General features: G+C 48.9%; 56 protein-coding genes and 3 pseudogenes (1 of these 59 only partly in view). 31 read left to right on the plus strand and 28 right to left on the minus strand.

Translation table 11 applies throughout. The features are described from left to right. On the minus strand, positions 1-243 hold a 243-nt coding region (locus B3Z23_RS00005), incomplete at its 3' end, for a hypothetical protein (protein WP_294899770.1). Here B3Z23_RS00005 and ampH point away from each other — a divergent pair. Further along, positions 221-1,309, plus strand: coding sequence for a D-alanyl-D-alanine-carboxypeptidase/endopeptidase AmpH (gene ampH, locus B3Z23_RS00010; protein ID WP_294899772.1), 1,089 nt, complete (start codon positions 221-223; stop codon positions 1,307-1,309). The two genes, B3Z23_RS00005 and ampH, sit on opposite strands and share 23 nt — an antisense overlap. On the opposite strand, the gene B3Z23_RS00015 is transcribed toward ampH, so the two are convergent. Together B3Z23_RS00015 and ansP are read right to left on the minus strand one after the other, a co-directional pair. Further along, entirely contained in the window at positions 1,306-2,358 is a 1,053-nt protein-coding gene (locus B3Z23_RS00015; protein WP_294899775.1) for a DUF1176 domain-containing protein, read from the minus strand. The genes ampH and B3Z23_RS00015 overlap by 4 nt on opposite strands. Before the next feature lie 227 nt (positions 2,359-2,585). Further along, a complete protein-coding gene (gene ansP, locus B3Z23_RS00020) occupies positions 2,586-4,046 on the minus strand; it encodes an L-asparagine permease (RefSeq protein WP_294899777.1) in 1,461 nt (486 codons plus the stop codon). Positions 4,047-4,612: 566 nt separating this feature from the next. Between ansP and B3Z23_RS00025 the strand changes: the two genes are divergently transcribed. Genes B3Z23_RS00025 through B3Z23_RS00035 form a run of 3 tightly spaced genes read left to right on the plus strand, consistent with a single transcriptional unit; the run spans position 4,613 to position 6,332 of the window. Then, positions 4,613-4,996, plus strand: coding sequence for an ArsC family reductase (locus tag B3Z23_RS00025; RefSeq protein WP_294899779.1), 384 nt, complete (start codon positions 4,613-4,615; stop codon positions 4,994-4,996). Next, positions 4,996-6,123, plus strand: a complete 1,128-nt coding sequence (dapE, locus tag B3Z23_RS00030) for a succinyl-diaminopimelate desuccinylase (RefSeq protein ID WP_294899781.1) — start codon at positions 4,996-4,998, stop codon at positions 6,121-6,123. Before B3Z23_RS00025 ends, dapE begins: the two co-directional genes overlap by 1 nt. Before the next feature lie 20 nt (positions 6,124-6,143). Continuing rightward, positions 6,144-6,332 (plus strand): YpfN family protein, encoded by a 189-nt coding sequence (locus tag B3Z23_RS00035; protein ID WP_038022079.1) that lies wholly within the window; start codon positions 6,144-6,146, stop codon positions 6,330-6,332. A gap of 66 nt (positions 6,333-6,398) precedes the next feature. On the opposite strand, the gene ypfH is transcribed toward B3Z23_RS00035, so the two are convergent. From ypfH to dapA, 6 genes are all read right to left on the minus strand, one after another. After that, positions 6,399-7,094, minus strand: coding sequence for an esterase (gene ypfH, locus B3Z23_RS00040; protein WP_294899785.1), 696 nt, complete (start codon positions 7,092-7,094; stop codon positions 6,399-6,401). A 70-nt stretch (positions 7,095-7,164) separates the two neighbouring features. Continuing rightward, positions 7,165-9,138 (minus strand): tRNA(Met) cytidine acetyltransferase TmcA, encoded by a 1,974-nt coding sequence (locus B3Z23_RS00045; protein ID WP_294899788.1) that lies wholly within the window; start codon positions 9,136-9,138, stop codon positions 7,165-7,167. 26 nt (positions 9,139-9,164) lie between these two features. Continuing rightward, a complete protein-coding gene (locus B3Z23_RS00050) occupies positions 9,165-10,043 on the minus strand; it encodes a KPN_02809 family neutral zinc metallopeptidase (protein WP_294899791.1) in 879 nt (292 codons plus the stop codon). A gap of 177 nt (positions 10,044-10,220) precedes the next feature. Continuing rightward, on the minus strand, positions 10,221-10,934 hold the full coding sequence (gene purC / locus B3Z23_RS00055; RefSeq protein WP_294899794.1) for a phosphoribosylaminoimidazolesuccinocarboxamide synthase: 714 nt from the start codon (positions 10,932-10,934) through the stop codon (positions 10,221-10,223). A 141-nt stretch (positions 10,935-11,075) separates the two neighbouring features. Next, on the minus strand, positions 11,076-12,104 hold the full coding sequence (gene bamC / locus B3Z23_RS00060; RefSeq protein WP_294899797.1) for an outer membrane protein assembly factor BamC: 1,029 nt from the start codon (positions 12,102-12,104) through the stop codon (positions 11,076-11,078). Between the two features lie 14 nt (positions 12,105-12,118). Then, on the minus strand, positions 12,119-12,997 hold the full coding sequence (gene dapA, locus B3Z23_RS00065) for a 4-hydroxy-tetrahydrodipicolinate synthase (protein WP_294899800.1): 879 nt from the start codon (positions 12,995-12,997) through the stop codon (positions 12,119-12,121). A 142-nt stretch (positions 12,998-13,139) separates the two neighbouring features. Between dapA and B3Z23_RS00070 the strand changes: the two genes are divergently transcribed. The 4 genes from B3Z23_RS00070 (at position 13,140) to arsC (ending at position 16,391) form a co-directional block, all read left to right on the plus strand. Continuing rightward, positions 13,140-13,718, plus strand: a complete 579-nt coding sequence (locus tag B3Z23_RS00070; protein WP_294899803.1) for a glycine cleavage system transcriptional repressor — start codon at positions 13,140-13,142, stop codon at positions 13,716-13,718. Between the two features lie 169 nt (positions 13,719-13,887). After that, complete coding sequence (gene bcp / locus B3Z23_RS00075; RefSeq protein WP_038022739.1) at positions 13,888-14,352, plus strand: thioredoxin-dependent thiol peroxidase; 465 nt, start codon at positions 13,888-13,890, stop codon at positions 14,350-14,352. 206 nt (positions 14,353-14,558) lie between these two features. After that, complete coding sequence (locus B3Z23_RS00080) at positions 14,559-16,037, plus strand: M48 family metalloprotease (RefSeq protein WP_414716437.1); 1,479 nt, start codon at positions 14,559-14,561, stop codon at positions 16,035-16,037. 3 nt (positions 16,038-16,040) lie between these two features. Beyond that, positions 16,041-16,391, plus strand: coding sequence for an arsenate reductase (glutaredoxin) (arsC, locus tag B3Z23_RS00085; protein WP_294899809.1), 351 nt, complete (start codon positions 16,041-16,043; stop codon positions 16,389-16,391). A 2-nt stretch (positions 16,392-16,393) separates the two neighbouring features. On the opposite strand, the gene hda is transcribed toward arsC, so the two are convergent. The 3 genes from hda to upp form a co-directional block, all read right to left on the minus strand. Next, positions 16,394-17,095, minus strand: a complete 702-nt coding sequence (gene hda, locus B3Z23_RS00090; RefSeq protein WP_038022740.1) for a DnaA inactivator Hda — start codon at positions 17,093-17,095, stop codon at positions 16,394-16,396. Positions 17,096-17,197: 102 nt separating this feature from the next. Then, entirely contained in the window at positions 17,198-18,466 is a 1,269-nt protein-coding gene (gene uraA, locus B3Z23_RS00095; protein WP_294899811.1) for a uracil permease, read from the minus strand. Positions 18,467-18,712: 246 nt separating this feature from the next. Continuing rightward, positions 18,713-19,339 (minus strand): uracil phosphoribosyltransferase, encoded by a 627-nt coding sequence (gene upp / locus B3Z23_RS00100; protein ID WP_038022096.1) that lies wholly within the window; start codon positions 19,337-19,339, stop codon positions 18,713-18,715. A 242-nt stretch (positions 19,340-19,581) separates the two neighbouring features. Between upp and purM the strand changes: the two genes are divergently transcribed. The 6 genes from purM to mgtE all read left to right on the plus strand — a co-directional run bounded on the left by purM (position 19,582) and on the right by mgtE (position 27,286). Then, a complete protein-coding gene (purM, locus tag B3Z23_RS00105; RefSeq protein WP_294899816.1) occupies positions 19,582-20,622 on the plus strand; it encodes a phosphoribosylformylglycinamidine cyclo-ligase in 1,041 nt (346 codons plus the stop codon). Further along, positions 20,622-21,275, plus strand: coding sequence for a phosphoribosylglycinamide formyltransferase (purN, locus tag B3Z23_RS00110; protein WP_294900150.1), 654 nt, complete (start codon positions 20,622-20,624; stop codon positions 21,273-21,275). The genes purM and purN overlap by 1 nt, the downstream gene beginning before the upstream one ends. A gap of 162 nt (positions 21,276-21,437) precedes the next feature. After that, entirely contained in the window at positions 21,438-23,498 is a 2,061-nt protein-coding gene (ppk1, locus tag B3Z23_RS00115; RefSeq protein WP_294899819.1) for a polyphosphate kinase 1, read from the plus strand. Between the two features lie 5 nt (positions 23,499-23,503). Next, positions 23,504-25,030, plus strand: a complete 1,527-nt coding sequence (gene ppx, locus B3Z23_RS00120; RefSeq protein WP_294899823.1) for an exopolyphosphatase — start codon at positions 23,504-23,506, stop codon at positions 25,028-25,030. Between the two features lie 15 nt (positions 25,031-25,045). After that, positions 25,046-25,672, plus strand: coding sequence for a tellurite resistance methyltransferase TehB (gene tehB, locus B3Z23_RS00125; protein ID WP_294899826.1), 627 nt, complete (start codon positions 25,046-25,048; stop codon positions 25,670-25,672). Between the two features lie 183 nt (positions 25,673-25,855). Continuing rightward, complete coding sequence (gene mgtE / locus B3Z23_RS00130) at positions 25,856-27,286, plus strand: magnesium transporter (protein ID WP_294899829.1); 1,431 nt, start codon at positions 25,856-25,858, stop codon at positions 27,284-27,286. Positions 27,287-27,322: 36 nt separating this feature from the next. On the opposite strand, the gene B3Z23_RS00135 is transcribed toward mgtE, so the two are convergent. Further along, positions 27,323-29,758 carry a glucose/quinate/shikimate family membrane-bound PQQ-dependent dehydrogenase gene (locus B3Z23_RS00135; protein ID WP_294899832.1) on the minus strand — a complete coding sequence of 812 codons (2,436 nt, stop codon included), beginning with the start codon at positions 29,756-29,758 and terminating at the stop codon, positions 27,323-27,325. A 232-nt stretch (positions 29,759-29,990) separates the two neighbouring features. Here B3Z23_RS00135 and B3Z23_RS00140 point away from each other — a divergent pair, with 232 nt between their 5' ends. Continuing rightward, complete coding sequence (locus B3Z23_RS00140; RefSeq protein WP_294899835.1) at positions 29,991-30,368, plus strand: hypothetical protein; 378 nt, start codon at positions 29,991-29,993, stop codon at positions 30,366-30,368. A gap of 204 nt (positions 30,369-30,572) precedes the next feature. Further along, positions 30,573-30,746: pseudogene (locus B3Z23_RS00145) on the plus strand (helix-turn-helix domain-containing protein); the annotation flags it as partial. Between the two features lie 197 nt (positions 30,747-30,943). Here the strand turns inward: B3Z23_RS00145 and B3Z23_RS00150 are convergent. Beyond that, the gene (locus B3Z23_RS00150) at positions 30,944-31,453 is read right to left on the minus strand and encodes a helix-turn-helix transcriptional regulator (RefSeq protein ID WP_294899838.1); all 510 of its coding nucleotides are present in this window, start codon (positions 31,451-31,453) and stop codon (positions 30,944-30,946) included. Positions 31,454-31,462: 9 nt separating this feature from the next. Beyond that, a complete protein-coding gene (locus B3Z23_RS00155) occupies positions 31,463-31,726 on the minus strand; it encodes a hypothetical protein (RefSeq protein WP_294899841.1) in 264 nt (87 codons plus the stop codon). A 392-nt stretch (positions 31,727-32,118) separates the two neighbouring features. Between B3Z23_RS00155 and B3Z23_RS18660 the strand changes: the two genes are divergently transcribed. The 6 genes and pseudogenes from B3Z23_RS18660 (at position 32,119) to B3Z23_RS00185 (ending at position 36,757) form a co-directional block, all read left to right on the plus strand. Beyond that, entirely contained in the window at positions 32,119-32,604 is a 486-nt protein-coding gene (locus tag B3Z23_RS18660; protein WP_349677193.1) for an AraC family ligand binding domain-containing protein, read from the plus strand. A gap of 405 nt (positions 32,605-33,009) precedes the next feature. After that, a pseudogene (locus B3Z23_RS00165) lies at positions 33,010-33,371 on the plus strand (DUF2000 family protein). A 376-nt stretch (positions 33,372-33,747) separates the two neighbouring features. Further along, positions 33,748-34,368 (plus strand): hypothetical protein, encoded by a 621-nt coding sequence (locus B3Z23_RS00170; protein WP_294899843.1) that lies wholly within the window; start codon positions 33,748-33,750, stop codon positions 34,366-34,368. A 77-nt stretch (positions 34,369-34,445) separates the two neighbouring features. Continuing rightward, positions 34,446-35,072: a cytochrome b/b6 domain-containing protein gene (locus B3Z23_RS00175; protein ID WP_294899846.1), complete on the plus strand. Its 627-nt coding sequence runs from the start codon at positions 34,446-34,448 to the stop codon at positions 35,070-35,072. Next, the gene (locus tag B3Z23_RS00180) at positions 35,065-35,829 is read left to right on the plus strand and encodes a molybdopterin-dependent oxidoreductase (RefSeq protein ID WP_294899849.1); all 765 of its coding nucleotides are present in this window, start codon (positions 35,065-35,067) and stop codon (positions 35,827-35,829) included. Before B3Z23_RS00175 ends, B3Z23_RS00180 begins: the two co-directional genes overlap by 8 nt. A 34-nt stretch (positions 35,830-35,863) precedes the next feature. Beyond that, positions 35,864-36,757 (plus strand): oxidoreductase, encoded by an 894-nt coding sequence (locus B3Z23_RS00185; RefSeq protein WP_294899852.1) that lies wholly within the window; start codon positions 35,864-35,866, stop codon positions 36,755-36,757. 103 nt (positions 36,758-36,860) lie between these two features. Here B3Z23_RS00185 and B3Z23_RS00190 read toward each other — a convergent pair whose 3' ends face one another. Together B3Z23_RS00190 and B3Z23_RS00195 are read right to left on the minus strand one after the other, a co-directional pair. Beyond that, a complete protein-coding gene (locus tag B3Z23_RS00190; protein WP_294899856.1) occupies positions 36,861-37,787 on the minus strand; it encodes a 2-hydroxyacid dehydrogenase in 927 nt (308 codons plus the stop codon). Between the two features lie 175 nt (positions 37,788-37,962). After that, on the minus strand, positions 37,963-38,793 hold the full coding sequence (locus B3Z23_RS00195) for an MBL fold metallo-hydrolase (RefSeq protein ID WP_294899859.1): 831 nt from the start codon (positions 38,791-38,793) through the stop codon (positions 37,963-37,965). Between the two features lie 566 nt (positions 38,794-39,359). Between B3Z23_RS00195 and B3Z23_RS00200 the strand changes: the two genes are divergently transcribed. Beyond that, positions 39,360-39,515, plus strand: coding sequence for a hypothetical protein (locus B3Z23_RS00200; protein WP_156994579.1), 156 nt, complete (start codon positions 39,360-39,362; stop codon positions 39,513-39,515). A gap of 259 nt (positions 39,516-39,774) precedes the next feature. Then, positions 39,775-40,281 carry a GNAT family N-acetyltransferase gene (locus B3Z23_RS00205; RefSeq protein ID WP_294899866.1) on the plus strand — a complete coding sequence of 169 codons (507 nt, stop codon included), beginning with the start codon at positions 39,775-39,777 and terminating at the stop codon, positions 40,279-40,281. Between the two features lie 24 nt (positions 40,282-40,305). Here B3Z23_RS00205 and B3Z23_RS00210 read toward each other — a convergent pair whose 3' ends face one another. Beyond that, positions 40,306-41,139, minus strand: a complete 834-nt coding sequence (locus tag B3Z23_RS00210) for an oxidoreductase (protein WP_294899869.1) — start codon at positions 41,137-41,139, stop codon at positions 40,306-40,308. 155 nt (positions 41,140-41,294) lie between these two features. Here B3Z23_RS00210 and B3Z23_RS00215 point away from each other — a divergent pair, with 155 nt between their 5' ends. Then, a complete protein-coding gene (locus B3Z23_RS00215) occupies positions 41,295-42,230 on the plus strand; it encodes an AraC family transcriptional regulator (protein WP_294899873.1) in 936 nt (311 codons plus the stop codon). 394 nt (positions 42,231-42,624) lie between these two features. Here the strand turns inward: B3Z23_RS00215 and B3Z23_RS00220 are convergent, their stop codons facing one another. Beyond that, positions 42,625-43,755 (minus strand): lactonase family protein, encoded by a 1,131-nt coding sequence (locus tag B3Z23_RS00220; protein WP_294899876.1) that lies wholly within the window; start codon positions 43,753-43,755, stop codon positions 42,625-42,627. Positions 43,756-44,592: 837 nt separating this feature from the next. Here B3Z23_RS00220 and B3Z23_RS00225 point away from each other — a divergent pair. From B3Z23_RS00225 to B3Z23_RS00235, 3 genes are all read left to right on the plus strand, one after another. Then, the gene (locus B3Z23_RS00225; RefSeq protein WP_294899881.1) at positions 44,593-45,570 is read left to right on the plus strand and encodes a DUF1852 domain-containing protein; all 978 of its coding nucleotides are present in this window, start codon (positions 44,593-44,595) and stop codon (positions 45,568-45,570) included. Positions 45,571-45,597: 27 nt separating this feature from the next. Beyond that, positions 45,598-46,623: a methionine synthase gene (locus B3Z23_RS00230; protein WP_294899884.1), complete on the plus strand. Its 1,026-nt coding sequence runs from the start codon at positions 45,598-45,600 to the stop codon at positions 46,621-46,623. A 312-nt stretch (positions 46,624-46,935) separates the two neighbouring features. After that, positions 46,936-47,649 carry a DUF3750 domain-containing protein gene (locus tag B3Z23_RS00235; RefSeq protein WP_414716441.1) on the plus strand — a complete coding sequence of 238 codons (714 nt, stop codon included), beginning with the start codon at positions 46,936-46,938 and terminating at the stop codon, positions 47,647-47,649. Positions 47,650-47,772: 123 nt separating this feature from the next. Here B3Z23_RS00235 and B3Z23_RS00240 read toward each other — a convergent pair whose 3' ends face one another. The 4 genes and pseudogenes from B3Z23_RS00240 to B3Z23_RS00255 all read right to left on the minus strand — a co-directional run. Beyond that, positions 47,773-48,225 (minus strand): YncE family protein, encoded by a 453-nt coding sequence (locus tag B3Z23_RS00240; protein WP_294899887.1) that lies wholly within the window; start codon positions 48,223-48,225, stop codon positions 47,773-47,775. Then, positions 48,222-48,749 carry a YncE family protein gene (locus tag B3Z23_RS00245; RefSeq protein ID WP_294899891.1) on the minus strand — a complete coding sequence of 176 codons (528 nt, stop codon included), beginning with the start codon at positions 48,747-48,749 and terminating at the stop codon, positions 48,222-48,224. Before B3Z23_RS00245 ends, B3Z23_RS00240 begins: the two co-directional genes overlap by 4 nt. A 350-nt stretch (positions 48,750-49,099) precedes the next feature. After that, positions 49,100-49,429 carry a hypothetical protein gene (locus B3Z23_RS00250; RefSeq protein ID WP_294899893.1) on the minus strand — a complete coding sequence of 110 codons (330 nt, stop codon included), beginning with the start codon at positions 49,427-49,429 and terminating at the stop codon, positions 49,100-49,102. Positions 49,430-49,461: 32 nt separating this feature from the next. Then, positions 49,462-49,558 (minus strand): annotated as a pseudogene (locus B3Z23_RS00255) (type II toxin-antitoxin system Phd/YefM family antitoxin); the annotation flags it as partial. A 202-nt stretch (positions 49,559-49,760) separates the two neighbouring features. Between B3Z23_RS00255 and B3Z23_RS00260 the strand changes: the two are divergent. Further along, positions 49,761-50,021: a hypothetical protein gene (locus B3Z23_RS00260; RefSeq protein ID WP_294899896.1), complete on the plus strand. Its 261-nt coding sequence runs from the start codon at positions 49,761-49,763 to the stop codon at positions 50,019-50,021. A 38-nt stretch (positions 50,022-50,059) separates the two neighbouring features. Here B3Z23_RS00260 and B3Z23_RS00265 read toward each other — a convergent pair whose 3' ends face one another. The 4 genes from B3Z23_RS00265 to guaB all read right to left on the minus strand — a co-directional run bounded on the left by B3Z23_RS00265 (position 50,060) and on the right by guaB (position 54,561). After that, on the minus strand, positions 50,060-50,542 hold the full coding sequence (locus B3Z23_RS00265; RefSeq protein WP_294899899.1) for a glutathione peroxidase: 483 nt from the start codon (positions 50,540-50,542) through the stop codon (positions 50,060-50,062). A 194-nt stretch (positions 50,543-50,736) separates the two neighbouring features. Then, positions 50,737-51,159, minus strand: a complete 423-nt coding sequence (locus tag B3Z23_RS00270) for a GNAT family N-acetyltransferase (RefSeq protein WP_414716438.1) — start codon at positions 51,157-51,159, stop codon at positions 50,737-50,739. Positions 51,160-51,447: 288 nt separating this feature from the next. Beyond that, complete coding sequence (gene guaA / locus B3Z23_RS00275; protein WP_294899902.1) at positions 51,448-53,028, minus strand: glutamine-hydrolyzing GMP synthase; 1,581 nt, start codon at positions 53,026-53,028, stop codon at positions 51,448-51,450. Between the two features lie 66 nt (positions 53,029-53,094). Beyond that, positions 53,095-54,561, minus strand: a complete 1,467-nt coding sequence (gene guaB, locus B3Z23_RS00280; RefSeq protein ID WP_294899905.1) for an IMP dehydrogenase — start codon at positions 54,559-54,561, stop codon at positions 53,095-53,097. A 159-nt stretch (positions 54,562-54,720) separates the two neighbouring features. Between guaB and xseA the strand changes: the two genes are divergently transcribed. Then, a complete protein-coding gene (gene xseA / locus B3Z23_RS00285; protein WP_294899908.1) occupies positions 54,721-56,115 on the plus strand; it encodes an exodeoxyribonuclease VII large subunit in 1,395 nt (464 codons plus the stop codon). Positions 56,116-56,204: 89 nt separating this feature from the next. Then, positions 56,205-57,089 (plus strand): AraC family transcriptional regulator, encoded by an 885-nt coding sequence (locus tag B3Z23_RS00290; protein ID WP_294899911.1) that lies wholly within the window; start codon positions 56,205-56,207, stop codon positions 57,087-57,089. A gap of 14 nt (positions 57,090-57,103) precedes the next feature. Here B3Z23_RS00290 and B3Z23_RS00295 read toward each other — a convergent pair whose 3' ends face one another. After that, positions 57,104-57,180 carry the final stretch of a zinc ribbon domain-containing protein gene (locus B3Z23_RS00295; protein ID WP_294899914.1) on the minus strand. Its footprint extends 151 nt past the window's final position, so the window shows 77 of its 228 coding nt (coding positions 152-228); its start codon lies off the right edge, out of view — the gene reads right to left on this strand; the stop codon is at positions 57,104-57,106.

A 57,180-nucleotide genomic window follows, 5' to 3' on the forward strand; every position in this document is an offset into this window, starting at 1 on the left:
AAAGCGAAAGCGATTCTGTAACACCTCAGCCCCCGGCATACCTCCGGGGGCTAAGTTCAAAAGCGTAACGATTCTCATATCAGGAAACATAAAAAGCGTCATTGTCCCCTTTTCGTTGGCCGGAAACTCTTTAAAATATTCCTTTTCATTTTCCCACGGACACTCTCGATTGAAAAAGCGCTCTTCTTTGCTGTTAGCCCTGGCTGTTTCACTGTATTCAATGTCTGGCCTTGCCGGGGTCACTCCCTCTCCGGAACTGACATCACAGATTGTCGACCGTTATGCCAACCATATTTTCTATGGCAGTGGCGCCAGCGGCATGGCAATGGTAGTGATTGATGGCAACCAGCGGGTGTTTACTGGTCTGGGGGAAACCCGTCCCGGGAATAATATCCGGCCACAGAAAGATTCAGTTGTCAGGATTGCCTCACTGAGTAAGCTGATGACCACTGAAGTATTGGTGAAATTATCTAAATCCGGGACTGTCAGACTCAATGACCCGTTGAGCCGCTATGCTCCGCGGGGTGCCGTGGTTCCTGCCTGGCACGGTAACAGTATCCGGTTAATTAACCTTGCGACCCACAGCGCCGGGTTGCCACGCGAAATGCCGGGAGGTAAAGCACATCGTCCGGTATTTATCTGGCCAGTCCGCAGTCAGCGCTGGGCCTGGCTGGCGCATGCAAGGCTAAAATATGCGCCAGGAACTGAAGTCTCCTATTCTAACCTGGGATTCGATTTGCTGGCAGACGCACTGTCGAGGGCGGCAGCCAAACCCTATCCACAACTGCTACAACAACTGGTCACCCGACCTTTGGGCATGAAAGATACCACCTTTACGCCATCTCCGGATCAATGCCAACGGCTGATGGTTCCGGAACAAAGTGCCAGCCCTTGTAATAACACCCTGGCAGCTATCGGTAGTGGTGGTGTTTATTCCACTCCTGATGACATGGGACGCTGGATGCAGCAATTCCTGAATTCGGTCGGCCATCCACGCAGCCCGCTGGCAGGTGAACTGCAAAGAATGATCTATCCGCGTTCATCGCTATTACGAGTGAATGGTATGGATGTGGCTGGCCATGCGGATGCTATTGGAATGGGCTGGCTACATATGGCTGCAACGGACGACTCCCCTGCTCTTATTGAGAAAACCGGTGGCGGAGGGGGCTTTATGACCTATATCGCCATGTCTCCGCAGAATAATGTTGGGGTATTTATTGTGGTTGCCCGTTCATCATTGAGTCATTTTTCACCAATGAGCAACGGCGTAAACGAACTTATTGCCGAACTGGTACGAAATCACCGTTAAGAATGATTTCCTGCAGAGTCCGGAGCCGGCTCAGGCACCGCTGACCAGATGACTGGCCAGCGGTCTGCAGAATGCCAGCGGTCGCAGACGCTCTCGCTGGCAAACTGTTTAAGCACAAACTGTTGACCATCAAATTGCCAACGACTCAGTGTCCCGCAATCTGCCAGGTAACGCCCCCATAACACCGTAGTCAGTACCCTGGTAGTCGGATCATACCCGGCGTTAGTTAATTCAAAATTATCCCCCGTCTGAACCTCCTGAGAAAAAGGCAATCGGAAAGTCAGTTGTCGCGCCTCTGGCGGGAAATTACGGTTAATCAGCCATGCCTGATAAAAAGTGTTATAGGCGGCGCTTTCACAACTAATCAACAGCAACGCCCGGGTATCACTCACAGGTGCCACTTTAATCTGCCGGAACACGGGTTCCAGCGAACAGGTCTGCAAATTGATTTGTGAAATACCGTAATTGACGAAATAGTTAATTTCATCACGGGACAGCGGTGTCGGTGGTGTCACTCCTGATTCAACCACCAGAGTTTGTGGTGAGTTTTCCTGCCCCTGAGTCGGATTACTCAGGTTAGCCCGGATTTCCGATACTTTTCCGAGAAACTCTGGCAGCGTCGTTAAAAACAGGGGCGCATGAGCATCGTCCCCGACACTGAGTTTAATCGAATGGCTCAGGAGGTCGAGTAAACTTTGTGCCATTCGGGGATCATCGGTGACGACTGAACGGGGATCACTCTGAAGGTCCGGCTGCGGCCAGGGGTGGTCATCAATCAACAGTCGTTGTACCAGCGTTGACTGACTCTCTTTAGCAGACGCGTTCGGAGGATGATAATCAATACGCAACCAGTCAATAGTCGACTCGCCTGCACGCCGGTAAAAACTGACCACCAGGCCACTTCCGTGATCAATACTCCTTGCCTCGCAGGAGGTAAAATTATTACAGCTTAATTCCCAGTCGGAAAATACCTTTTGCACCGGTTGTGCCGACAGGCGACCAGCCACAGATATTAACAGCAATAACAGTATTGCTTTGGGTCGTTGCATAAAAATGTACCGGGAGAAACCTGCAAGGCACTGACAATGGCCAGAATACCTGCTAAAACAGTCATCATCCGGAATGATTTAACGCGGCTCAATCAGAATCCTCGGACTCTTCCCGCACGTTGAGCTAATATATCGTCCCACCATGACCCTGCCGCTACATGCTACGGACAAAAAAATACCCTGACAGTGCAGGGTATCTTAAAAACATTAGCTGCAGTTATTCCGCATCATGATGAATGAATATCGTCATGTTGCTGAGCAGTAATCATTTGCACCCGTTTACGAACACCGTACCAGCCAATAATCAGCAAAATGATAATTAACGGAATACACGCCACTGTGTAGGTCCCGGTAGGATAATCAAACGCCATTAGCACAATAACGCTAAACAGGAACAGTAATGTCAGCCAGGAGGTAAAAGGTGCACCAGGTAATTTAAAGCTGATATCATCAGCTTTACCTTCTTTGATGGCCTGGCGCAGTTTCAGCTGGCAAAGTACGATGAATGCCCACGAGGATACAATCCCCAGGGACGCGAAATTCAGGACGATTTCGAAGACCTGACCCGGCACATAGTAGTTAAGTACAACCCCAATCACGTACACACCGATAGTCACCAGGATACCGGCGAAAGGTACCTGCTGACGACTCATCTTAGACATGAACTTCGGCGCTGAACCGCCCATCGACATCGAACGTAAAATACGACCGGTGGTATACAGACCTGAGTTCAGGCTGGACAATGCCGCGGTCAGTACCACAATATTCATGATACTACCGATGTAAGGCACACCCAGTTTAGAGAAGAAGGTCACAAATGGGCTCTGACCCGCCTGATAAGCATTCCACGGTAGCAGTAATACCAGCAGTAAGACTGATCCGACATAAAACAGACCGATACGCCAGATAACGCTGTTTATAGCTTTCGGAACCATAATCTTAGGATTTTTACACTCACCCGCCGCTGTACCTACGAATTCGATGGAAGCGAAAGCAAACACAACTCCCTGAATCAGCACCAGTGCCGCTAACAGGCCGTGAGGGAAAATACCTCCATTATCACTGATAAGATGGAATCCGGGTTGTACGCCATCCAGAGGCTTACCACTCCCCAGAAACACGACACCCACAATCAGGAAAATGACGATAGCCAGGACTTTCACCAGAGCGAACCAGAATTCCATTTCGGCGAACCATTTCACACCGATCATGTTCATAGTACCCACCAGCGCCAGGGCTGCCAGAGCAATCACCCATTGCGGGATATCACCAAAGGCTCCCCAGTAATGCATATACAATGCAACTGCCGTGATATCGACGATACCGGTCATCGCCCAGTTAACAAAGTACATCCACCCGGCAACGAATGAAGCTTTTTCACCCATGAATTCACGTGCATAGGAGACAAAACTACCACTGGAGGGCCGGTGCATAACCAGTTCACCAAGGGCACGCAGAATAAAGAAAGAGAAAATACCGCACACCAGATACACTAACGCAAGTGCCGGGCCTGCGTCTTGTAAGCGGGAACCTGCTCCCAGGAATAACCCAGTTCCAATGGCACCACCAATGGCAATCATCTGAACCTGACGATTACCCATCTCTTTACGGTAGCCACTGTCATGTGAATTAAGCCATTTGCGTCGTGCCGCACGTAGCTCTTCAGCTGTTTTTTTTGTATGTTTCATATTTTTCCTGTTTGTCCTGACCACCCGCAATACATAGTAATCGTTTGCGTATTTATGCGGAGGTTATCTCTTCAACCTTGCACAGCTACACAATTTTGCCATAAGAAAAACCGGGCGCTGAATCCTACCCGCTTAAGACAGTTGCCGTAAAGCCCTGTAAATAAAAGCGAAGACTTTCTTATGATGGATATCAAAAAAAAACGTCATAAGTTATTGTTATGAAATGTGACGCACCTGTCCCTCATCGCAGCAGTAGCTGGCAGCGTTTCCGGAAATCACAGGACGTGACAATATTCAAACGACAGCGGATTTTGCCTTGGATTAGCCATTTTTTCAGTAAAAATTTTGCCTGCAATAAAGGATTCTGCCTGTTTTGTAACTCAGATAACATGTTTCGCCGACACAGGTATAGCTTTGCCAGGCAGGTTCGGGTAGGGAAAACCTTCACCAGAGTGGATCAAAGCAGGTGTTTACGGCATTATCACTGGCATACAACAAAAGCACCGCCACCTATCAGCGGGCCCGACCACGCTGGTGACACACTCTTTGACAGGTAGTCGTATTGAATGATGAACAGTGATACCCCCTCCCGCCTGACGATGTACGGCATTAAAAACTGCGATACTATCCGTAAAGCCCGACGTTTTTTGGAAGATCAGGGCGTGGAATACCATTTTCACGATTACCGGGCCGACGGACTGGACAGCTCGCTATTGAGCTCTTTTATCGAAACCCTGGGTTATCAAACCCTGCTGAATACCCGCGGAACCACATGGCGTAAACTGCCGGAGGAAACCCGGGCAGCCGTCACTGATAATCAAAGTGCTTTACAGGTTATGCTGGAAAACCCTGCGATGATTAAACGTCCGCTGCTGTGTGCAGCCAACAGTGCCATGCTGACCGGTTTTGATCCGGCCGCCTACCAGACGTTTATTCAGGAGAATCTCTGATGTTTTGCCCGGTGATAGAACTTACACAACAATTGATACGTTGCCCTTCGGTCAGCCCGGAAGACGCGGGTTGTCAGACACTGTTAATCGACAGATTACAGGCCATTGGTTTTAAGATTGAACTGATGAATTTTGGTGATACCCGTAATTTCTGGGCCACCCGTGGGGAAGGTGAAACACTGGCATTTGCCGGCCATACTGATGTGGTGCCACCCGGTGAAGCAAAGCACTGGATTAATCCCCCCTTTGAGCCGACGATTCGTGACGGTATGCTGTTTGGTCGGGGCGCAGCAGATATGAAAGGCTCACTGGCTGCCATGGTGGTTGCGGCTGAACGTTTTGTCACTATGCACCCTTATCATCGTGGTCGGCTGGCATTTATGATTACTTCGGATGAAGAAGCCAGCGGAATCAACGGGACGGTAAAAATGGTCGACACACTGATGGCACGTCAGGAGCGGCTGGATTACTGTCTGGTGGGAGAACCTTCCAGCACTGAAGTGGTGGGAGATGTGGTCAAAAACGGCCGTCGCGGGTCCATTACTGCGAATTTGACCGTACATGGGGTACAGGGACATGTCGCTTATCCGCATCTTGCCGATAATCCGGTTCACCGTGCCATGCCTGCTCTGAATGAACTGGTCGCGACAGTATGGGACAATGGTAATGAATTTTTCCCGCCCACCAGTATGCAGATTGCCAATATCCAGGCCGGCACCGGCAGCAATAACGTTATCCCGGGCGATCTGTTTGTCCAGTTCAATTTCCGGTTTAGCACCGAACTGACCGATATCATGATCCGTGAACAGGTTGAGGCTCTGCTAAACCGTCATCAACTCAGATATAGTCTGGAATGGAATTTATCCGGCCAGCCCTTCCTGACATCTCAGGGAAAACTGGTAAATGCGGTAGTAAAAGCCGTTCAGCACTATAATGAAATTAAGCCTCAGCTTCTGACCAACGGAGGTACCTCTGATGGCCGGTTTATTGCCCGGATGGGAGCACAAGTGGTGGAACTGGGGCCGGTAAATGCCACGATCCACAAAATCAATGAATGTGTAAAAGCATCCGATCTGCAACTGCTGAGCCGGATGTACCAACGGATCATGGATCAACTTGTTGCCTGATCACTGAAGGAGCTACAGTCATGGAATGGTTGAAACACTATTGGTGGGTCATTGTTATCCTGTTTATGATCGGTATTCTGGTGAACGTTTATAAAGATTTAAAACGTGTCGATCCCAAAAAATATCTGGATAACAAACCCGAACTCCCCCCACATCGTGATTTTAACGATAAGTGGGACGATGATGATGACTGGCCTGCTAAGAAATAATCCACCACGGATTATGCCGCAGGCCCCGGAATTCCGGGGCTGCGGCATATTATTACAGAACAGGTTTCAGATCATCGGGATTACATCATCTTGCCCCGGAGTACTGCCGCTCAGCGCCTCATCAAAATAGCGCTTAGGAATGGTGTACTTCAGATGATTAATCGCCAGTTGCAGACTTTTCTCATCAATGGCATGGGGTAAATCTTCCACGCAATCCAGGGTCACATCCCCTCCCGCGCCAATGAGCCACTCTGCAGCCTGTTCTGCCCTTTTATACGGGATCACCTCGTCTTCATCACCATGAATCAGGTGAACCGTGGTCGCCAGCGATGCTGTTACAGGTGGCGTATTATAACTTCCGGACAAGATCACTGCCCTGCCAGCCAGTTCAGGGATTGCTTTCAGAGCCTCAAGGATCATAATGCCCCCCTGAGAGAATCCGATTAACGCGGTCGCCGCAGCGGTGACTCCGGCCCGGACTTGCCATTCTTTGACCAGTCGGATGAATTGCGGCATCACTTTATCGATATTATTTTGCCGTAAAGTGACCGAACAGTCCTGCTCGCTAAACCATTCACTGCCCCCCGCCATAAGTTGATGAGGGCCGCCAACGGAGATCACATGCGACTGTGGGAACGCCTGTGCAAACCACTGGCCAATTCGTGCCATAGAGGTCGGATTATCCCCACTGCGATGAAATAATAAAAACAGCTGAGTCCCCGGGCCTGTGGGTGACTGCACAACTACCTGTTCAAGATCCATAATATCCTCCTGCTAATAACTATAGCCTGCCAGCCAGCCGGTCACACGCGGAAGATTTTGACCATAATGGTCAAATTTTCCGTAACTGGTCCAGTTTCTGCTGCCACTGTACTGACTGCTGAGGATCCACAGTAAGCAATTGCTGAGAAATCTGTTGCCTCAACTGCTGTAACCAGGCTTTTCGGCCACCGGATGCCGCGATACTTTGATTATGTGCTTCATCTTCATTACACGCTGCCAGCAAGGATGGAGGGCACGGAGTAAGAGCACGCAAACGCATCAGCACCGGATATGAAGTTTCAAAAGGCCGGCTTCCCCAGGCAAATCCGGCCAGCTCCTGCCAGTCTGCCTCACTCAACCAGTGAATATCCTGCTGCTCAGGTCGGCATATTTCTGACGGTAATTCTGCCAGCCATTGAGGTGCGGCAAAGGCCAGGTTCCTGCGAAGCCATTGCTCAGCTTCCACAGTAAAACGTGATGCTCTGTCACTTAATGGCAATACTGCCATTGCAGTGTAACATCCACTGCTGGCTTCCCTCTGGCTGCCGACTCTGACCAGACGAAACCCACAACTGCGCCAGAATTGCCAAAGCTCCCCGGTTAGTCCAAAACTGACCGACAAATAATCAAAGTCAGGACCTGCACCATTGATAGCTGCACTGACCAGGTCTCTGCCGATTCCCTGTCGCCTTACCTGGGGATGCACAGCCACCCGACTGATACGCAATGAACGCATCATCGCAGCTTCAGGAAAACCACTATGAGCGGCCAGCGACTGAGCCACCAGATTCCCTTTCGGACGACGAAACCCCGCCCATATGGCTTCACTCAACACACGGCTAAGTCCGCCCTCTTCCAGCAACCATAAGGCACCATGAATTTCCGTGGCTGTTTGCGCCAGCCAGAAATACATGCCTGGTGCATCCATCATCCGGCGCAGATCCAATGGCGTAGTCCTGTAGTGGGCACTGCTTAACAACTGGTAGACCGCACGGGCTTTTCCCGGGGCCGACTGCCAACAATCCTGTGGCAACCGGGCTATCTCCGGGGCCTTCTCAGACAGGGGCACAACGGTTTCATCAAACAAAAACAGATGATTGATAAAACGTTCCAACGGATCCCCCGGGGCCCAGCGTAACGGATCGGACAAGCTAAAGAATTTTACCGCAGGTAACGAGGCGCAGAATTTTAGCAGGAACCCACGGCCTGTGCCTTCATAACCCTGGACCGTCGTGGCCAATAACACATGCCGGAAGTGGCTAATCATTTGCCCTAACAGAGGTGCAGGAATAGCTGCGGCCTCATCCACAATCAACCAGTCACCGTCACGTGGAGGATCGGCCAGTAATGCATCAGGAGCGACAAAACGGAATGCATCACCCGCAAATCGTCGCAGAACATCAACCGAAGTTTTCGCCGGTGCGGTAATCAACGCCCCGGGACGACTTTTTGCCAGCATACCCGCCAGTGCTGATTTTCCCCTGCCACGTGGTGCCGTCACGACCGCCACTCCAGGGAGGAGTGCCTGAAGTTGTTCCAGCACCGCGCGCTGTTGCACACCGGCAGCAGACTGCCAACGGGCTGGCACTGTCAGGGGCGGGATATCCGGTGACTGATGCTGGTACCAGTAGCTGATATGACTATCGCTGGCCAGTACCGTCTGCAGATGCTGCATAAAATAAGGTGTCGCAATAGCCTGAGGCGTGTCTGCCCAGCGCAGGCTGTCCTGACAGAGTCGGCGAGTCCATTGTTCGCGGGGCGGCAGTAACAACAACAGCCAACTGCCCGGCAGTAGTGTTCCGGCAAGGCAGGCCAGGGCTTCTGCATGAAACCCTTGTCGGGCATCGAAAATTGCATGCATAAACTCGCGGCCAAGCAGGCCTCTGACCGCTGAAGGTAACACATAAGGTTCCGGAGCCTGAGGGTCCGGACTGACGGTCAGCCAGTTTCCTTCCACGGATTGCCGGATATCCGTGGCCGCGGTTATCACCCAGTCATCACTGCCACAGATAACACAAATGCGCCGGACTCCAGCCAGACGCATCTGTTCACTGCCAGATTGCCAGTCGGTCATTCGGCGGAGAAAGTGTTACATTGCGCAGGATTGCCGCTGTCAAAACCACGCTTGAACCAGCTGTAACGTTGCTGAGAAGTACCATGGGTAAAACTATCCGGCACTATACGCCCCTGACTTTGTTGTTGCAGTTTATCGTCACCGATTGCTTCTGCGGCATTAAGAGCCTCCTGCAGATCACCGGTTTCCAGCATATTTTGCTGTTGCATGTAGTGTCCCCAGACACCGGCAAAACAATCTGCCTGCAGTTCAAGCTTCACTGACAGATGGTTTGCTTCCGTCTGAGTACTGCGTTGCTGTTGCTCTCTGACTTTTTCTTCAATTCCCAGCAATTTCTGTACATGGTGTCCAACTTCATGGGCGATGACATAACCATCAGCAAAATCACCACCAGCACCTAGTTTATTTTTCAGTTCATCATAAAACGACAGATCGATATACACTGTCTGGTCGGCCGGGCAATAAAAAGGGCCCATCACAGACTGACCGGTGCCACATCCTGTGGTGGTCTGCCCACGATACATGACCAGTTTTGGGTTCACATAGTGTTTGCCCATTTTCTGAAAAATTTCACTCCAGGTATCTTCCGTAGAAGCCAGAATCACCGAAGTGAACTTCGCCGCCTGTGCATCAGATGAGCTTTGCACATGCCCCTGACTTTGAGGCTGCGTAGTGGTGACACTGCTGCCCCCTCCCCCCAGTAACGGAGTCAGGTCATAGCCATAATAACCCGCGACAACCACGACTATCAGGATGACTATTCCACCTTTACCTCGTGGAATCCGGATACCGCCACCGCCCATACCACCACTACCTGAAGACTGATCGCGACGATCTTCCACATTGTCGCTTTCACGACGCCCTTGCCAACGCATCTGTTACCTCTGTTATTTTTTTTTACATTCTGATGATTTTAGTTGCGTATCTGGCAGATGACCAGCATCGCTATCTGAAACTCAGTGAGAACAATAAAACCAGCTAACAGAAACAGCAACGCCGGTCAGGAAGAAACTCTGCCTGACCGGCGCTCTTAAGAAGGACAGAAATCTATCTTAATCCAGTGGGACACCTAAACGGTGAGCAACTTCTTCATAAGCCTCAACCACACCGCCCAGGCTTTGGCGGAAACGGTCTTTATCCATTTTGGCCATGGTAGTTTTATCCCAAAGGCGGGCACCGTCCGGGGAGAATTCATCACCCAGTACAACCTCACCGTTGAATAATCCAAATTCCAGCTTAAAGTCCACCAGAATCAGTCCTGCATCGTCAAACATCCGGCTTAAGACTTCATTCGCTTTAAGAGTCAACTCGCGCATCCGTGCCAGATGCTGCTGGCTGACCCAGCCAAAGGTTTCGCAGTAAGATTCATTAATCATCGGGTCATGATGCGCATCGTCTTTCAGGAACAGATCGAACAGTGGCGGGTTCAGAGCAATCCCCTCTTCCACACCCAATCTTTTCACCAGAGATCCCGCCGCGCGGTTACGTACCACACACTCTACCGGAACCATATCCAGTTTTTTTACCAGCGCTTCGGTATCTGAAAGCAATGCTTCCATCTGAGTCGGAATGCCGGCCTGCTGCAATTTTTGCATAATAAAATAGTTAAATTTATTATTAACCATTCCCTTACGGTCAAACTGCTCGATTCTGGCACCGTCTCCTGCTGATGTATCATTGCGGAATTCAAGTATCAGCAAATCAGGATTATCGGTACTGAATACTGTTTTAGCCTTGCCGCGATACAACTCAGCTTGCTTTTGCATCTTGTTAACTCCAAACATGAAAGAACTTACGCACGGTTACTGATTTTAGCTAAACCATCGCTCTGCGCAATCGTTTACCTGCCAGCGGCTATTATGCCAAATTAAAAACAAAAAGGCCGGAGAATCTCCGGCCTTTTCCATTTATTTGTTAAACGCCGCCTGAAGAACAGGCACCAGCGCATCATTCTGCGACTGGGTCAGCACATGACCTTTCGGATCGATAAACTGCAGACTGCTACGGTTACCCAAATCACCCAGCTGTAATTTGTAATCCCCCTTCGCCAGTTCCGGGTCCTTCGCACCTAACGCATCCCATGCTGCACTGCCGGGTTGCTTATAAGACACTTTCAAACTACCGTCTGAACGGTCTTTATCCGATACCGTCATCCCAATACGCAGCAATGCCGCAGGCAGACGCTGCCATGTGGCGGTATAAGGTGCACGAATAATCAGATCGGGTAATCCGGTATCATCAGCTCCGCTCTGCACATCGATAGTACCAACTTTATTGTTTCCGGCATTTTCACGGGCAGTTTCCTGCGCATTTAGCCCGATGGTAATCGCATTAAGCAGTTGTGTGGTATAACGCTGAACTTCACCGGTAGAAGTCACTGCAACCCCTTTCTGTTGCAGTTCCAGTGAGCGCACAGTTAACACGGTCTGATAGCTTTGTTTCTGAATCGAGACCTGATAACGACCCCGGTACTGATGATCTTCATCCGGGCGGTTCCAGTCGATCCAGTCAGTGGTCAGTTGCTGTGCTGCATCATTGCGATCGGCAATCTTATATTTATCCGCTTCCAGTACATTAATCACCTGCGTCCACAAATCGGCTTGCTGACTCTCGAGGATGAGTGCTGCACTGTTTCCACTAAACTGAGTACGGGTTCCGTTCAGCAAGGCTAGTGGCTGTGCCGGTGGACGAATATCCAGCATTTTGCCGGTGGCCCCCTGAGCAGGGGCCGGTGGCACCTGATACTGTGCGTTTTCCAACGGTAAAATCATGCCGGAAGGGACATTCAGATCATGTAAACCGGAAGCTTTCAGATAGTCTTCATTCCCATTGATTTGCCGCTTGTAATGCTGATCGTTAGAACAGGCGGCCAGTAGCAATACCACTGACAAGCCGGCTACTTTTGCGACTGCAGAACTCTTAACTGAGTAAGCCATTCAAACTCCCTAAATTATCGCAAACCTGCATCACGTAAAGCTTTCTCCACCACTGGCACTGCATTCGCAGTCAGCGGGGTCATCGGCAGGCGTAATGTGTCGTTTGCGATCAACCCCAGCTGTTTCGCTGCCCACTTAACGGGGATCGGATTGGGTTCACAAAATAACGTATGATGTAATACCATCAGACGCTGATTCAGATGCCGGGCTTCAGCATAATGACCTTGTTTGGCCAGCTGACATAAATCTGCCATTTCACGGGCAGCAATGTTAGCAGTCACTGAAATAACGCCCGAACCACCCAGTTGCATAAAGTCTAACGCACTGGCGTCATCGCCGCTCAGTAAAATAAACTTGTCGTCAACCAGCTCTTGGATCTGGCTAACGCGGGATAAGTTCCCTGTCGCTTCTTTTATTCCGATAATATTTTTTATTTCGGCTAAACGGGCTACCGTTTCAGGCAACATATCACAACCAGTACGCGACGGAACATTATACAGAATTTGCGGCAATGCGCTGCTTTCTGCAATGGCTTTGAAGTGCTGAAACATCCCTTCCTGAGTCGGGCGATTGTAATAAGGAACAACGGTCAGGCAGCCAACAACTCCGCTATCTTCAAAGTGGCGGGTCAATTCAATGCCTTCCGCTGTTGCATTTGTACCGGTACCGGCAATTACCGGAATACGTCCTTCTGCCAGCTCGACAGTCGCTTTCACCACTTCGGCATGCTCAGCATGGCTAAGCGTTGCCGATTCGCCGGTAGTCCCGACAGAAACAATGGCAGAAGTTCCACTATCAACATGATAATTAATTAGTTTTTTTAGGCTGTCACGGCAAAGGTCACCGTTATCATCCATTGGTGTAACCAGCGCAACAATACTTCCGGTAAACATTAGTGATCCCCTCAACTGACAATTACTTCATGGTAAGGTTTAGTTCATGTGAAAAGCAAGCAAGCCAGTTGCTTCCTGTGCTTGTCAGCAGTTTTTTTTATGTTTACCTTAAGGTTATTAGTAAAAAACAGGAAAGACGACTTTGCCGCAATCACAGCAACACCATCTGGTTATTACCGCACTCGGTGCTGACCGACCGGGGATAGTGAATACCATCACCCGCCATGTCAGCCGTTGCGGGTGCAATATTGACGACAGCCGCCTCGCCCTGCTCGGAGATGAGTTTACCTTTATCATGCTGCTTTCCGGCAGTTGGAATGCGATTGGCCTAATTGAGTCGACCCTGCCGCTGAAAGGAGCAGAACTCGAGCTGTTAATTATCATGAAGCGTACCCGGGTTGATACCCACCCACCCCGACCGGAAACCACGTGGATTGAAGTCGAGGTACCCGATACTCCGGGTATCATCGAGCGCTTTACCGACCTGCTCGATCAGAACCAGATGAATATTGCGGAACTGGTCTCACGGATAAAACCCGCACAGGAAAATATGCCTCCCACCCTGTATATCCAGATGACTGCGCACAGCGCTCTGCCAAGACAACGCAACTTATTTGAACAGGCATTTCATCAACTCTGTACAGAACTGAATGCACAAGGCAGTATACGGCTGTACAGCATGCTGGACAGTGACGCATCAGAGACATTCCCTGCACAATGAGTGACTGCCGGTTGCCATTGAACTCTTCTGACTGCGTCAGCTGTTTATCTGAAGTATTAAGCATTTTCCGCACTTGCTCTGCGGCAGTTTATTACCGAAGGTAATGCAGTCTGATAAAATTAATGTTAACGGGCTGATTCAGCCAAAAGATAAGAATTGGAGAGTTGTGATGAATCCACTGAAAGCCGGCGATAGTGCCCCATTGTTTAGCTTGCCAGATCAGGATGGAGAACAAGTTAACCTGAGCGACTTCCAGGGAGAACGGGTACTCATTTATTTTTATCCTAAAGCAATGACCCCGGGATGTACTGTGCAGGCCTGTGGTTTACGGGACAATATGTCAGCCCTGAACAAAGCCGGAGTACAGGTACTGGGTATCAGTACGGATAAACCCGAGAAGCTCTCCCGTTTTGCCGAAAAGGAGCTGCTGAACTTTACACTATTATCTGATGAAGACCACCAGGTCTGCGAGCAGTTTGGCATCTGGGGAGAAAAGAACTTCATGGGTAAAACCTATGACGGTATTCACCGCACAACTTTTCTGGTCGGAACTGACGGTAAAATCGAAAAAGTGTTTGATGATTTTAAAACCTCAAACCACCACGATGTTGTCCTCAGTTACCTGCAAGCCTGATTTTCGTTATTCTCTGCCGTCGGGGCGTCCTCCGGCGGCATCTTTCTCTCTCTGTACCTCGTAAACACTCTGCTATACTGCATAGCAAATCGCTGCAAGAAGCACAAAAGAATCTGCCCGGTAATGGTACACTTCGGTTAACTTTCCGCGAACCTCCGGCCAGTCTCAGAGTCCAAAATTTCATGGCCGACAAACAGGGACAGGTGATGAGATACTCGTTCAACAAAACGCTGACTGCCCTGATGTTTTTAACATCCGTCAGTGGTTCAGTTCCCGCCTCCTTCGCCGATGTCACCGATACTCTGCCGGATATCGGGACCACCGCCGGGGCAACGCTTTCTATCAATCAGGAGTTGCAGATTGGGGATTTTTACGTCCGCGAACTGCGTGGCAGCGCGCCTCTGATCAATGATCCTCTACTGACCGGCTATATAAATAACATTGGCCAGCGGCTGGTCGCCCATGCCTGGTCAGTCAAAACCCCCTTTCATTTTTATCTGATACAAAATGATGAGTTAAATGCCTTTGCTTTTTTTGGCGGCAATGTGGTCCTGCATTCGGCGATATTCCGTTACACCGATAATGAAAGCCAACTGGCTTCGGTGATGGCGCACGAAATCTCGCACGTTACCCAACGGCATTTAGCCAGAGCAATGGAAGCACAAAAACGTAGCGCACCGCTCACCTGGGTCGGGGCATTAGGTTCGATATTGCTGGCAATAGCTAACCCTGAAGCCGGAATGGCGGCATTAACCGGTACTTTGGCCGGAACACAGCAGGGCATGATCAGTTTCACTCAGGAAAATGAAAAGGAAGCAGATCGCATCGGAATTCAGGTACTGCAACGTTCAGGTTTTGATCCGCAAGCCATGCCGGCTTTCTTACAGAAACTCGCCGACCAGACCCGTTACGCCTCTAAACCTCCGGAGATACTGCTAACCCACCCGCTACCCGACAGCCGACTGGCGGATGCCCGTGACCGGGCAAACCAGATGCCGGGGGTGGTTGTTCACTCCTCACAGGATTTCTTTTTTGCCAAAGTCCGCATCATGGGGATGTATGGGACCTCTCAGTTAACCAACAGCAGCGGTCTGCTGGACGACGTGTTGGCCCGGTACGCCCGGGGGAATGTTCGTCAACAACTGGCAGCAAAATATGGCAAAGCTGTACAGTTCCTTGAAGCAAAGAAATTCCAGGATGCTAAAAATATTATTCAGCCACTGTTACAGAGCCAGCCCGCAAATCCATGGTTTCTCGATATCATGACTGATATTGATATTGGCCTGAAACAACCAGCTGCAGCGGTCAGTATGCTGACCTCAGCCAGCAGTCCGCAGAATAATCCGGTCATTCAGTTAAATCTGGCTAATGCTTATTTACAGGCTGGTCAGGCTGCCAACGCCAGTAAGCTACTTAACCGCTATACCTGGTCCTATCCGGATGATCCCAATGGTTGGGATTTACTCAGCCAGGCCAATGCGGCTCAGGGACTCAGTGATGAAGTGCTGTTTGATCAGGCGCAGGGGCTGGCCCTCAATGGTCAGTTGGATCAGGCGATACGGGCACTGAGCAGCGCCAGCGCACAGTCGCCGGTTGGCAGCCTGAAACAGGCACGTTATGATGCGCGCATTGACCAGCTCCGGCAGCTGCAACAACGCTTCCGACAGTATCAGAAAGGATCGTAACTTATGACTCTGCAAATTTATCATAATCCCCGCTGCTCAAAGAGCCGCGAAACTTTACAACTACTGCAACAACAAGGTCTTCATCCGGAAATTATCCTTTATCTTGATAATCCACCAGATGTAGCTACGTTGAAGAACCTGCTAAAAAAACTGGGATTTTCTGAACCACGTCAGTTAATACGTAAAGGGGAAGAGATTTATAAACAACTCGGGCTGGCGTCACCCTCACTAACGGATGAAGCCCTGCTGTCGGCAATGGCAGAACATCCAAAGCTTATTGAACGACCGATTGTAATCAATGGCGATCAGGCAAGACTAGGCCGGCCGCCGGAAAATGTTCTGACTATCCTATAGGGTTAAAGTCCAAGGGTTTCTTTTACAAACGGAATGGTCAGTTTACGCTGGGCAGTAATCGAAGCATGATCCAGCCTGTCCAGCGTTTCAAACAAAGTTCGCATTTCTCTGTCGAGACGCTTTAACAGAAAACGTCCAACATCTTCAGGTAACTGGAACCCCCGCAACCCTGAACGTAGTTGCAGTGCCTGCAATTTCTCCTCATCGGATAAGGGCTGCAGACGGTAGATCTGGCCCCAGTCTAGCCTTGAGGCGAGATCGGCGAGTTTCAGATTCAGCTGTCGTGGTGGACGATCGCCGGTAATCAACAACCGGGTTTTACCGGTTTCAAGTATCCGGTTATACAGGTCGAAAATAGCCATCTCCCAGGCTTCATCACCGGCAATGCACTCGATATTATCAATGCACACCAGGGCCAGCTGTTCCATGCCTTCCAGTACTTCGGGCACAAACCAGGTCCGCTTATCCAGAGGCACATACCCTACAGCTTCATCCCGGGAAGAGATCTCCGTACACGCAGCGTGCAACAAATGACTTCTGCCCCCACCTTCGCGGGACCAGAAATAGATATAACCACCATGTTGCTGCTCAAGCGCACCTCTGAGCGCAGCCAGTAAAGACGAATTTGTACCCGGCCAGAAACTGGCAAAGGTTTCATCATCTGGCAGATAAAGTGGCAATGATAATTGAGCCGGCGTGTTCAGGTATACCTCAGCATAACTCGCAAGAAACCGTCCGAGTTTATCACAACTTCCCGGTCGATATGAATCAGGCAACACAAGGTTGCCCGCTTTAACACTCCACCTCTACTCAGCTGCCTCATCTTCTTCGTCAGGACGGACCAGACTGATTACATGGAAGATGACACTCAGAACCACACCGACCACAGTTGCCAGCGCCATTCCTTTGAGCTCGACGGCTCCAAGCTGAATTTTCGCCCCGCTCACGCCAATAATTAAAATAATCGCGGTCAGCATCAGGTTTTTCGCCTTGCTGTAATCCACTTTGGAGTCAATCAGCACGCGAATCCCGGAAGCACCAATCACCCCGTACAGCAACAGAGAGACTCCCCCCATGACAGGAACCGGAATCGCCTGAATAATCGCTGCCAGTTTTCCTATGCACGACAAACAAATAGCAATGACAGCCGCGCCACCAATAACCCAGGTACTGTAGACACGGGTAATGGCCATCACACCGATGTTTTCACCGTAAGTCGTGTTGGGTGTAGAACCAAAAAATCCGGAAATCACCGTGGAAAGACCGTTAGCAAACATCGAACGATGCAGGCCTGGATCTTTGATCAAATCACGCTTAACAATATTTGCAGTAACGACCAGGTGCCCGACATGCTCTGCAATCACTACTAAGGCAGCCGGAAGCACGGTGAGCATTGCCGCCCATTCAAAACGAGGTTTATAGAAAGTGGGTAATGCAAACCAGTGTGCCTGTTCAACGCCGGTCCAGTTCACCATTCCCATAAATGAAGCAACCACATAACCCACGACTACGCCAATCAGGATGGGGATAATGGCCAGAAAACCACGGAATAACACCGAACCAAACACGGTTACAGCCAGGGTGACCAGTGAAACAATCACCGTTTTGCTGTCTACCGCAGTGCCGTTAGCCGGCAATAGTCCAGCCATGCCTGCCGCGACACTGGCCAGCTCCAGACCAATAATGGCGACGATGGCCCCCATCGCCGCCGGAGGAAACATGACATTCAGCCAGCCGGTTCCTGCCTTTTTGACAATCAGACCGACGAGGCAGAACAATACTCCGCACAAAATAAAGCCGCCTAAAGCAACCTCATACCCTTGTGGCAACAGCAACAGCACCGGAGAAATAAATGCAAAACTGGAGCCCAGATAGGCAGGTATCTTTCCTTTACAGATAAACAGATACAGTAAGGTACCAATACCGTTAAATAACAGAATCGTCGCCGGATTCACATGAAATAAAATAGGCACCAGCACCGTTGCACCAAACATTGCGAACAGGTGCTGAAGGCTGAGCGGGATGGTCTGAAGTAACGGAGGTCTTTCATCCACTGCAATAGTACGCCGGGTCATGCTGTATATCCCCTTAATATGGTACGGACATAAAAAAACCGACAAAATGTCGGTCCTGAAACAAACACTGCCGGGGGTATCCTCCGGCGAAAAAAAACAGTGCCATCACCGTTATTTTCAATGCAGTGTTGTGGTCAGCGGGCAATGGCAGAAATAGAAGTAAGCACGAGTCACCGTTACAGCAAGTCATACTGCGGTTGAAACGCAGGCTGTGCATCTCTGTATTGCCCCTCACAGATTTATTAATTATTTAGTACCAAAGATTTTATCACCGGCATCACCCAGTCCCGGGATAATATAGCCGTGTTCATTCAGCCCCTGGTCAATCGATGCCGTGTACAGCTCGACATCCGGATGCGCTTTTTCCAGCGCGGCAATACCTTCCGGAGCCGCTACCAGCACCAGCACTTTAATCGCAAAACAGCCGGATTTTTTTAGCAGATCAATCGTGGCAATCATTGATCCTCCGGTTGCCAGCATCGGATCTACTACCAGTGCCATACGCTCGTCCATATTGGAGGCCAGTTTTTGGAAATACGGCACCGGCTCCAGGGTTTTCTCATCCCGGTATACGCCGACTACGCTGATTCTTGCGCTAGGGACATGTTCCAGAACACCGTTCATCATCCCCAGCCCTGCACGTAAAATCGGCACTACAGTAATTTTCTTACCTTTAATTTGATCAATTTCGACAGGGCCGTTCCACCCTTCAATAGTCACAGTCTCTGTTTCCAAATCAGCTGTCGCTTCATAGGTCAGCAAACTGCCAACTTCAGAAGCGAGCTCGCGAAAACGTTTGGTGCTGACATCATGCTCACGCATCAGGCCCAGTTTATGTCTGACCAGCGGGTGTCTGACTTCCACGATCTTCATTATTCTTCTCCCGGAATGTGTTGAGCTAAAAAAAAATCGCCGGATTATAGCGCTTTTTTATCGGGGCTAATACAGCTATACATCAAACAGCTACAATTTTTTAGTGCCGCTACGGGGAATAGCCATTAACCTGCACGCAGATAATTACCGCTGCACATCAGACTCGCAAACGTTTGCCCGCACTGATAGAATAGCGCTGCTCTATTTAAACCACCAACCGCAATTCGCGTGGGGATTCTGCAGTGACCGACAAAACCACTCTCAGTTATAAAGATGCCGGTGTTGATATTGATGCCGGAAATGATCTGGTTGATCGCATTAAAGGTGTAGTTAAAAAAACCCGCCGTCCGGAAGTGATGGGCGGACTCGGTGGCTTTGGTGCACTGTGCGCCTTACCACAAAAATACCGTGAGCCGATTCTGGTTTCTGGCACAGATGGCGTAGGTACCAAGCTGCGTTTAGCCATGGACCTGAAGCGTCATGACCATATTGGTATTGATCTGGTGGCAATGTGTGTGAATGACCTGGTCGTACAGGGTGCTGAGCCACTGTTTTTCCTTGATTACTACGCTACCGGTAAACTGGATGTTGATACCGCAGCCGCAGTCATCAGCGGAATTGCCGAAGGCTGTTCGCAGTCGGGTTGTGCTCTGGTAGGTGGCGAGACCGCTGAAATGCCAGGCATGTATCACGGTGAAGATTACGATGTTGCTGGTTTCTGCGTCGGAGTGGTTGAGAAATCAGAAATTATTGATGGCAGTAAAGTCAGTGATGGTGATGTTCTGCTGGCCCTGGGCTCAAGCGGACCTCATTCCAACGGATACTCCCTGATTCGTAAAATTCTCGAAGTCAGCCAGACTGATCCTGAAGTAAAACAGCTGGAAGGTAAATCATTAGCCGACCACCTGCTGACTCCAACCCGTATCTACGTCAAAAATATCCTGAGTCTGATTGAGCAGGTAGACGTTCATGCGATTGCGCACCTGACCGGTGGTGGTTTCTGGGAAAATATCCCCCGTGTTTTACCGGAGAATACCCGCGCAGTGATTGATGAATCCAGCTGGCAATGGCCGGCAGTATTCAGCTGGCTGCAACAGGCAGGGAATGTCAGTCGTCACGAAATGTACCGTACCTTTAACTGTGGTGTAGGTATGGTTATCGCCCTGAGCCCTGACAACGCCGATAAAGCACTACAACTGCTGCAGGCTGCTGGTGAGAAAGCGTGGAAAATCGGTGTCATTGAATCCGCCCCGGCTGAGGGTGAGCAGGTCATTATTAAGTGATGAAAAGGCTGGTGATCCTGATTTCCGGCACCGGCACCAACCTGCAGGCGATAATTGATGCCTGCAGGTCTGGCCAGTTGAGCACTGCTGCTGAAATTGTTGCGGTAATCAGCAATAAAGCAAACGCCGGTGGCCTTGAACTTGCCAGGCAAGCCGGTATTCCGGCCCATTCACTGGCTCAGTCTGACTTCGCAGATCGTCAGCAATTCGATCAACAGCTGATGAGCATCGCTGATGAGTATTCGCCGGATCTGATTGTCCTCGCAGGTTATATGCGTATTCTCGGTGCAGATTTTGTCCGTCACTATCGCGGAAGAATGATCAATATTCACCCTTCCCTGTTACCTGCCTGGCCAGGCCTGGATACCCACCGCAAGGTGCTGGAAAACGGTGATGCCGAGCATGGCCCTTCGGTTCATTTTGTGACAGAAGAGCTGGACGGAGGCCCTGTCATTCTGCAATCCCGCATTGCGGTAATGCCGCAGGAAACTGAAGCTCAGTTACAGGAGCGGGTCCGTGTGCAGGAACATCTTATTTATCCGCAGGTCATTCGCTGGTTTGTACAAAATCGTCTCGAACTGAAGAATGATCAGGCATGGCTGGATGGCAAGCTGCTCCCTGCCATAGGTTTTCAGTCGGAGACTACCCGTTAATTTACAGGCGCTGTGCCAGCACAGCGTCTGCCTCATGTGTTCCCCCGTTAAATCACCTTTTTTTCTTAACCCCCCTCCGGCAATGGACATTTCTGCCATATTCTCGCCATAATGGAATGAGAGACTGAAGCTTTAGTTCTGTCACAGCGAAATGGAGTCAGGATGGGTCAGGAAAAACTATATATAGAAAAAGAATTAAGCTGGTTATCATTTAATGAACGGGTATTACAGGAAGCCGCTGACAAACTGAATCCGTTGATCGAAAGAATGCGTTTCCTTGGAATTTATTCGAGTAACCTCGACGAATTTTATAAAGTCCGCTTTGCTGAGCTAAAACGCCGTATTCTGATAGGTGAAGAACAAGGTTCTGTGACTGTACCCCGCCATTTACTGAAAAAAATTCAACAGCGGGTAATGCGGGCAGACCAGGAATTTGACCTGCTCTACAATGAACTGTTGTTAGAGATGGCCCGTAACCAGATCTTCCTAATCAATGAACGTCAGCTTTCGGTCAATCAACAGAGCTGGTTGCGAGACTATTTTCGTCAGCATCTGCGCCCTCATGTGACACCAATCCTGATTAACAGTGATACTGACCTGGCCCAGTTTCTCAAAGACGATTATACCTACCTGGCCGTTGAGGTCATCCGTGGTGAAGACATCCGCTATGCACTGCTGGAAATTCCGTCGGATAAAGTCCCACGTTTCATTAATCTGCCAGCCGAACCTCCGCGTCGAAAGAAGCCAATGATATTACTGGATAATATCCTCAGATATTGTCTGGATGATATCTTCAAAGGTTTCTTTGATTACGATGAACTAAACGCTTATTCGATGAAAATGACCCGTGATGCCGAATACGACCTGGTCACAGAAATGGAATCAAGTTTGCTGGAATTAATGTCATCCAGCCTGAAACAGCGGCTGACAGCTGAGCCGGTACGATTTGTGTACCAGCGCGATATGCCGACCGCTATGGTCGAAATGCTCTGTGAAAAGCTCTCGGTTTCAAACTATGACTCAATACTGGCTGGCGGGCGTTATCACAACTTCAAAGACTTTATTCAGTTTCCTAACGTCGGCCAACGAAATCTGGAAAACAAGCCTCTGCCTCCCATCCGCCATCGCGGGTTTGATGGCTACCGTAACGGATTTGATGCCGTTCGGGCGCGGGATATCCTGCTTTATTATCCGTATCATACCTTTGAACATGTGCTGGAATTTTTGCGCCAGGCCTCCTTTGATCCGGCGGTTTTATCAATCAAAATTAATATTTACCGGGTGGCTAAAAATTCACGCATCATGGATGCCATGATTCACGCAGCCCACAACGGTAAAAAAGTCACGGTAGTCGTAGAGTTACAAGCGAGATTTGATGAAGCCGCGAATATTCACTGGGCCAAACAGCTGACAGAAGCTGGGGTGCATGTCATATTTTCAGCCCCCGGCCTGAAAATACACGCTAAACTATTTTTAATCTCCCGGCGGGAAGGTGAAGAGGTTGTACGCTATGCACATATCGGCACCGGCAATTTCAATGAGAAAACTGCCCGTCTGTATACGGACTACTCGCTGCTTACTTCGGATGCCAGAATTACCAATGAAGTCCGTCGGGTATTTAATTTTATTGAAAACCCTTATCGTCCGGTGTCATTTGACTACCTGATGGTCTCTCCGCAAAATTCCCGGCGGATGCTTTATCAGTTAGTTGATCAGGAAATTGCCAATGCGCAGCAAGGTCTTCCTGCAGGAATCACATTAAAAATCAATAACCTGGTTGATAAAGGACTCATTGATCGCTTATACGCGGCTTCCGGTGCCGGCGTGAAAGTTAACCTGCTGGTCAGAGGGATGTGTTCACTCATTCCGGATTTACCGGGCATCAGCACCAATATCCGGGTGATCAGTATTCTGGATCGTTATCTGGAACATGACAGAGTCTATATTTTTGAAAATAATGGTGATAAGAAAGTCTACCTGTCGTCAGCAGACTGGATGACCCGAAATATTGATTATCGTATTGAAGTCGCGGTGATCATTCTCGATCCACAGATCAAGCAGCGTATTCTTGAAATGATGGGTATTTTGTTCAGTGATACCGTCAAAGCAAGAATCATTGATAAAGAACTGAGTAATCGCTATGTGCCCAGAGGTAACCGCCGTAAGGTTCGCGGACAACTGGCCATTTATGACTACATCAAAAACCTGGAACAACCTGAATAATGCCTATGCCAACAACAGCCAAAAAAGCAGATAAACCTCAGGAATTCGCGGCGATAGACCTCGGTTCTAACAGTTTTCATATGGTGATTGCTCGTGTAGTAGACGGGGCATTACAGATACTCAGCCGGTTAAAGCAACGGGTCCATCTGGCGGATGCTATCGATTCGAAAAATCAGCTGACAGAAGAAGGTATACAGCGCGGCCTGTCCTGTCTGGCGTTATTTGCGGAGCGTCTGCAAGGGTTTGCTCCAGAGAAAGTTTCTATCGTTGGAACTCATACACTCAGGGTGGTGGATAACGCCGAAGAGTTTCTGCAGCGCGCTGCAGAAATTATTCCTTACCCGATTGAGATCATTCCGGGCAACGAAGAAGCCCGTCTGATTTTTATGGGGGTTGAACATACCCAGCCTGAAAAGGGCCGCAAGCTGGTCATTGATATCGGTGGCGGTTCCACAGAACTGGTGATAGGTGAAGACTTTGAACCACAGTTAGTGGAAAGTCGTCGTATGGGTTGTGTCAGTTTTTCCAATATCTACTTCCCCGGCGGAGTCATCACCGCGGAGAATTTCCGCCGTGCGCGGCTGGCCTCGGTGCAGAAACTGGAAACTCTGGCCTGGCAGTTTCGTTTACAGGGCTGGAAGTATGCGTTGGGAGCCTCCGGAACGATCAAGGCTGCCTGTGAGGTGCTGGAAGCGTTAGGTGAAAAGGAAAAAACTATTACCCCGGAAGGCCTGGACCGTTTGTATGATGAGGTGATTAAGTTTAAATCCTTCGATGCACTGAGCTTACCCGGATTATCCGAAGACCGTAAAACAGTATTCATCCCGGGCCTCGCCATACTGCGTGGTATCTTTGACTCTCTGGGGATCCGCGAGCTGTTGTATTCAGACGGGGCCTTACGTGAAGGGGTTCTGTATGAGATGGAAGGACGTTTCCGTCATCAGGATATTCGTACCCGTACCGCACAAAGCCTGGCTAACCATTACGCGATTGACAGCGAACAGGCCAACCGTGTGCTGAAAACGTCACAGAATCTGCATGATCAGTGGCAGAAACAAAACCCCAAACTGGCGGATCCTCAGTTAACTGCATTGCTGCAATGGGCAGCAATGTTACATGAGGTGGGACTTTCGATTAATCACAGTGGCATGCAGCGTCATTCCGCATATATATTGCAGAACTCCAATATGCCAGGCTTCAGTCAGTCACAGCAGCTGTTACTGTCAACCATGGTGCGCTATCATCGTAAAGGGATAAAAACCGAGGAATTCCCGAGGTTTATGTCATTTAAAAAGAAACAGTATTTGCCACTCATCTTTATTCTTCGGCTGGCTGCGTTACTCAGCAATCAGCGCCAGGCGACCACAAATCCCGAATTTTTGAAACTGGATACCGATGACGGACACTGGACACTGACCTTCCCTTCCGGTTTTTTTAGCCAGAATACTCTGGTACAACTGGACCTGGAACGTGAGCAACAGTACTGGCGGGATGTCACTGGCTGGCAACTGAATCTGAAAGAAGAACAGTAACAGGAGCAAAAAAACATGGATGCGCCGCTGACACAGACCGGATTCCCCCCCGATAACTATTATGCGGAGAAATATCAGCTTTCTCTGCCACACTCCGAACTTCGTGCGGCCATTGCACAGTTAACTCCGGGAAAAGCGCTCGATATCGGCTGTGGCCGCGGGCGTAACAGCCTGTATCTCAACAGTCACGGTTTTGATGTCACCGGATGGGATAACAACCCGGGCAGCCTGGCGCATTTGCAGCAGATTATTGACCAGGAACAACTGACAGGGATTCGTTGTTCATCGTTGGATCTTAACCAGCACCGGTTCAATGGTAGCTATCAGTTGATACTTTCGACGGTGGTTATGATGTTCCTTCAACCTGATACTATCCCGCAGTTGATAGCCGATATGCAGGCCGCTACGGTAAAAGACGGGGTTAATCTGATAGTTTGTGCAATGAATACCACAGATACCCCCTGCCCACTGGATTTCCCATTCACCTTTCAGTCCGGGGAACTGAGCCATTATTACCGTAACTGGCACATCATTAAATATAATGAGCACCACGGTGAACTGCATAAAACCGATGCTAACGGACAACGTATCCGGATGCGGTTTGCCACACTGTTGGCCCGAAAGACTCCGGTAAAACAATGACCTGCCTCCGGCTGTGACCGGACGTTGCCCCCTGCCCGGGGGATGGTTATTTAACCATCACTATGTCCGGTGACGTTAACTCCTCACTGGTAAATTCTCTGCCCTTGCCCGTCGGTTTTCGGTTATTGTTACTCTGTGATTGTCTCAGGTTAACCACTGTGAATTCCCAACAGAGGATGTTGTATGCCAGTATCAGAAAACCGTACATTGCAGCAAAAACGCCAACAGATCATCAGCACACTGCTTAACTCTCCTGCACTGGTAGCTGGCCTGTTAACACAGCCCGACAAAGCCGCTGTTTTCGACCCCCCCCGGTTTAAAGCATCTTGTCAGCAACTCACTTCTGATATTGATACCCTTCATGCGGCAGATATTGCTGACATTCTTGAGTCGTTGCCAGAAGATGCACGACAGGCACTGTGGCAGTTAGTACCGATAGCAAGCCGGGGTCAGGTACTGGTGGAAGCTTCAGAAACGGTCTGGGAAAGTCTGACCGAGAATATGTCAGACAAGGCGATTCTTAAAGCTATCGAACCACTGGATATTGATGACCAGGCCTGGCTCGCCCGCTTTCTGCCACGCAACCTGACAGGACGACTGCTAACCTCTCTGCCCCCCCGACAGCGTTCAGACCTGCTGAACATCATCAAAAATGATGTTGACGGTGTTGCCAGGGTGATGGACTTTAATTTTCTTACCGCTCGTCAGGATATCCGACTGGGTGTGGTTCAGCGTTTTTTACGCCGTAAAGGAAAGATCCCTGCGGGTACAGATAAACTTTTTATCACCGACAGCAATAATACCCTGCTGGGTGAACTAATGCTGACAGATATCTTAGTTAATGCACCAGATTGTCTGGTCAGAGAGGTGATGAATGACGCCCCGGTCACTTTCAGTTTGCAGGATAAGGCCGAAGACGCAGCCAGTGCCTTTGAAAGATATAACCTGATATCCGCTGCGGTCACTGATCAGCAACAACGGCTGATTGGCAGGATTGCCATCGAAGATATTATCGATCTTGTAAATCAGGAGAACGAAAATAATATCCGTAAAATGGGGGGGATAAGTCAGGAGGAGGATGTATTTGCGCCGGTGAGTAAAGCGGTGAAAAAACGCTGGGCCTGGCTGGCACTCAATTTGTGTACTGCATTTATTGCTTCACGTGTAATTGGTTTATTTGAGAACACTATCGCCCATCTGGTGGCTCTGGCGACACTAATGCCCATTGTAGCGGGTATCGGCGGTAACACCGGTAATCAAACTATCACCATGATAGTCAGAGCACTCGCCCTGCATCAGGTAGAGCCTGGTAATTTTTCGTTCCTGTTTCTCAGAGAGCTGGGAGTGGCATTAATTAACGGGATTTTCTGGGGGGGGATTATGGGAGGAATTACCTGGCTGATGTATCACAATCTGGCAATGGGGGGCGTAATGATGCTGGCGATGATCCTTAATCTGCTACTTGCCGCCTGCATGGGCGTATTGATTCCGTTGATAATGACCAAACTGAAACGAGATCCTGCTATCGGGTCCAGTGTATTAATTACTGCAATGACAGATACCGGAGGATTTTTTATCTTTCTGGGGCTCGCGACACTGTTCCTGCTGCATTAAATTTCTGCCCCCATTCGGGGGCAGAAGTTGCACAGTTTATTTATCCAGTGCGTAAGCAATCACATAATCACCACGATCAGGTGACTGACGGGCACCGCCGGCAGAAATAAGAATGTATTGTTTGCCGGTTTTTGGCGAAACATAGCTCATTGGTCCCCCCTGACTTCCGACAGGTAAACGAGCTTTCCAGACTTCTTTCCCGGTTGAGCTGTCATATGCTCGCAGATAGTAATCCTGAGTCCCGGCAATAAATACCAGACCGCCTTGCGTTGCCAGAGTACCACCCAGTGTCGGCATACCGATGGGCATTTTCATGCCCATTTTAATCCCGAACGGACCCGTATCCTGAACAGTACCTACAGGTACCTGCCAGACGATTTTCTGAGTAGTCATATCAATCGCACTCAGTGTACCAAATGGCGGTGCCTGACATGGAATACCCAGTGGTGACATAAAACGGTTCTTGTTCACAGAGTAAGGTGCACCTTTCATCGGTACCGCACCCATGCCGGTGTTTACCGCTTCACCCCCCGTATTTACGCCAGTCTTAGCGTTTGGATCCGCCGGTATCAGCTGCTGCCACAGACCCAGGCGCATGTCATTGACAAAGATATAATGGTTAACCGGGTCGGTAGACAGGCTGCCCCAGTTCATCCCCCCCAGCGATCCCGGGAAGCTCAGCGAAATATCAGTGCCCGGAGCGGTGTATAAACCGTTATAGCGCATTGATTTAAAGCTGATACGGCATGCCAGTTGGTCAAACGGTGTCGCACCCCACATGTCAGACTCTTTCAGAGTCTGGGCACCGATCTGTGGCATCCCGACAGAACGTGGCTGGGTGTAGCTGTACTGCTCACCAGGGATTCCGCCGCCTTTCACTGCGACATTTTCCACTTTAGTTAGCGGCTGACCAGTCAAACGATCCAGGACATAGATCTGCCCAGCTTTGGTTCCTACAACTACGGCGGGTTTCTCAGTACCTTCTTTGGTTTTAAAGTTAATCAGGCTCGGTTGCATCGGGATATCGAAATCCCACAGATCGTTATGAACGGTCTGATAAACCCATTTTTCTTTCCCTGTTGTTGCATCAACAGCAAGGATAGAAGCACCATATTTATGGTCCAGTGCAGTACGGTTAGCCCCCCAGATATCAACTGATGAGCTGCCCATCGGCATGAATACAGTATTCATAGACGGGTCATAAGACATAGGCGCCCATGAATTCGGTGTACTTCTGACATAATGTTCGCCCGGTTTCAGTACCGTATTAGGATCCTGATTACCGGTATCGAATGACCAACGTAACTGACCAGTGATCACATCAAAACCACGAATGACACCTCCAGGCATATCCACACTGACGTTATCTGACACGCGTCCACCAACCACAACGGTTGTCCCTGCAAGCGTAGGGGCGGAGGTCAATACATATTGCGGATCCGGAGCGTTACCCATTCCGGTTAACAGATTCACTGTACCTTTGTCACCGAAATCCTGGCAGAACTCACCGTTGTCCGCATTCAAAGCAATCAGGCGATCATCGATGGTATTCATCAGAATACGACGTTCGCAACCCCCTGTATTCACTGCAGCAACCGGTGCAGGAGGCGTACTGCCCGGCACGGTTGGCTGAGGTAACGGTTTGGTCGCATCAAAGTAAGCCAGACCACGGCAACGCATCCACACAGAAGATTTTGCATTGATCTCTGCTTTCCAGATTTGCTTGCCGGTATCGGCATCTACCGCAATGACGTTGTTATGCGGAGTACACAGGAACACTTTATCGCCCACCTGTAGCGGAGTTTCCTGATCTTCTGCACCATTTCCGGTTGGGCTAACCGGAGTGTCACCAGTGTGGAATGTCCAGGCTGGCTTCAGTTCAGACACATTATTGCGATTTATCTGATCCAGTGCGACAAAACGGCTCCCCCCCGGGGTATTACCGTAATTTTCCCAGTTTTTCTGCATCTGATCTTTCGCCACAGGTACCAGAGGTTTCTCCTGACCACTGAACGCTACCGGATCATGGGGAACGAACATATAGCCAAAAGAGACCGCGAAAGCAATAATCGACAGTATGGCTAACACATATGACCCTTTCCAATCTGAGCGACGCTCTTCATAACGGCGCAGAGATGGCAGGAGCAGGAAGGCCAGAATGGCCAGCCCACCCGGGTACATCAGCCGTGAAATTAACGGCCAGAAATTGAGCCCGGCATCGGCCAGTGCCCAGATTATAGTACCAATCATGGTCACGATATAAATCACTGCACCGGCAGAACGACTCCGCAGGAAAAGGTAACCACTGATCAGCATCAGTATACCGGAGATCAGGAAGTACCAGCTCCCGCCAAGTGTCACCAGTTTTACACCACCATAGATAAATACCAGTGCGGTAAGGATCAGAATGATGCCAACTAAGAAACTACATACTCTTAGCCATAGAGGCTTTTGTTTTAATGAAGAGGTCATAAGCAGAAACCCTGTGTTGAAATGAGCCGGGATTATACATACGAAACACAAAAAAGAAACATTTGGAAAACAATAGAGTCACTTATCAATATCTGTAAGCTATTAAAATGACCCGGATGCTTACTTTTCATACCCGTCAGTCGCTAAATCTGCGACCGGTTTAAAGAAATGTGACACTCCTGTGGTACTATTTCGCAATATTGTTAGCCGCCGGATACCAAAAAAACTGAATATGTCACTTCCAGTTTCCGTTTTACGCAGCCGAAAATTTTACCTGTTATTGTTCCTCGTTATCGCAATCGTTGTCTGTTGGTGGCCCGGAAAAGTGCCCCCGCAGACACTGGATTATTATCAGTCGCTGTTATGTGCTGTAGTTAGTGGGCCAGAGCAATCATCAGCAACAGACTTCACCCGGGTACTGAAAAGAACCGTTGAAGGATCGAATTCCGATTACTCATTAAAAAAATATCATTACGACAGTAATGCCGGGGATACCGTCGTCAGACAATGGAACAAGCTGTCTGAAAATCAACAGCAACAGGCTAAAAATGATAGCCATCAGTGTCTGTTACTGTTGCAATCTGCCGCAAACGCCAGTCATTACTTTTAGTCAGCGATATGTCTGCCAGTGATTTTCTCCCTACTGAACAGTTCCGGTAGGCAGTATTCAAACAACAAATGATAATGATAATCAATAGCATTATTTTATTATAGATTTTTATTTAATGCTGGCCGTCGGAATTGCCTTACGGGGGGGGTACAACGTTGACTTACCGTGCTATAACTCAGCATAACTCGCTGATGAACCGGAAGAATGAAGTATCCTGATCTGAATCTGATAATCGCGCTTGATGCACTGTTGGAAGAAGGTTCAGTCACCGGAGCAGCCAGACGGATGAATCTCAGCCCCCCGGCAATGAGCCGCACTCTGACCCGAATCCGTGATCAGCCGGGAGATGCTTTTCTGGCAAAAAATGGCCGGGAAATGGCAGAAATGAAAATAGTCTGAGGGACGGAAAAGTAGAACTGTATATCAGTGCAATATCAGCATCTGCCCCGGGATTTTCTGCATCACCATCGTTGGTGAATATCGCGAACTCTGGCTCAGTAGATGACTCTTATTCCACTACCGGAGCTGACCTTCAACGGACTCCTGCAGTACAAAGCACGTTTGCCTTAGCCTGGTTAAGCCACTGTTTGGCCTTTTTCGGCTAACCGGCAGGCTTCTTTGCTGATGTTGACCTGCATAGTCGCTAAAGCAACCTCTGCGATCCCTTCAGGGATCTGATAACTGCCCCGTAGTTGCAACCATCTGAGAATATCTGTCAGATGCCATAATGAGGTTTTACCTTCATGAACCGGAGGAGGGAAATTTCCCGGATAAGCCAACATAAGTTTGCGCATATTTTGGCGTGAAACGCCCACCAGCTCAGCAACATCCGTTAGCCCCACCAGGTCAGGTGCTGCCTCAATTAACAGGGCAGAAGGTATCACATTTTTTATCTCAGAAATGGCCTGGAGAATTGTCTGCACCGCGCTATCAGCCTCTCTGGTAAATTCAAGGGCCAGGCGACCGGGCAGACCAATCCCGATGACAGCGTCATCACATCCCGCAGCAAGCAACCTCCCGACAATATTATGATGGTTAGCATCTTGTTCAGACAACTGGTATTTCAGTGTGAAGATAAATTCCATTTTGACTCCTTAATGTTCTGTGCAGCAGTCTCTGCTGGTAAATTCACATCTGTCTACAATCCGGCAGAGAGCTCTGGCATGATTATACGGGTTCTTTGGAGTTGACCACACACAGGTAATACAGAATTCCCCACAACGACATCGCGCATTATTTTCAGGGCAATACATTTTTCCCCAGGCATGACTGCCTCCCACCACTATTTTCCATCCATGACTTTCAGCATACTGAAGTGCTTGTTCAATCTGTTTGTGTGGATGCTTAGCCCTGGCCATAAATCTTCCTCCATAGTAATGAACGCATATCATGTTGTCAACTGACAACCCAGTCATTGACTATCCGTGATACACTCTCATCTGGCACGGTTGTAGTGCCGGGAGCTTTCAGGATCTAATCCGTGGAGGTAATCAACAAATGTTGTAGTGAATAGTTGTATAATAGCTCGTGGAGCTTCGTTGCCACTGGCATGGTTTCGATAACTCACATCGAGGTGTTTCACTAAACTAAAATGATATGCTGGTAAGTCCAGTGGCCGGTATGTTGTGCCCCTAACGAGTTGCACCTGACAGGCTTTCGCCGTGGGTTTAAACGACAGTTGTCTTCTGTTCATGACACCACCTGTAGACAGCATGGTAACAAAATTCTTCCGCAGAGCGCTGTTATACAAATGAATGAAAATAACGTGACAAATGACTGGGTGAATATTCGCCGGGATCACCAGACAGGCATAGAAAGTATTCATGCCCACTTTTGCGGCCATGCCTACGACGCTCATGACCACGATGAAGTGTTAGTAGGAGTGACCCAACAAGGCCTGCAGCGTTTTCACTGTCGCCGGACATTGCATACCAGTCACCCGGGCCGGGCAATTTTGATTGAGCCAGGAGCGGTTCATGACGGACATGCCATCGAAAGAGACGGGTTTACTTATCTGATGCTCTACTTACCCCAATTCTGGGTCAGCGCGAATATGCAACACAGAGGACTGGGGGACATCTCCGATCTGGGAACGGCTTTCAGCCCCCCCTTAACGGATGACCCATTGTTGATTCCTGCTATCCGCCAGGCTTTTTTCGCAATTCATCACCAGGAAGGACGGCTCGCACGCGATCAGGCACTCGATGATCTACTTTTTTACTTTCCCGTCACTTAAGCCCGGTATCACCTGTCGGGCATGCCGATGATTCTTTGAAGAAAATCTACAAAGTCAGGGATTTTCTGCAGGACAACATGCCGCCGGATATCAGCCTGGAAGAATTGTCTGAGCAAACTGGCATTGCTCAAGCCGACAGTTTAAAAAAGGGTTTGCCCGGTCTCCGCATGCCTGGCGGGTATAGCTGCGTCTGAGAACCGCCCGCAGTATGCTGGCTAACGGGGTCGAGCCCGCCGTTGTTGCTTCAGCGGTTGGTTTTGCGGGTCAAAGCTATATGGGCCGCAGGTTTCAGCATGCTTATCGTATCAGCCCCGACAATATCAAAGAAGTGCACAAATCTTCCAGACCGGGTGTCGGACAATTTCATAACATGACGCTTAAGAAATTTTTGGAGTGCAGAGACCCATGTTCGATACCAAAATTGTTTTTGTAATTCGTGAAGATTTAGCTGTCTGGCAAAAGCTCAACGTGACTGCGTTTCTTGCGACTGGCATTGCCACAGAGTCTCCGGAGATTATGGGGCAACCTTACAGGGATGCCAGCGGCCGTCAGTACGGAAACTTGCTGGTCAACCGATACTGGTCTTCTCAGCTGATACAGAAGGATTGAGAAAAGTCCAGGTCCGGAGATTTGAAACAGATCTGGTCATGATGCCCTACATTTATCCGATGTTTTCAACCGGCAATGATGATGCTAACAGAGAGATATTCCAGGCGGAAGCCGCAGAGAATATGGACCTGGTAGGTCTGGCCATGCGAGGGCCCTAAAAAGTGATCGATAAAGTGATTAAAGGACTCTCTCTCACCAATAACCACTGAGATTATCCGCCACAGTAATAAGGTTGCTTACTTCTGGCCACAGTTCCGTCATTCCTGGTGGTGATTCTGTGGCTAAAGGCCGGCTTTATTCAGTGCTGGCTGTTCCTGTTCTTTCAGCCAACAACCATTCCTATAACATGCAGTAATGTAAAATATTTATGCGATTTATGAAATCTTTAATGACAATATTCTGCCAGGTAAATTCTCGACCTTCCCCCCTTTATCGTTCAATCTGACTACTATTAACAGATGTAGTTAATTATTCAGGAAAAGGAATATAACTTCCCTGACCGCAGTTCATTCGTTCAGAAATACGGAGAGTATTATGATGAAATCTTCACGTCTTGCCGGCCTGCTGCTGTCTACATTGTTATTAAGCAGTGGTGTATTTGCGGCCGATGGCGGGCATATCATTAAGCCAACGCGTGGAACCATAAATTCCGTGACAGCCACTGATCTTAACCTGACAACCCGTCAGGGCGAAAAACTGGATGTCAAACTGACTCCAGACACGAAAGTCACCGAAGTGACCACTGGTAAAATGTCCGATATTAAACCTGACAGCTTTATCGGTACTGCAGCAGTTCCCCAGGCTAACGGCACTCTGAAAGCACTGGAAGTGCATGTATTCGCACCAAGTCTGCGTGGTAGTGGTGAAGGTTTCAACCCGTTTGAATCTCCGGACGGAAAAGTCAATACGATGACTAACGGTACCGTCGGCAAACTGGTCAACGCCAATGGCCGGACACTGACGGTGAAATACCAGAATGGCCAGAAAACCGTAGTCGTCCCGGATGATGTGCCTGTCGTACTGCTGGCTCCGGGTGATCGTAGTCTGCTGAAACCGGGGGCACATATTATTCTATTCCCGGCAAAAGACGCCTCCGGAGCCCTGGTGGCCAAACGTATCTCCGCAGGTAAAGATGGCGTCACGCCGCCGATGTAATCTAACCGCTTCGGACTGCCATCCATTTACCCTCCATAGCAACGGTGGTCCGGAGCATTTTCGGCAAGGGAGTTTTGATGCGTAAATCCACTGTCCATCCCTGGCCGGTCCGGATATGCCACTGGCTGAATGTCCCGGTGATGATTGGTATGGTAATGAGTGGCTGGGGGATCTATAACGCAGATCCTTTATTCGGCTTCAGTTTTCCTCAACTGGCTACGCTGGGCGGTTGGCTGGGCGGAAATATTGCCTGGCATCTGGCTGTCATGTGGTTACTGGCCGCCAACGGATTAATTTATCTGAGTTGGGGGCTACTGAGTGGCCACTTCAGACAGCGTTTTTTTCCGTTAACTGCCAGTGCTGTTGGGCGGGATATTTCTCTGGCACTGCGCTTTCGCCTGCCTCACCGTTCACGCAGCTATAATGCAGTACAAAAACTGATGTATCTGTTGGTGTTACTGGCTGGCGTCTTAGTAGTACTTTCCGGGCTGTCTATCTGGAAACCCGTCCAGTTCAGTTCTTTGGTCGCCCTTATGGGTGGCTTTGCTGCCGCCCGTTATGTGCACTTTTTTGCCATGAGTACGATTGTGGTGTTTGTGTGTATCCATGTTTTGATGGTGATACTGGTACCCAAAACACTGCCTGCAATGGTAACCGGCGGGCAGGCGTCTCATGAAAATGCACCGGAACAGAACCATGACTGAGAAGAAAAAACCTGCAAAATTAATCGCTGAACCAGATCAACGGCGTTTGTTGGTCAATCTTGAACGTCGTCTGATGATTAAATCCGGACTGACGCTTGGGGCTGTTTCTATGTTGACTGGCTGTAACATGCAGGACGGCGATGACGTTGATAAAGTCTTGTGGGCAATGTCGCGCTGGAATGACAGAGTACAGAGCTGGTTATTCAGTGGTCAAAAGATGGCTCAAACCTATCGTCCTGATCAACTGACCAAACCTTTTCGTTTCAATGCTTATTACCCTGAATACAATGTTCCGGATATTGATATCCCTAACTACCGGCTGGAAGTCTCAGGAAAAGTCCGTCACACCACGCCCTGGGCTCTGGAGCAACTAAGACGCCTTCCGCAAAACAGCCAGATAACACGGCTAATCTGTATAGAAGGATGGAGTTGCATCGGCCAATGGGCTGGTATTCCCTTGAAAACGTTTTTAGAACATGTCGGGGCCGATTTAAGCTGCAAATATGTCGGATTCAAATGTGATGACCGCTATTACACCAGTATCGATATGGCCACAGCCTTGCATCCACAAACGATTCTGGCACTCGATTTTGATGGTCAGGCGCTGCCTCCGGATTTCGGCTATCCGTTACGACTGAGAGTTCCTACAAAACTCGGTTTTAAAAATGCCAAACATATTGCGGCTATTTTTGTGACTGATAATTACCCGGGTGGCTACTGGGAAGATCAGGGCTATAACTGGTTTAGCGGTGTCTGATTTTTCGCCGATGAATGAATTTAGGAGAGTAAAGATGGTTTCCCGGCAACAAAAAACCGCCCTCATCGGGCCAGGCGCAATAGGTACAACAATTGCCGCTGCATTGTTTGAAAAAGGCCACCACCTGCAAATATTTGGTCGAACCGCCCACCCTCACCTTGAATTACGCCATGATGATGGAAGTATCATTGTGCCTGGTCCGGTAAAGACAGATCCCTCGGAAGCCGAAGGTCCGTTTGATATTATCTTTGTCGCCGTTAAGCAGACGCAAACAGAAGCTATCGCTCCCTGGCTTAAAAAAATGTGCGGACCAGAGACTGTTGTCTGTGTACTGCAAAATGGAGTTGAGCAAAAAGAGCAATTCTCCCCCCTTACCGGGCAGGCGACAGTATTGCCTTCCGTCGTCTGGTTTCCGGCCCAACGGGAATCCGATACGCTGGTCTGGTTACGGGATAATGCACGGCTGACTCTGCCGGACACGCCTCAGGCCCGTCAGGTACAAGCTTTATTGCAGGATACCCGTTGTGCCGTCGATCTTTCCGCTGATTTTGTCTCTGTAGCATGGCGAAAACTGCTGCAAAATGCGGTTGCCGGACTGATGGTATTAAGTCTGCGCCGGGCCGGAATGTTCAGACGTGACGATATTATTGCCCTGGCTGAACGCTATATCGAAGAAGGGCTGAATGTTGCCCGGGCAGAAGGTGCGACTCTCGCTGACACAGTCGCTCAGGATATTATCAACAGATTTCGTCTGGCACCGACCGACCTCGGAACATCGATTCTCGCCGATCGCCAGGCAGGTCATCCTCTGGAATGGGACTGCCGTAACGGAGTCATTCAGCGTCGTGGAAAACAACACGGAATCCCTACCCCGATCAGCGATGTCGTGGTACCCCTGCTGGCGGCTGCCAGTGAAGGGCCGGGCTGAGTTGAGACAATAATTAAAGCGACAACCTCACTGTCCCTCATCAATGTCATTGTGCAATGCGGGACAGTCTCAGCAGTGTCAGGTTAAGCCTTGCGGAAATAGCTTAATAGCCCCGAACCGGATCTAACTGTCCTGATACCGGCAGCCCTGCCTGTAACGCCGTGATTTTATCTGCAATTTGCGCGACTGAATACTCAATCAGAGTCGCTGCGGCAATGTGTGGAGTCACCACGACCTTCGGATGCTGCCAGAACGGATGGTCAGCCGGTAGTGGCTCCTGCTGAAAAACGTCGAGTGTAGCACCGGCAATGTGTCCGCTCTCCAGCGCCGCCAACAGATCGTCTTCCTGTAGATGCCCGCCTCTGCCAACATTAATAATGTAGGAACCTTGCGGCATGTAACTGAAATTTTCAGTACACAAGATACCCCGGGTGGCCGGGGTCAACGGCAGTAAACAAACAACTATACGGCTGGCTGCCAGAAAATCCTTAAGCTGCCGGTCTCCGGCATAACAGGTAACGCCTTGCTGTACCTGCGTGCTTCTGGCCCAGGCATTTACGCGAAATCCGAGTTTGCTCAGGCTATGCGCAACCGCCTTGCCCATAATGCCAAAACCGAGAATTCCCACCGGAAAATCATCTTTACTGCGTGGTGCCAGGTTTTTCCAGACCTGAGTTGCTGCCTGAAAGGCATAGCTGTCCATCTCACGGAAATGATGTAATACCGCCTGGCAGACATAATCGCTCATCTGCTCAGCCATACCGGCATCTTCAAGACGGAAAACAGGAACATTCCCGGACAAATTAATATGACGAAAAGCATCAACCCCGGCACCGGCATTAAATACCGCTTTCAATCCGGATTGCTGTTCAAAAAGCTCTGCTGAAGGCTTCCAGACAATAGCAAAATCTGCCGCCGCTATCCCCCGTTCCCAGACACTTACCGTTGAACCGGGCAACGCATGTTGCAGGTATTCCACCCAAAGGCGGGCTAATTCAGTATCATCACCAAACTGGCAAATTATCTTCATCGCAGAACATTCCCTAAACAGGCTAAAGAGGCGCCGCCTCTGTTCAGTTTTAGCGCTACACCTTAGGATAATTACCTGACAAAAGCACCTGATTTATGGGCAAATAGCTTTCATTTATGCCTTAGCGACGATGGATGATTTTAGCTGCCAGAAGTGGCGTGATCGCTGAAATTGTTCAGCGATCGTAACTTAAATGAAAATTTTTGCCCTGTTTTCGGATCATCCCAAATCCCGCATCGGCGAAATGCATACCTGCTACCAGTAACTCATCCGCACTCACCTGTTCCAGTAACCGCAACCGGGTGTCAGCAGCCAGCTGTGGATCCTGATCAAATGCAATACTAACTTCGGGGTGGCTAATCTGGATTTCCGGAAAGTGAACAATATCTCCCCAAACCAGCAATCCCTGATCACCAGAATTCAGTGAATAGCCACAATGGCCCGCCGTATGCCCTGGCAGAGGTAATGCTGTAATACCGGGTAACACTTCACCGTTATTAAACGTACGTATATTTGGCCGGTATAACTCAAAAATATTCCGGGCAAACAGGAAATTACCCCGTGCACGTTCGGCTGCACGACTCAGGCAGACATCATCCAGCCAGAAATCAATTTCCTGCTGATGAACCATCAACTCTGCCTGCGGAAACAGCGCTTGTCCTGCTTCATCAGTTAAACCACCGATATGGTCAGGGTGCGCATGAGTCAGAAGGATACAGTCAATGTCAGAAGGTGACACACCGACACCTGCCAGACTGGCTGGCATCTTTCCTCCCCACTGTTTAAACCCACCAGCTCCGGCATCTATCAGTACAGTGCGCCCACGACCTCGCACCAGATAACTGTTAATTTGCACGGACGAAGGATCGGCAATTCCCGCCCTGAGCTGTAAATCAGCCGCCTGTTCAGGCGTGATACCAGAGAGCAGTTCCGGGCTGATGGAGAGGAACCCATCACTGAGTGCGGTTATCGTAAATTCACCTACCTGTTTTCCCGCCGATTCCATAATTAATGACCTCCGACAACGATGTTGGGTTTTGTGCAATCCCCTGGATAGCAGTAAACGGGCCAGACAATTCAGGCTGGCATCTCCGTCACCGGTGATTCACCACCCACCCTACACTGACTTCATGTAATGGTATTAAAGAAAAATTGCAGAATACAACGATATTTTGGCATTAATCAGTGATAAAAAGTCAACCTGAGATGTGACGTTTGTCTTCACCATGCCATTGTTGTACCAACAATTTCGTCGTCTGTTCCGCCGTTACCGCGGGTAGCGTTATCAGTCACCAGAACGGGTATAACACACCAGTGTCCTGCATCGTGGAAAGGTACAGTGAAGGGAAAAACAATAAAGAGGGGAAGCGTTCCGGCAGATTCAGCAACCACAGATAACCAGAACGCCCCACTTCGTATAATGAGACTGTTAACGGGATGTTCGACTGGCTATTTATTTGTATAATAAGCAATAAATTTAATCGTTCTTTTCAGGCAACAGTCCTTAACATGATTACCGCGCTCTGCAGATGCCCTGAAAAAAAACGAAACAGCATCCTGTAAGGATTATCCATGCCTGTCGCATTAAAAATTGCCATCCCTTTGTTATGTGTGAGTCTGGCATTCTGGCATCTTTCCGTTAAAAAAAATGATAAATCTTATCGCCGGATTGGGGCTGTCATGGCTGTTATATCACTGGTTCTGATTATCCGGGCTGCATGGCATTAACCAACCGGTTTTGAAGAAAAAGTGTTATGGGTAACTCCCACGGCGATGGACCAGCTGGTTCGCTCCCTTGAAGACCGGGTCGGCCATCCGCTGGAGCTACTTCTCTTTCAGGGTGAGGTCGTCATTAAGCCCGCGCAGGCCGGGTGCCTCTGGTTTGAACAGCTGTTTTCTGTGAACTCTGTCATACGTTCAGCCATGCATTACTCCCCAAAATACGCTATTACTGTTAGCCGGTGCAGCTCAGAGAACTCAGGACAACATGGCGATTGTGATACGCAGCGCAGAGAGCAGCGACGCTGAAGCCTTTCAGAGGCTATCTTCGTTGCCAGAGATTCAGGAAAATACCCTCGGAATGCCCTATCCTTCGCTGGAGCATTGGCAAAAACATCTGGCAGGTAACGGTGTAGATGGCTGCTGGCACTTTACAGCAGTGGATGAGGGTCAGGTTGCAGGTATTTTGACCATAGAAAATCTACAGCATCCGCGACTCAGACACAAAACAACGTTGGGTCTTTTTGTTGATCCCGCCCTTTCAGGCAAGGGTATCGGCTCAGCATTAATGGCGTTTTGTCTCAGCTATTCATTTGACTGGCTGGCCGCACGAAAAATTGAACTGGAAGTATTTTCTGACAATGAGCCAGCAATTGCGCTGTATAAAAAGTTTGGTTTTGAAACTGAAGGATTACGTAAAGGCTCTGCGCTGCGTAAAGGCCAGTTTGTCGATGTCTTACTCATGGGGTTAAGTGCCCCGGCGGCCAGCCATTAGCGAGCCGCCGCCAGGGTAAGCTAACTAACCATCAGTGGACTGGCTGAGTGATTCCATATCGTCCATGCTTGACTGCATCCGGCTGATTTTGTCTCTGACCAGTTTGACGGCGTCGCTGCCCAATAGTAAGAATTCCGGAGGCTCCGGCAGACTAATCAGCGTTAACATAGCACGAGCAGCCTTACGCGGGTCCCCTGGTTGATGACCACTACGCTTTTCCCGGGTCTCACGGATTGGTCCAAAACTCTGGTCATAATCACTGATTGAACGGGGTGAACGAACCATCGAACGTCCGGCCCAGTCAGTCCGGAACGAACCCGGTTGAACTGCAGTCACGGCAATGTTAAATGGTTTCAGCTCTGCCGATAATGTTTCAGAAATACCCTGCAAAGCAAATTTACTACCACAGTAATAACTGATACCGGGCATAGTAATAAATCCGCCCATCGAGGTGATATTCAGGATATGCCCTGCGCGGCGCTGTCGAAAATAAGGCAGGAAAGCTTTAATCACCGCCACCGCACCAAACACGTTGACGTTAAACTGGCGGAAAATATCTTCCATCGGAGACTCTTCCATAATCCCTTCATGACCGTAACCGGCATTATTTACCAGTACATCCACGGCACCAATCTGTTGCTCAACTTCTGCCGCAATTGCAGGCAATGCAGAAAAATCAGTGACATCCAGCACCCGGCCATAAAACTGCCCCGGATATCGTTGTTCGAGCTCTGCTTTGAGTGCTTCATCCCGCAAAGTTCCAATCACCCGATGTCCGGCGCTAATCGCTTCTTCGGTGAGTGCCCGGCCAAAGCCACTGCTGACACCGGTAATAAAAAATAATTTTGGCGTACTCATAAATTACCCTCTCTGTGATTAGTCTCTACAGGCTACGCCTGATAACAGAGTCCCGATATCTCTGTTCCTCTCTAATGTTTGCCTGTTCCTATCAGACCGATGGACGTAATACCTCCCTGGTGCCACACTAAGACAGGTTTACTGAGGATAAGCGAATGGAAGAACAAACCGTCAGACAGATGGTGTCATTACTGGACCAGCTCACGCCGGATGAAGGCTATAATCTTACCGTATTGCCGGATATTCGTTTTTTAAGAGTCAGCCAACCCATGACCCGGGTACCCGTGCTGTATGAACCGGGTATAGTGATTGTGGTTCAGGGCGAGAAACGCGGATTTCTGGGTAATCACAGTTATGTGTATGATGCCCGTCATTATCTAATGGTTTCAGTGCCTGTACCTTTCACTATGGAAACCAATGCCACAGCAGATGAACCGTTACTGGCTATATATCTCAGGCTGGACTTTAACCTGGCAGCCAAAGTCATCCTCGAACTGGATGAAAACAACCCGCTGAGCACGCCGTCCTCTCCCCTCAGCATGATGTCCACCCCTATGGAGCCTGCATTACGATCTACGGTATTACGTTTCCTACAGATTATGTCATCACCTGCCGATACCCTTATGCTGGGGCCCGCGATGGTCCGGGAAATATACTACCGGGTACTGACGGGTCCTCAGGGCGCCACTATGCGTAGTACTCTGACCATGCAGGGGCAGTTTGGCAAAGTGGCCAGAGCCTTACGGAAAATGCATACCGAGTACGATTCCAGCCTTGACGTCAATCTCCTGGCCCGGGAAGCAGGGATGAGTATTCCCGCTTTCCACTCACATTTCAAAACCGTGACCAATACTTCGCCGATACAATACCTGAAATCCACCAGACTTCATCAGGCGAGGTTACTGATGCTGAGAAACCATCTGACGGCATCGGCAGCCAGTGCCAGTGTAGGCTACGAAAGCGTGTCACAATTCAGCAGGGAATTTAAACGCATGTTTGGGCTCAGCCCGGTAAAAGAGGTTGAGCGGATGAAAAAGACCTTTTCGATGCCGGCGCCGCTGACTGCTTCAGAGTATATATCTTCGCATTAGCTTTATTAAGATAAAGTAATGGCTGCAATGGCGATACTACCCTTACAGCATCAGGACAGGAGTGGCAATAAGCTACCGACAGCAGATTCTGTAACAGACTTTATAGCCTGTCCTGCCAGAGCATATTCATTATCTGAACCGCCCCGGGTTTCCCGCTATGTGCAGTATCCACACTCCACCGATAGTATTAAGTGCTGTTCTTTCACTTCAGAAGAACAGATCCCGATATTTTCTGGCGACCATTTTACTTGCTCTTAACGGAGATAAATAAATTCTTCATTTCAATCAATTGAATCGAATCTATGTTTTGGTAATACACATAATTCGGGATAAGACACCGGGTGCATATATTCCAGTGTCTGTTTCCCGATGCGAATACTCTTAAGATGGATAGTTACTTGCTAAAATCTTCTGTAACAATCCAGCAGGCATCCTGTGGTGAATTATCCTTACTGGCCATAACTCTTTGATTAAAAGTTAGCTTCCCTGTCCGGTCTGTTATCCGGTAAACAGAAACAAAATTACTTTTTTCACCTGAAGCAATCAGCCAGTGACCATCCGGAGAAACTGTAATTCCTCTTGGTTGTGTTTCTGTTTTCCATACGCCAATCAAAGAAAGGTTACCGGTTGATTTATTAACTTTATATCCGGAGAGCGTACTGGTTGTTCTCTCTGAAACATAAATATAATCGCCATTAGGGGTTATTTTAATATCTGAAGCCCAGATTCTTGGCGTCGGATCGTTATAATTATCAGGCCGTTCTTTTCCATGTTCTAATTTGTATTTTACTGCCACCGCAGAAGGTACATCTGCTATCCGTTTTAAAGAACCATCGGGTGCTCTGGAAAACAGACTGATAATACCCCCCATCTCTCCAATGTTATACACAAAGCGGTTATCCGGAGAAATTACCGAATGACGTGGACCATCCCCTTCAACCGTCGCGACAGCACCGGAACCTATGGGTGAAAGGCTACCATCTTTTGCCAGAGATAGCTGAAGGACTTTATCAACCCCGAGATTACCGACATACAGTGACTTATTCGTTTTATCGACAATCACCGAATGAGCATGTGGGCCTGTGGGGTAAACCGATATGGCTTTACTTAACTGGCCGTTTTCCAGATGATAACTGACCACTACATTCTGGCCATAAGAAGCACCAAACAAATATTTCCCGGTATGGTCAGTAGCAATATACGCATAAGAATAATCAATCGGATTGACTTTTTTATCAATTAAATCGCCATTAGCCGGATCAATTTTCCATGAAACAATACTGAAAGGTTTAGAACGTGTTGCTGCATAAAAATACTTATGATCCGGGCTGATAGCCGTCGGCATGACCTTTCCACCAGCGGTAATTTCGTCCAGAAAGGCCATCTTCCCGGTTTTTTCATTCAGCTGATAGTGGGATATTTTTCCTGAGTCTGCATTTGATACATAGACAAAAGTTTTAGCATCACTGGTAAAAGAAGCTGCTAATGCAATAGCACACAGTGAACTTAAAAATATATTACGCATTATCACCCTACAAGGTTAACAACATGCTTTATTGTGATTAACAATATTATTACAGGGTGCCAACCAAATCAACAAACAAAACAAATTGTTAGCACTTAATGATACTGAAATGACAAATTGTAATTAAGTGCAATCAATGTTTTCTGAATAAAAACCTACTCACCGCCCCATTTACCTAAGAAAAAAGTTTCTGCCACCCTGGAGTGTGGAAAAAAGTCAGTAATAAATAAAGACTGAGCCTATTTTCTGAACTCCATTCGGCTGACAGACAATGCATATATAACCTTATCTGACTCTGCCACCGGCCATATTGTAATCATGGTCGCAGAACTGCATTACAGCACTGGCATGACGCATTAGCTGGTACAGGGGTGGACATGTCAGACTGTTCACCACACCATTACCGGTATGCAGAATTCCCGGAAGTGGGCTAAAACCTGGACTATTATTAGTCGGGGATTTTCTGGACGATGAAGCAAAGCTGGCGTAGCATTGAAAAAAGCTCATTTAGCTGTACGCCAATATTGGTTAACAGATTTTCTCCGTCAGCCAGAGACACGACTTCACTATGCTGCTGCTCAGCAATGACTGAAGCTTTCAGATAGTATCCCGGAGTTATCCGTCACCTGACGACTCCCCTCCAGCTGATCGCAACATGAAAAAAATTCATCTGCGTGTGAAATTAAATCACTTTCACTCACTCCGCGAGTCAGGCATAAAATACGTATGATTATTCACTTTCGATAATATGAAAACTGTGTATTTCGATCACCGAAATTTCTGGATAATCAGTAACTAAACTCAGTTTTCATCTCAGGACCAGGATTCAGGCTCATAATGAATAAAGATTTTACCTACTCGATTAAGAGCAGCAGTTTCGACGAGAACTATAACCCTTCTGAAAATACGCGTATCACCACCAACTTTGCGAACCTGGCCCGCGGTGAAAACCGTCAGCAGAACCTGCGCAATACCATTGTGATGATGAATAATCGTTTCAACTCACTGGCGACCTGGGACAACCCTACCGCCGACCGTTATGCGGTCGAAATTGATATCATTTCAGTTGAAATGAAAATTGACGCGGAGAGTGAAAGTTTTCCGGCTATCGAGATTCTGAAAACTAATATTATCGATAAAAAAACTGGCCAGCGTACCGAAGGCATTACCGGCAACAACTTCTCTTCATATGTACGGGATTACGATTTCAGCGTATGGCTGCTGGATCACAATAAAGATAAACCTGATTTCACCATCCCTGAGAAATTTGGTGATCTGCACGGTAATATCTTCAAAAGCTTCATAAAATCAGAAGCTTATAAAAGTAACTTCAAAAAAACTCCGGTAATCTGTCTGAGTGTCTCCAGCAAAAACGTTTATCACCGTACAGGTAATGAACATCCGGTGCTGGGTATTGAATATCGTCAGGATGAGCGTTCACTGACAGATAACTACTTCAGCAAAATGGGCTTACAGGTCCGGTATTTCATGCCTAAACACAGTGTTGCACCTTTAGCCTTTTATTTCTTTGGCGATTTACTGAGTGATTACACCGACCTCGAGCTGATAGCTACCATCAGTACCATGGAAACATTCCAGAAAATTTATCGCCCTGAAATCTACAACGCTAACTCTGTTGCCGGTTTACAGTATCAGCCAAGCCTGAACTATCAGGACTACTCATTAACAAAAATTGTTTATGATCGCGAAGAACGTAGCCGGTTAGCGATTGAACAGGGCAAATATACTGAAGAATATTTTATCAAGCCATACAAGACAGTTCTTGAACAATGGTCTGAAACTTACGGTCTTTGAGTCATAAAAAATACAAGGTCACCTGCTATGAAAATTTTATTACCTACGTCAACTGCCGGAAGTCTGCCAAAGCCTTCATGGCTGGCACAGCCTGAAAAACTATGGTCGCCGTGGAAACTGCAGGACGAAGAGTTAGTTAACGGGAAAAAAGACGCACTGCGTCTGTCCCTGGACGATCAGTTGCGTGCAGGTATTGATATTGTTAGTGACGGCGAACAAACCCGTCAGCATTTCGTTACTACCTTTATCGAGCATCTGAGCGGTGTTGATTTCGAGAAACGCGAAATCGTTAAAATCCGTAATCGCTATGACGCCAGCGTACCAACAGTCGTGAGCGCTGTTGAGCGCATTAAACCTGTATTTGTGGATGACGCTAAATATCTGCGTTCGCTGACCAAGCAGCCAATTAAATGGGCACTGCCTGGCCCGATGACTATGATTGATACACTGTATGATAATCATTACAAAAGTCGTGAAAAACTGGCCTGGGAATTCGCTAAAATCCTGAACCAGGAAGCAAAAGAACTGGAAGCTGCTGGTGTAGATATTATCCAGTTCGATGAGCCGGCATTTAACGTATTCTTCGACGAAGTTAACGACTGGGGTGTTGCAGCCCTGGAGCGCGCTATCGAAGGCCTGAAGTGTGAGACTGCCGTCCATATCTGCTATGGCTATGGTATTAAAGCAAATACCGACTGGAAGAAAACGCTGGGTAACGAATGGCGTCAGTATGAAGAAGCCTTCCCTAAACTGCAGAAATCAAACATTGATATCGTGTCACTGGAATGCCAGAACTCACACGTTCCGATGGATCTGATCGAACTGATTCGCGGTAAAAAAGTGATGGTGGGTGCTATTGATGTCGCGACCAACACTATAGAAACTCCGGAAGAAGTGGCTAATACCTTGCGTAAAGCGCTTCAGTTTGTTGATGCTGATAAACTCTATCCTTCCACTAACTGTGGTATGGCACCACTTTCACGTGAAGTCGCTACCGGTAAACTGAATGCTTTAAGCGCTGGTGCAGAAATTATCCGTAAAGAACTGGCTTAATAGTAAAGTTTGACGGAACTCTACTCCGGTCAGCCAGGAGATACCGGCTAACCGGCGACTTCCTTCAGATCAATGTCATCTGAACGCGGGCTTCGGTCCGCGTTTTTTTACCCTGTTGCCAGTAAACGGGGATGATTACAACTCCTTACATTTCAGCAGGATTATTACTCTCCCCTTTCGCTGTCCCGACAAAATTTTAGTCATTCTGCACTATAGTTAGTTTTTACCGCCCTCCTGCCGGGAGTTATTCAATTGCTGAAAATATCAGGTCTGGTATTTCTTTGTGTGGTTCTGCTCTCGCTGGTGGCAAGTATGATGCGTGATACCCATCCGGGAGTCTCTGCCGGCCAGGGCTGGTGGACAGCCCGACGTGATTCATCGGGGCTTGCCCCGAACCCCCACAAAATGGTCAATACCGCGATTGTGCAGATCTATGATGCTGCAACCTATGGCTGGCGTGGCAAAGCTGCGGTTCATCCGTGGATTATCTTTAAACGTGCCGGCGACACTCAATATACCCGTTATGAAGTGACCGGCTGGGGAAGCGGCGACAGGATCCGCAAGAACAGCCACGGTCCGGACGACTATTGGTTTGGCGCTAAACCCAATCTTCTGGTCGATTATCGGGGTCCGGAAGCGGCTGCTCTAATCCCTCAGATAGAAGCCGCTATAGCTTCCTATCCGTGGAAAGAGACCTACCGCGCCTGGCCCGGGCCAAACAGCAATACCTTTATGGCTCATATCGGTCGGAATGTCCCCGCTCTGCATCTGAATATGCCAGCCAATGCTATCGGGAAGGATTACCGAACCCTCGCCAGGCCCATTGGATTGCCACCCTCAGGACAGGGTGTACAGGTTTCTTTGCTGGGTTTACTGGGTTTTACGGCCGGACCGGTGGAGGGCGTTGAAATCAACCTGTTGGGCATTGATATGGGAATACAATTCTCCCCCTTTAAACTTCGACTGCCATTTATTGGCTCGGTTAACCACGGTAGTTCCCAAAACACAACCAGACAGCCTGACTAAAGAGTTTCGGAACGATGACGCCCGGCTCATACCTCGTTCCGGACACTGCCGTAGCTTCGGATATTATCAGATTGTATTTAACCGGATCGCTACATTTGTCAGCAATAAGTGAAGCCTTTCGACTTATTGCTGACAGGCAAATGGCTTCAGGGGATAATAAGCCAGAACCTCACAACCTTCCGGGACCGGCACATGCTCTGTTGCTTTCCCTTCCTCAAGACTGATCACAGTAACCGTTCCATTGTCTTCATTCACCACCAGGAAGTAGCGGCCGTCCGGAGTAAATGTTCCATCAAGCGGTTTTTCCTGAAGTTCAGCGGTAAACAGATAGTGCATATCTGAATCAAAGAAACTGACCACCGGATCAAAATCACCTATCACGGCGACAATCTCACCATCACTTCTGAAACGAACTATCTGAGCTGCCTTGCTATGCCGTTTCAGCGGAATAGTATCCAGTAGTTCCAACTGTTCGCGGTCAATGACGAAAATTTCAGGAGCGCTGCCATTGGTCACTATGACCCGCGGCCGTATGGGAGACACATCAATACCATTCAGGCTACCAGGGACACTCATTTTTTTATTATCCGGCCTCCGTTTTCATCAAAAACTATCTGCGATAACGTCCCTTCTTCTTCACTTTCGGTGATTAATCGATTTTTTCCGGGTATAACTGCCAGCCGGTGTACGTTATATGATTCTGAATTAATGGTGCCAGTGACGGTATCGGTTTGCGGATCGATAATAACAATGACAGCACTTTCCTCACAGCAACAATAAATCAGCCCGTTATAACCCAGACGGGCAGTATGTGGGCCTTGATAAGGAGAAATATCAATCAGAGTGATAACCTGTTCACTCGCCAGGTCTACTACCGCAATATGATGTTCCGGGTGAGGATTATCACCATGAATCCCATCACCGAATATTGGCACATAGGCTTTACCTTTCTGAGGTAACACTAACAACTCATGAGGTTTTCCTGGCAGATCATCGATAACCTTACGAATTTTCAATGTTTCAGGGTCAAGAAATAAAATACGGCCTGCGGATTTATCTACCGCAATCAGCCCGAAACCGGCGGTGTTTTCTATCTTCATATCTCTGCTACCTCCATGATGATATCGGTTTTCTGATAAGTGGCATGCAGTGAGCCAATCGGGGATATCTGTTCAGGATGGCATTTAATCAGCCATCTTGTGCAACTGAAGAGGGTTTTCAGGACGATCCCAACGCCTGTTTCAATGCCCAAATAAAAGATAAATTAATTGAAATCAGCAAGATAAAATCTAATAAAATGAATAAGACAAATGAAACTCATTGAAAATAAGCAGTAACTCAGGAAGCGTCATTCAGGTAAATCAAAGCCTCATGGCCAGGAAAACGAAATACAACAATGCAAACATCACCAACACAGCCTGGCTCCCGGTGGCCGCGGCGGATATGAAGATCAGTCCGCGCTAACCTCCAGGCGTTCATAACCTTTGGCCCGGTAAATTACTGCAGAAATAATCCAGGCAGCGATAAAAATACCGATAATCAGATAACCGATAGTACCGAAGTTATCGTTAAGTGACCCGATACCATCCCAGAAAAGGCCGGAAAGGTTGATTTTATCCTGAGTCAGCCCAGGAGCTACAATACCCCCTATTACGACTGCAACAACCACTGAAACCAGAGTAATTGTCATGTTGTAGTAGAGTTTTCGGATAGGTTTCACAAATGCCCACCCGTAAGCCTCCAGCATCAGAATACTGTCAGTGGTATCAATCAGTGACATACCTGCCGTAAATAGCGCCGGAAACACCAGAAATAAGCAGGTACATCATTTTGGTGTGACCAGAATGGGTTCTGACAGATCAAGCGTAGCCGCGTTTTTTTTGACGTAGCTAATAGTCTCTACTTTCATGATATGTCCGCCGAAGGGGTAATGTTCATACACGAGACTTAATTTAGACCATTTGTAGTCCCCATTTAATTAGCGATAATGCTACTGCTCACAGGAAAAATGCCGGGCAAAACTTTGTCCGGTTTTCAGGCTTCGCTATACTCTGCTCATCTCAATCCAGAATCTGCCTGTCAGAAGACAGTGCTGAAAAGGTTATGTACAGATGGAAGAAGAAACCCTCCGTGACGGACCCGCCAGTGGGCTACGTGAACTACTGGATATGATGGTATGGGACATCAGCCATGGTGGATTCGAAGTGGTAAAAGAATGGCGGGAAGAATTACTTTCCCGGCAAGATGCTGATACTGAAGACGTACAACGCGCCATCGCGGTATGTGATGATTTTCTTGCTCCTGCTGGCTCTCCTGAATCTGAAGCCGCCCGTGCCCGTGCCTGGCCGGAAGACTACCCGGAAAAAAAATAGCGGTGTAAATCCGTAAAGCTCAGCAGTCGCCTGCCTTCTTAAGCCTGAAGTGCGGTAAGGATTGCAGATTCTATTTTTTCCGGAGTAGAGATTGGCGCAAATCTTTTTAGCGGTTTACCATCACGACCAACCAGGAATTTTGTGAAGTTCCACTTGATCCTGCCACCCAGCACCCCGGGTAGTTCGTGTTTCAGATAGCGGAACACCGGGTGTGCAGCAGAACCATTAACGTCCACTTTTTCAAACACCGGAAAGCTTACACCGTAATTGATATAACAGGTCTGTGAGATTTCCTCAGCACTGCCGGGTTCCTGTTTACCAAACTGGTTGCAGGGAAAGCCCAACACCACCAGGCCTTGGCTGGCGTATTTCCGGTAGAGCGCTTCAAGCCCTGCATACTGCGGCGTAAAACCACAATGACTGGCAGTATTCACCACCAGAACTACTTTACCCGTAAAATCAGCCATTGAAACCCACTGTCCATCAAGCCGGGTGGCCGAAAGCTGGTAAAAAGTTGTCATAACGAATCCTTAAACACGAACAGTTCGTTATTCAGATTAGCATGTAGCTTGTTGAGACAGAGGAGAATCATCGGTGACTTATTGGTTTGACACAACAACCCGTAATCCGGTTTTCCAAAAACACAATTAATTAACCCACTGATAAAAAAGATATTTACTTAAATTTGTTAAACATAATGGTACCTTCCTGGAATTCACAGGTCTTTTTTCAGAAAGACCCTGCTGGTTCCCTCAGGGAGGCAGGCTATTTCACCAAATCTCTGCCAGCCGTTTTTTTCATAGAACACCGGTGCCTGAAAAGTGATGGTATACAACACAGCAGTTTTACATCCCCGGTTCCTGCCTTCATCTTCGACACGTTTAAGAATCTGACTCCCCACCCCCTTACCTCTCACTTCCGGTGGCAGATACACCAGGTCTATAAATAACATTCCGAGGTAGCTACGCCCCATCATTCCGCCCAATACCACCCCATGTTCATCTCTGACCATAACGGCGAGAGATTTATTGTCGTTATATCCCACCGCCTCCTCATTATAACAATTAAGCCCTGATTCAATCGCTAAGGAGAACTCAGGTGTAATAGTGTCAGAGACTTCAATAGTTAACCGGTCCACAATGGCACTCCGCATGTTATTAAACCAGCCCCTGGATTAAAGGAATAAAAGACTATCAGTGATTTATTTTATCGGGAATCACTTAGTATTAAACCGGCAAAAAAATCATATGGCTGGCAGTAACTGATCCAAATACAGTATTTCTGAAATCTGAGACCGTAATAAACACGTGATTAATTAGGGTCTGGATTGATTAAAGCGGTTAATTCATGATAAAGAAAGCCCCGACATTGCGGGGCTTCAGATGACATTATAACCAGAACTGATTAGACCGGATTAGCCGGAGAATCATTCCCACTCGATGGTCGCTGGTGGTTTTCCGCTGATGTCATAAACGACGCGGGAGATACCATCCACTTCATTGATGATGCGGTTGGATACACGGCCGAGGAAGTCATACGGCAGGTGTGCCCAATGGGCGGTCATAAAGTCGATAGTTTCAACAGCACGCAGCGAGACCACCCAGTCGTATTTACGACCATCGCCCATGACACCGACTGAACGAACCGGCAGGAACACGGTAAAGGCCTGGCTGACTTTGTTGTACAGGTCAGCTTTATGCAGCTCTTCGATAAAGATGGCGTCGGCACGGCGCAGCAGATCACAGTACTCTTTCTTCACTTCACCCAGAACACGCACTCCCAGACCTGGCCCCGGGAACGGATGGCGATACAGCATGTCGTAAGGCAGGCCGAGTTCCAGACCAATCTTGCGAACTTCGTCTTTGAACAGCTCTTTCAGCGGTTCAACCAGTCCCATTTTCATCTCTTTCGGCAGACCGCCCACGTTGTGGTGTGATTTAATCACGTGCGCTTTGCCGGTAGCAGAGGCTGCAGACTCAATAACGTCAGGGTAGATGGTACCCTGGGCCAGCCATTTAACATTGTCCAGTTTCAGTGCTTCTTCGTCGAACACTTCAACAAATACGCGGCCGATAGTTTTACGCTTAGCTTCAGGTTCATCGATACCTGCCAGCGCATCCAGGAAGCGGTTTTCCGCATTTACATGAACGATGTTCAGACCAAACTGGTCACCGAACATTTCCATCACCTGGTCGGCTTCGTTCAGACGTAACAGACCATTATCCACAAACACACAGGTCAGGCGTGAACCGATAGCACGGTGCAGTAATAACGCAGTGACCGAGGAATCGACACCACCCGACAGACCGAGGATCACATGGTCATCACCGACCTGCTCGCTCAGACGCGCTACCGCATCATCGATGATTTTTGCCGGGGTCCACAGCGCTTCACACTGACAAATATCCAGCACAAAACGTTGCAGTAACTGCATGCCCTGACGGGTATGGGTCACTTCCGGGTGGAACTGTACTCCGTAAAAACGCTTCTCTTCGTTCGCCATAATGGCAAACGGGCAGGTTTCGGTGCTGGCCACAGTGACAAAATCGTCAGGAATCGCAGTCACTTTATCGCCATGGCTCATCCAGACATCCAGCACAGGTACACCGGCAGTATTCAGGCTGTCCTGAATATCTTTAACCAGGGCACTTTCCGCTTTAATTTCTACCTGCGCGAAACCGAATTCTCGCTCAGAAGATCCCTGAACTTTCCCGCCCAGCTGCATTGCCATGGTCTGCATTCCGTAACAGACACCCAGTACCGGAACCCCGGCAGTAAACACGTATTCCGGAGCGCGTGGACTGTTAAGTTCGGTAGTACTTTCCGGTCCGCCGGAAAGGATGATGCCGTTAGGATTAAACTGGCGGATTTGTTCTTCGGTAACATCCCATGCCCACAGCTCACAGTACACACCCAGTTCACGAACACGGCGTGCAACCAGCTGAGTATACTGAGAACCAAAATCAAGGATCAGGATTCGGTGCTTATGAATATTTTCCGTCGTCATTACAGTTTTCCAGGCAAAAAAATTAAAGCGCCCGACGGTGAGCCGGGCGCATGATACAGGAAGAGATTAAGATCCGGTGCGGTAGTTTGGAGCTTCTTTAGTGATAGTCACATCATGCACATGGCTTTCAGAAATACCGGCACCACTGATACGAACAAATTCAGCTTTAGTGCGCAGATCATTAATCGTCTGGCAACCGGTCAGGCCCATGCATGAACGCAGGCCACCCATCTGCTGATGAATGATCTCTTTCATACGGCCTTTATAAGCCACACGCCCTTCAATACCTTCCGGTACCAGTTTATCTGCTGCGTTATCAGACTGGAAGTAACGATCTGAAGATCCTTTAGACATCGCACCCAGCGAGCCCATACCACGGTAAGATTTGAACGAACGCCCCTGATACAGTTCAATCTCGCCCGGAGACTCCTCGGTACCCGCCAGCATTGACCCTACCATGACACAGGAAGCACCGGCAGCAATAGCTTTCGCGATATCGCCAGAGAAACGGATGCCGCCGTCTGCAATCACCGGAATTCCGGTGCCTTCAAGCGCTTCAACGGCGTCAGAGACTGCACTAATCTGCGGTACACCTACACCAGTCACAATACGGGTGGTACAGATAGAGCCAGGACCAATCCCGACTTTCACCGCGCTGACACCCGCCTCAGCCAGGGCTTTAGCGCCGGCTGCGGTAGCCACGTTACCACCTATAATTTCCAGGTTTGGATATTTAGCACGGGTATCACGGATACGTTGCAATACACCTTCAGAATGACCGTGAGAAGAGTCAATCAGCAGCACATCAACGCCCGCAGCCACCAGGGCATCTACACGCTCTTCATTGCCGGCACCCGCTCCTACAGCGGCACCTACCCGCAGACGACCATGTGCATCTTTACAGGCGTTAGGTTTACGTTCTGCTTTCTGGAAATCTTTTACGGTGATCATGCCCAGCAGGTGGAAAGCGTCATCGACGACCAGCGCTTTTTCGATACGTTTTTCGTGCATTTTTTGCAGCACGACTTCGCGTGAATCACTCTCTTTAACCGTGACCAGGCGTTCTTTCGGGGTCATTACCGCAGAAACAGGCTGGTTCAGGTCGGTAACAAAACGCACGTCACGGCCGGTAATAATCCCCACCAGCTCGTTGTCACTATTTACTACCGGATAGCCGGCAAAACCATTGGCTTCAGTCAGACGTTTAACTTCCTGCAGTGAAGTTGTTGGCAGAACGGTCTGTGGATCGACGACCACACCACTTTCATATTTCTTCACCTTGCGGACTTCTTCAGCCTGGCGCTCAATCGTCATGTTTTTATGAATAAAGCCCATACCGCCTTCCTGTGCCAGCGCAATAGCCAGACGGGCTTCGGTCACGGTATCCATTGCAGCGGAAACCATTGGGATATTCAGACGGATATTTTTGGTGAGTTGCGTACCGAGCTCTGCAGTATTCGGCAGTACGGTAGAGTGAGCAGGAACGAGTAAAACATCGTCAAACGTGAGGGCTTCTTTAATGATTCTTAGCATAGCAATATCTCGGCCTGGGAGTGATAAAATATTGCAGCGGAATTATACAGGGGCTAAGCGGTTGCCTCCAGCTTTTTTTATAAAAAACTCTTGATACTTACAATGGTCACTGTAGTATCGGTTAATTAACCCGCTGATTTACTATTTGATCTTCATCACATGTTGCACGACGAAAACGCCACAATTTTCTCTGTCAGCCGTCTGAATGCCACTGTCCGAAAGTTGCTGGAACATGAAATGGGCCGTATCTGGCTGACTGCAGAAATTTCCAATTTTACCCGGCCTTCGTCAGGGCACTGGTACTTCACCCTGAAAGATGACAATGCTCAGGTTCGCAGTGCTATGTTTCGCAGCAGTAACCAACGAGTCAGTTTTCGGCCGCAGAACGGTCAACAGGTGCTGGTCCGGGCTTCAGTCACCCTCTACGATCCGCGCGGCGATTATCAGCTGATTGTTGAAAGCATGCAGCCTGCCGGCGAAGGCCTGTTACAACAGCAGTTTACCGAACTGAAAACCCGCCTGGATGCTGAAGGACTGTTTGCCGCAGAGCATAAGCAACCGCTGCCCTCTCCGGCTCGCCAGGTCGGGGTAATTACCTCCGCCAGTGGCGCTGCGCTGCATGATATTTTACAGGTGCTGCGTCGTCGTGACCCTTCTCTGCCGGTCGTTATTTATCCGACTGCGGTACAGGGTAATGATGCAGTCCCTGCTATTGTTCGTGCGATCGAACTGGCTAATCAGCGCCAGGAATGTGATGTACTGATTGTGGGCCGTGGCGGCGGGTCACTGGAAGATTTATGGTGTTTCAATGATGAACGGGTCGCAAGGGCCATCTTTGCCAGCCGGTTGCCGGTGGTCAGTGCTGTTGGTCATGAAACGGATGTCACTATCGCTGATTTTGTTGCTGACCTTCGGGCGCCGACGCCATCTGCCGCGGCAGAATTGATTAGCCGTAACCAGACTGAATTACTGAGGCAATTGATCTCTGCGCAACAACAGATGGAAATGGCGATGGATTTTTATCTTGCCCGCCGTCAGCGTAGCTTTGCACAACTTCAGCACCGCCTGAATCAGCAGCATCCAGAGTTGCGTTTAACCAGACAACATAACCTGTTGTCAGAACAGCAGCGCCGGCTTCAGACAGCATTGCAACAGCAATTACAAAAAAATAGCCTTCGCTTTGAGCAACTCTCCCGACGTTTACAACGACGTCAGCCAGAACCGCAGATTTACCAGGCAAATCAGGAGTTAGCTCAGCTACGTTACCGCCTGCAGCAGGCTATCAGCCAGCAACTGAATGATAACCGGCAGCGCTTTGGTTCACTGGCTGTACAACTGGAAACTGCCAGTCCGCTGGCCACGCTAGCCCGTGGATTCAGTGTCACCACCAAAGCCAACGGTGAGGTGATTAAAAACACCCGTCAGTTACAACGCGGTGACACTTTGCGTACCCGACTTAATGATGGATGGGTGGAGAGTGAAGTCACGGCAACTCAGCCTGTCAGCGCCACTAAAAAGCGCCCTAAAGCTTCACCGGACCCGGCCGCTCAGTAACGCTCCTTTACCGAACAGGCTGCAATCCAGCAAGATCGGTCAGGACAGCCTCATGACAGGGCGGCATACTTTCTCTACAGGAGAATGCTATGCTGACCGACAAACAACGTTATACCGCTAACTATCAAAAACGAATCACACTGGTGCTGGACTACATCGACAGTCATCTGTGTGAACCTCTGTTGCTTGATAACCTCAGTAAAGTGGCTCATTTTTCCGTATTCCACTTTCACCGGCAATTTACGGCCTGTATTGGTATTCCGCCAGGCCGTTATATTCAGCTAATGCGGTTGCGGCATGCTTCATACCGGCTGGCATTTAATCCTGAGCAAAAAATTACCGATATCGCCCTGGAGACGGGTTTTACTCACGCAGAGTCATTCAGCCGTGCCTTTAAACAGGTATTTGGTGTCTCCCCGGGCGAGTTTCGCCGCCAGCCAGAGTGGCAGTCATGGCATAGCCAGATGCCTGCCGCTCCACAAATCAGAAGAGAACCCACGATGCAAATTGCTATTGTTACTGTGCCTGATATCCCTGTCGCTATGCTGCTTCATCAGGGATCACCCGAAACCATTCATCAGACCGCTGGCCGGTTTGTCGCCTGGCGAAAAACCAGTGGCTATTCACCAGTGCGCCGCTGCCGGACCTTTGGTATTGCACCGGATGACCCACACAACTGTGACCCACAGCAGTTCCGTTTTATGATTGCCGGTGAAGTTTCTGCGTCAATACCTGAAGATAATGATTTTGGTGTCGTGAACAACGTTATTCCAGGCGGGCGCTGTGCTACTGTGCGACATCAGGGTTCTCATGAGCGACTAACCGCACTGGCACAGTCTCTGTACCGTGACTGGCTGCCAGGCAGTGGTGAAATCCTGCGTGATTTTCCACTGTGGTTTCACTACCACAACTTTATCCATGAAGTCGCTGAACATCAGTTGGTGACCGATATCTTTTTGCCGCTTAAAGACTGACTTTATCGCCGGAGCTATTCACTCCCGATGGCTTCCGGATGCCACCTGACTCTCGAAGACGAGATCATTCCATGCTGCTGGCAGAAAAAAT

This window comes from Tatumella sp. UBA2305, from assembly GCF_002345795.1.
Classification (GTDB): Bacteria; Pseudomonadota; Gammaproteobacteria; order Enterobacterales; family Enterobacteriaceae; genus Tatumella; species Tatumella morbirosei.

What these genes read in the sequence shown, in the direction of transcription:
- B3Z23_RS00250 (WP_294899893.1), bottom strand. Translation starts at nt 49,429, where the DNA reads ATGTCACTGATTGATACCACTGACAGTATTCTGATGCTGGAGGCTTAC.
- B3Z23_RS00155 (WP_294899841.1), bottom strand. Translation starts at nt 31,726, where the DNA reads ATGGCCAGGGCTAAGCATCCACACAAACAGATTGAACAAGCACTTCAG.
- B3Z23_RS00200 (WP_156994579.1), top strand. Translation starts at nt 39,360, where the DNA reads ATGCCTGTCGCATTAAAAATTGCCATCCCTTTGTTATGTGTGAGTCTG.
- B3Z23_RS00240 (WP_294899887.1), bottom strand. Translation starts at nt 48,225, where the DNA reads ATGAGTGTCCCTGGTAGCCTGAATGGTATTGATGTGTCTCCCATACGG.
- purN (WP_294900150.1), top strand. Translation starts at nt 20,622, where the DNA reads ATGAAAAGGCTGGTGATCCTGATTTCCGGCACCGGCACCAACCTGCAG.
- ampH (WP_294899772.1), top strand. Translation starts at nt 221, where the DNA reads ATGTCTGGCCTTGCCGGGGTCACTCCCTCTCCGGAACTGACATCACAG.
- bcp (WP_038022739.1), top strand. Translation starts at nt 13,888, where the DNA reads ATGAATCCACTGAAAGCCGGCGATAGTGCCCCATTGTTTAGCTTGCCA.
- dapA (WP_294899800.1), bottom strand. Translation starts at nt 12,997, where the DNA reads ATGTTTACCGGAAGTATTGTTGCGCTGGTTACACCAATGGATGATAAC.
- B3Z23_RS00225 (WP_294899881.1), top strand. Translation starts at nt 44,593, where the DNA reads ATGAATAAAGATTTTACCTACTCGATTAAGAGCAGCAGTTTCGACGAG.
- B3Z23_RS00220 (WP_294899876.1), bottom strand. Translation starts at nt 43,755, where the DNA reads ATGCGTAATATATTTTTAAGTTCACTGTGTGCTATTGCATTAGCAGCT.
- B3Z23_RS00180 (WP_294899849.1), top strand. Translation starts at nt 35,065, where the DNA reads ATGACTGAGAAGAAAAAACCTGCAAAATTAATCGCTGAACCAGATCAA.
- B3Z23_RS18660 (WP_349677193.1), top strand. Translation starts at nt 32,119, where the DNA reads ATGAATGAAAATAACGTGACAAATGACTGGGTGAATATTCGCCGGGAT.
- B3Z23_RS00045 (WP_294899788.1), bottom strand. Translation starts at nt 9,138, where the DNA reads ATGCGTCTGGCTGGAGTCCGGCGCATTTGTGTTATCTGTGGCAGTGAT.
- B3Z23_RS00080 (WP_414716437.1), top strand. Translation starts at nt 14,559, where the DNA reads ATGAGATACTCGTTCAACAAAACGCTGACTGCCCTGATGTTTTTAACA.
- dapE (WP_294899781.1), top strand. Translation starts at nt 4,996, where the DNA reads ATGTTTTGCCCGGTGATAGAACTTACACAACAATTGATACGTTGCCCT.
- B3Z23_RS00215 (WP_294899873.1), top strand. Translation starts at nt 41,295, where the DNA reads ATGGAAGAACAAACCGTCAGACAGATGGTGTCATTACTGGACCAGCTC.
- B3Z23_RS00050 (WP_294899791.1), bottom strand. Translation starts at nt 10,043, where the DNA reads ATGCGTTGGCAAGGGCGTCGTGAAAGCGACAATGTGGAAGATCGTCGC.
- xseA (WP_294899908.1), top strand. Translation starts at nt 54,721, where the DNA reads ATGTTGCACGACGAAAACGCCACAATTTTCTCTGTCAGCCGTCTGAAT.
- upp (WP_038022096.1), bottom strand. Translation starts at nt 19,339, where the DNA reads ATGAAGATCGTGGAAGTCAGACACCCGCTGGTCAGACATAAACTGGGC.
- B3Z23_RS00190 (WP_294899856.1), bottom strand. Translation starts at nt 37,787, where the DNA reads ATGAAGATAATTTGCCAGTTTGGTGATGATACTGAATTAGCCCGCCTT.
- B3Z23_RS00245 (WP_294899891.1), bottom strand. Translation starts at nt 48,749, where the DNA reads ATGAAGATAGAAAACACCGCCGGTTTCGGGCTGATTGCGGTAGATAAA.
- ansP (WP_294899777.1), bottom strand. Translation starts at nt 4,046, where the DNA reads ATGAAACATACAAAAAAAACAGCTGAAGAGCTACGTGCGGCACGACGC.
- B3Z23_RS00175 (WP_294899846.1), top strand. Translation starts at nt 34,446, where the DNA reads ATGCGTAAATCCACTGTCCATCCCTGGCCGGTCCGGATATGCCACTGG.
- B3Z23_RS00205 (WP_294899866.1), top strand. Translation starts at nt 39,775, where the DNA reads ATGGCGATTGTGATACGCAGCGCAGAGAGCAGCGACGCTGAAGCCTTT.
- B3Z23_RS00290 (WP_294899911.1), top strand. Translation starts at nt 56,205, where the DNA reads ATGCTGACCGACAAACAACGTTATACCGCTAACTATCAAAAACGAATC.
- guaB (WP_294899905.1), bottom strand. Translation starts at nt 54,561, where the DNA reads ATGCTAAGAATCATTAAAGAAGCCCTCACGTTTGACGATGTTTTACTC.
- B3Z23_RS00140 (WP_294899835.1), top strand. Translation starts at nt 29,991, where the DNA reads ATGTCACTTCCAGTTTCCGTTTTACGCAGCCGAAAATTTTACCTGTTA.
- B3Z23_RS00195 (WP_294899859.1), bottom strand. Translation starts at nt 38,793, where the DNA reads ATGGAATCGGCGGGAAAACAGGTAGGTGAATTTACGATAACCGCACTC.
- B3Z23_RS00025 (WP_294899779.1), top strand. Translation starts at nt 4,613, where the DNA reads ATGATGAACAGTGATACCCCCTCCCGCCTGACGATGTACGGCATTAAA.
- B3Z23_RS00170 (WP_294899843.1), top strand. Translation starts at nt 33,748, where the DNA reads ATGATGAAATCTTCACGTCTTGCCGGCCTGCTGCTGTCTACATTGTTA.
- B3Z23_RS00210 (WP_294899869.1), bottom strand. Translation starts at nt 41,139, where the DNA reads ATGAGTACGCCAAAATTATTTTTTATTACCGGTGTCAGCAGTGGCTTT.
- B3Z23_RS00235 (WP_414716441.1), top strand. Translation starts at nt 46,936, where the DNA reads ATGATGCGTGATACCCATCCGGGAGTCTCTGCCGGCCAGGGCTGGTGG.
- B3Z23_RS00150 (WP_294899838.1), bottom strand. Translation starts at nt 31,453, where the DNA reads ATGGAATTTATCTTCACACTGAAATACCAGTTGTCTGAACAAGATGCT.
- B3Z23_RS00035 (WP_038022079.1), top strand. Translation starts at nt 6,144, where the DNA reads ATGGAATGGTTGAAACACTATTGGTGGGTCATTGTTATCCTGTTTATG.
- ppk1 (WP_294899819.1), top strand. Translation starts at nt 21,438, where the DNA reads ATGGGTCAGGAAAAACTATATATAGAAAAAGAATTAAGCTGGTTATCA.
- ppx (WP_294899823.1), top strand. Translation starts at nt 23,504, where the DNA reads ATGCCAACAACAGCCAAAAAAGCAGATAAACCTCAGGAATTCGCGGCG.
- B3Z23_RS00135 (WP_294899832.1), bottom strand. Translation starts at nt 29,758, where the DNA reads ATGACCTCTTCATTAAAACAAAAGCCTCTATGGCTAAGAGTATGTAGT.
- purC (WP_294899794.1), bottom strand. Translation starts at nt 10,934, where the DNA reads ATGCAAAAGCAAGCTGAGTTGTATCGCGGCAAGGCTAAAACAGTATTC.
- ypfH (WP_294899785.1), bottom strand. Translation starts at nt 7,094, where the DNA reads ATGGATCTTGAACAGGTAGTTGTGCAGTCACCCACAGGCCCGGGGACT.
- bamC (WP_294899797.1), bottom strand. Translation starts at nt 12,104, where the DNA reads ATGGCTTACTCAGTTAAGAGTTCTGCAGTCGCAAAAGTAGCCGGCTTG.
- guaA (WP_294899902.1), bottom strand. Translation starts at nt 53,028, where the DNA reads ATGACGACGGAAAATATTCATAAGCACCGAATCCTGATCCTTGATTTT.
- uraA (WP_294899811.1), bottom strand. Translation starts at nt 18,466, where the DNA reads ATGACCCGGCGTACTATTGCAGTGGATGAAAGACCTCCGTTACTTCAG.
- tehB (WP_294899826.1), top strand. Translation starts at nt 25,046, where the DNA reads ATGGATGCGCCGCTGACACAGACCGGATTCCCCCCCGATAACTATTAT.
- B3Z23_RS00185 (WP_294899852.1), top strand. Translation starts at nt 35,864, where the DNA reads ATGGTTTCCCGGCAACAAAAAACCGCCCTCATCGGGCCAGGCGCAATA.
- B3Z23_RS00015 (WP_294899775.1), bottom strand. Translation starts at nt 2,358, where the DNA reads ATGCAACGACCCAAAGCAATACTGTTATTGCTGTTAATATCTGTGGCT.
- B3Z23_RS00260 (WP_294899896.1), top strand. Translation starts at nt 49,761, where the DNA reads ATGGAAGAAGAAACCCTCCGTGACGGACCCGCCAGTGGGCTACGTGAA.
- B3Z23_RS00265 (WP_294899899.1), bottom strand. Translation starts at nt 50,542, where the DNA reads ATGACAACTTTTTACCAGCTTTCGGCCACCCGGCTTGATGGACAGTGG.
- arsC (WP_294899809.1), top strand. Translation starts at nt 16,041, where the DNA reads ATGACTCTGCAAATTTATCATAATCCCCGCTGCTCAAAGAGCCGCGAA.
- mgtE (WP_294899829.1), top strand. Translation starts at nt 25,856, where the DNA reads ATGCCAGTATCAGAAAACCGTACATTGCAGCAAAAACGCCAACAGATC.
- B3Z23_RS00230 (WP_294899884.1), top strand. Translation starts at nt 45,598, where the DNA reads ATGAAAATTTTATTACCTACGTCAACTGCCGGAAGTCTGCCAAAGCCT.